Raw genomic sequence first — 57,671 nt, 5'->3', positions numbered from 1 at the left:
CCGCGGCATGGATTTCAACATCAACCCGTGGTGTATCGCCGGCGCACCGGTGGCCGCTTGGGCCCGTCGCGTGTATCCGGGCGTTGAGGACGAGGTCGCCGTCTATCGTCTGTGGTGCGCTATTCTCTCCGTTGCCCGCGCGGACGGCGATGATCCCGAGTCCGCATGGGAGCTGCACGACGCCACGTTCGGGAAGAACTTGCGTCTGTTGAACGACCGTCACTTCGATCGCTTGCATTACACCTCGGCCAACGGCACCGACCTGTGGGTTGGTATGACCGACCGCCATGTGTGGGAGGGCGGCTCGAGCGTGACTCCCGAGGGGTGCGAGTTCTCGCCGAACATCCCCACGGAGGAGGTATTTACCTCGCCGGATTGCGACCGTGTGGACGGCATCGTGTATTCGGCCCTGCCGCTCGTACGCCACGGCAACAAGATCGACCGCTTCTGGCTGCGTTTTGAGGGCGGCAGCGTTGTGGAGTTCGACGCCGAAGTTGGCCGCGATACGCTTGAGAGCATTCTTGAGACCGACGAGGGTGCGCGTCGCCTGGGTGAGGTTGCGCTGATCTCGAAGAACACGCCGATCCGCGAGACGGGCATTCTGTTCTACGACACGCTGTACGACGAGAACGCGAGTTGTCACCTGGCGCTTGGATCCGCTTTCCCCGAGTGCTACGAGGGTGGCTGCGACCTGTCTGCCGAGGAGTTGCGTCGCCGCGGCCTGAACAAGAGCGCCGCGCACGTCGACTTTATGATCGGTGCCGACGACCTGGACATTACGGGTATCACGGTCGATGGCGAAGAGGTTCCGATCTTCGTGAACGGTCAGTGGACCTGGGAATAGGCTTTTTGGCCGCCGACGTGGGTCGGCGGCCTTTTTTATGCCGCAAAAACAAAACGCGAGGGGCGCAGGCTCCTCGCGTTCATGTTCAAGGGTGGGTCATCAGGGGTTCGAACCCTGGGCCTTGGGATTAAAAGTCCCCTGCTCTGCCAGCTGAGCTAATGACCCGCGTGCTGCATTGTACCACGGTCGGCAGCTATGGCATCGCGTGTCTCGGCAAATGGGGGTGTCCGTGCATTGCGGTTTTATTTCGGTGCCGCTGTCGAGACGGGCAAATCCGTGGCGCGTTCGTTTGAATGAAGGGCTGGTTGCAGAGACACTGAAGTGCCTAATGCATAAAAATCCTACTCCATAGCCAAATTACGAATATAAATTATTTACTACGCGAAACTCTGCAAAGTCGCGTACAATACCCCGAGACCATACGGCCTTTAAGCCGGTACCGAGAGACCGAAAAGGAGACGAGATGGGTTTGAATCGCCCTGCGGACGTGTGTGCGCCCGCGCCTTCGCGCGCTGATGCGAGCCCCCTGGCCCAGCGCATCATGGCATCCACTTCAAAAGGAAATACCAGCCCGGCAGTGCTGCTGCTTGCCGACGGCACCGTGTTCTACGGCCGCTCTTGCGGCGCTGCGGGCACGGCGACCGGCGAGGTTTGCTTCAACACCTCGCTCGAGGGCTACTTCGAGGTCATGACCGACCCGAGCTACGCTGGCCAGATCGTGACCATGACCTATCCGCAGATCGGCAACTACGGCATCGACCTCGCCGATGTGCAGAGCGCCTTCCCCGGCGACGGCTCGCGTCCCGCGAACGCCCCGGCGATGCGCGCCATGGTCGTGCGCGACATGTGCCCCACGCCTTCCAACTGGCGTAGCGCAACGAGCGTTCCTGCATATCTGCAGAAGCTCGGCATCGTTGCCATTGAGGGTGTCGATACGCGCGCCCTCGTCCAGCACCTGCGCGACAACGGTGCCCAGATGGGCATCGTCTCGACCGAGGAATTCGATCTGGACGAGCTCGCCTCCCGCCTGGCCGCCGCGCCCCAGCTGGTGGGGGAGAACCTCGTGAAGACCGTGAGCTGCCCCGAGCCTCACCCCTTTACCACGGCAGACTTGCCTGCTGCCCATGATTTCGCCCTGGCCTCCCCGGCGGGTGAGGGGGTTGCGAATCCGGCTGTGCATCGCGTGGTCGCCTACGACTGCGGCGTGAAGCGCGGCATCCTCGAGGGCCTTGTCCGCGCCGGGTGCGAGTTCGTCGTCGTGCCGTGGAACACCCCCGCCGCCGAGGTGCTCGCGATGAACCCCGATGGCGTCTTCCTCTCCAACGGCCCCGGCGACCCGGACGCCGTCCCCGAGACGTACACGCAGGTGCAGCAGCTTATCGGCCGTGTGCCCGTATTCGGCATCTGCCTGGGCCACCAGATGATCAGCCTGGCCGCCGGCGCGCAGATCGAAAAGCTCAAGTTCGGTCATCGTGGCGGCAATCAGCCGGTCATGAACCTCCTCACGCGTCGCGTGGAGATCACCGCGCAAAACCACGGCTTCGGCCTGGTGTTCCCCAGCCTGGGCGCCCTCGTGCCCGAGCTGTCCGGCGGCGTTGCCGAGCATCCGACCGATGGCGACCTGCGTTTCTGGGTCGAGCGCGGCATCGCGCCGGTGGTGGAGAATGAGCGCTTCGGCCGCATCCGCCTCACGCATGTGAACCTCAACGACGGTACCGCCGAGGGCATCCAGCTCCTCAACGCCCCGTGTTTCAGCGTGCAGTATCACCCGGAGGCCTCGCCCGGCCCCACCGACGCGCACTACCTGTTCACCGCGTTCGCGCGCCTAATGGCGGGCGAACCGGATTATCTGAGCATCGACATCGCCGCCGACCGCCTCGCCGGCTGGAATTTTGCAACGGAGGAGAACTAGCATGCCCAAGCGCGAAGACATCAAACGCATCCTGGTCATCGGGTCCGGCCCGATCGTCATCGGCCAGGCGTGCGAGTTCGACTATTCCGGTGCCCAGGCCTGCAAGGTCCTCAAGGAGGACGGTTACGAGGTGGTCCTGGTCAACTCGAACCCTGCGACCATCATGACCGACCCCGGCCTTGCCGACCGCACCTATGTGGAGCCCATCACGCCGGAGTTCATCGAGCGCGTCATCGAGCGCGAGCGCCCCGACGCGCTGCTGCCCACGCTCGGCGGCCAGACCGGTCTGAACGCCGCCGTCGACCTCGCCCGTTCCGGCGTGCTCGAGCGCTACGGCGTCGAGATGATGGGTTGCGACCTTGCCGCGATCGAGCGTGGCGAGGACCGTAAGCTCTTCAACGAGGCCATGGCCGAACTCGGCCTCGAGGTGGCGCGCTCCGGTTACGCCTACTCCGTCGAGGACGCTCTGGCAATCGTCGAGCGTACGGGCTATCCGTGCGTGCTGCGCCCGAGCTTCACCATGGGCGGCGCGGGCGGCGGCATCGCCCACGACGAGGCCGAGCTCATCCAGATCGTGGCCCAGGGCCTCGAGCTGTCCCCGGCAGGCGAGGTGCTCGTCGAGGAATCGATCGAGGGTTGGAAGGAATATGAGATGGAGGTCATGCGCGACCGCGCCGGCAACGGCATCATCGTGTGCTCCATCGAGAACCTCGACCCCATGGGCGTGCACACGGGCGACTCCATCACCGTCGCTCCCGCACAGACCCTGTCCGATCTTGAGTACCAGCGCATGCGCGCCGCCTCCCTGGCGATTTTGGAGAAGATCGGCGTCGAGACGGGCGGCTCGAACGTGCAGTTCGCGGTCAACCCTCAAAACGGGCGCCTCATCGTCATCGAGATGAACCCGCGCGTGAGCCGTTCCTCGGCCCTCGCCTCCAAGGCCACGGGCTTCCCCATCGCCAAGGCCGCCGCGCGCCTGGCCGTGGGCTATACCCTCGATGAGATCACCAACGACATCACGCGCGCCACGCCGGCGTGTTTCGAGCCGTCGATCGACTACTGCGTGGTCAAGGTGCCCCGCTTCGCCTTTGAGAAGTTCAAGGGCACCGACACGACGCTCACCACGCGCATGAAGGCCGTGGGCGAGGTCATGGCGATCGGCCGCACGTTCGAAGAGTCGTTCGGCAAGGCCATGCGCTCGCTCGAGGACGGGGCCTGCGGCTTCGGCGTGAACGCGAAGGGCGCGGGCGAGCTGGCATCCCTGGATGAGGACGACCTTGCGGCGGCTGTGTCCCGTGCGAGCGAGGGGCGTATCGCCTATGTCGCCGAGGCGCTGCGCCGCGGTTGGAGCGTGGAGCGCCTGTACGACGCCACGCGCATCGATCCGTGGTTCCTCGCCCGCTTGCACGATATGATCGCCGTGCAGGAGGCGGTGCGCGGCCTGCGCGTGGAGGACATCGACGCCGACGCAATGCGCCTGCTCAAGCAGTACGGCACGAGCGATGCCCAAATCGCGCTGCTGACCGGCAGCGACGAGCGCTTCGTCCGCGCGTATCGCAAGGGGCTGGGCGTGGTGCCGAGCATGAAGACGGTCGATACGTGCGCCGCCGAGTTCGAGAGCGCCACGGAGTACCACTACAAGACGTACGAGAACCTCATGCGCCCGGCTCCCGCTGCGCGCCGTGGCGTGGCTGCCGACGAGGTGCGTTCCTGTGAAAAGCCCAAGGTCATGATCTTGGGCGCGGGCCCCAACCGCATCGGCCAGGGCATCGAGTTCGACTACTGCTGCGTACATGCCTGCTACGAGCTGGCCGAGCGCGGCTTCGAGACCATCATGGTCAACTGCAATCCCGAGACCGTGTCCACCGACTACGACACTTCCGACCGCCTGTATTTCGAGCCGGTCACCTACGAGGACGTGATGGACATCGTGGATGCCGAGCGCCCCGTGGGTGTGATTACCACGTTGGGTGGTCAGACGCCGGTCAATCTCACGCGCGCGCTGGCCGAGAGCGGCGTGAAGATCATGGGCACGCAGCCCGACGCCATCGATTTTGCCGAGGACCGAGAGCGCTTCTCGGCGCTCCTCGACCGACTGGGCATCATGTATCCGCCGGCGGGCATGGCGACCTCGTTCGAGGAGGCCGAGGCCGTCGCGGCGCAGATCGGCTATCCGCTGCTCGTGCGTCCGAGCTACGTGCTCGGCGGCCGCGGCATGATGATCGCCTACGACGCCGAGCGCCTGCGCGAGTACATGGCCGAGGCCACGCGCGTGAGCCCCGATCATCCCATCTACCTGGACCGTTTCCTTGAGGGTGCGTATGAGAGCGACGTCGACGCCCTGTGCGACGGACGCGACGTTTACATCGGGGGCATCTTGGAGCACATCGAGGAGGCGGGTATCCATTCCGGCGACTCGGCCACGTGCATCCCGCCGTTCTCCTTCTCCGAGTCCTTGCAGGAAAAGCTGCGTGAGACGACACGCCGCATCGCGCTGGCGCTCGGCGTGCGCGGCTTGGTGAACGTGCAGTATGCGGTTAAGGGCGACGCCATCTACGTGATCGAGGCGAATCCGCGCGCGAGCCGCACCGTGCCGTTCATCTCCAAGGCGACGGGCGTGCCGCTTGCCCGCTGCGCCGCCCGTATCATGGCCGGAGCCGCTCTGAGCGACCTGGGCCTGCCGGATGACCGTCGCAAGCTCGATTACTTCTGCATGAAGGAGGCCGTGATGCCGTGGGGTCGTTTCCCCGGCGCGGAGGTCATCCTGGGGCCCGAGATGAAGTCGACGGGCGAGGTCATGGGTATCGCCAAGAGCTATCCCGAGGCGTACGCAAAAACGCAGCTGGCAATCGATTACCAGCTGCCGACGCCCAAGGACGGTCGCGTGTTCATCTCGGTGTGCGACCGCGACAAGCGCCACATCCTGAGCCTCGCGCGCATCCTGCGCTACCTGGGATTCGAGATCGTGTCCACCGAGGGAACGGCGCGCGTGCTGCGCGGCGGCAACGTGCCGTGCGAGATCGTGGGCAAGGTCGGGGCCTCGAGTTCTGCGCCCGGATCCGCGTCCGGCGAATCACGCTCCATCCTCGACCTCATCGCCAACGGGGAGATCGCGTTCATCGTGAACATCCCCTACGGCCCGGGTTCGCGCGGTGACGGATACGTGCTTCGCACCGAGGCCGTGCGCCGCGGGGTGACCTGCCTGACGGCGCTCTCCGCCGCCAACGCGTACATCGCCGCGCTCGAGGCCCGTCAGTCGGGCGACGGCATGGAGGTCGTGGCGCTGCAGGACCTGGCGTAGGTCGCAGACGGTCCGCTGCGGGGCAGTTTCATAGTGCGGGGGAGGGGTCTTCCTCGGGAAGGGGGTGCTTCGGGCTTAGGCCCGGGCACCCTTTTGCATGGCGAGGTCTGCGTTTGCCCTAAATGTGAAGATGCGGGTTAAAACCGGTCATATCGACTCAATTTACAAACCGTTGACAGAAAAAAGTGAGGGGGGGTGCGCTTAGGCCCTTTGGGAGCGATTCGAAGGGGTGGCGCGAGAAGCGGAATGTCCCTCCATCAATAACTTGACGACATGGTAGTTTTGGCAGTTCAACGAACCTCTTGAGTTGAGCGTGTGGAAGCCGCTTGGACTGCATCTGTTCGCAAGCTCCTCATCGGTGACGATAAAATCCCAGGCACAGGCTCTAAAAATGACACCCCAGACACAAATTGATAGCTGCCAGGTAGAGATAAGGTGTTATGGTTCTCGAGTGCAAGTCAGGCTGGATGACGTGTGTAGATGCGAATCTGGCCTCCCCGTGCGGGCGCGCGCTGAGCGTCCGCCGCAGTGCGGAGGCCGCGGCGCGGGCGTCCATCCTGGGGCAGATGCGTATTTCGGGGAGGTGCGCCAACATGAGCAAACGAGTCCGGGTCAATATTCCGGGTGTTCGGGTCAACGAGACCGGTTGCCGCGTGCTGCGCGTCATCGCCGAGCGCTCCAGCTGCGAGCACGGCCGCCGCTGTGCCGAGGTCCAGCTTGCCCATCGCGATATTGCCCAGGCTGCCGCGGTCAGCGTTCCGACGGTGATTCGAACCCTCGCCGCGCTGCGCGATTGCGAGCTCGTCATCGTTCGCGACAACGTTCAGCCCAACGGCGCCCGCCTGTCGAACAGCTATGAATTGACCGCATTGGGCCTGGAGGTCATCCGCATGGCCGAGGAGCTCGGGACGTTCGCGGAATAGCGCTCCCAATCGCGTGTGAAATGGGCTGAGAGCAGTCTCCCCCTCGTGCCAGTAGGTATACTAAAGCCACTACCACCGCGATTCCCTGGAGGCACCATGGAAACCACTGCAACTGAAAAGACCCCGCTCGTCGGCATCATCATGGGCTCTAAGTCCGACCTCCCCGTCATGGAGGGCTGCACCGCCGAGCTTGAGCGCCTGGGTGTTCCCTACGAGCTGGTCATTGCCAGCGCGCACCGCAACCCCGCGCAGGTGCACGAGTGGGCCGAGACCGCGGCCGACCGCGGCATCAAGGTGATCGTGGCGGCCGCCGGCAAGGCTGCGCATCTCGGCGGCGTCGTTGCCGCCTTCACCCCGCTTCCGGTCATCGGCGTGCCCATGAAGACGAGCGACCTGGGCGGCCTGGACTCTCTGCTCTCCATGGTGCAGATGCCCTCCGGCGTGCCCGTGGCCTGCGTTGCCATCAATGGCGCCAAGAACGCGGCCATCTACGCCACGCAGATCCTCGGCGCCACCATGCCCGAGTATCGCGAGGCCATCGCCCAGCTCAAGCGTGAGATGGCGGAGGCGTAGAGGCGCATGGCGAACGAAGGGGGAAAGCACTTCAAACCCAAAGGCCAGCCCGCGCCCGGCCCCGGTGGGGTTCAGGCGCCGCGACCGGTGAGCTCGCAGCCCGTTCCCCCGTCGCCGTACGCGCGTTCCGCGCGCGGTTCGCAGGCCGTCGGCGGGCAGCGTCCGGTCCAGGGCGTGCGTTCCGTGCGCCCCGTGCATGGTGCGCAGGCGGGAACCCCAGCTTCGTCCGCGTACCGCGCGCCTCAGGGCGGTAAACCTGGACGTTCCGGCAAGGGCCGCGGCAACGTGCTCTCCAACATCCTGATTGCGGTGGGCGTGGCGCTGCTTCTCGTGGCGGGTGGCCTGTTCGTCAAGGCGCAGATCGGCTACAAGAAGGCCAATGATTACTACAACGGCATCGCCGAGATGGCCGTGAAGGATTTCTCGGGCGAGGACGATATTCCGCAGATCGATTTCGACGCACTCAAAAAAGAGAGCGACGATATCGTGGGCTGGATCTATGTCCCCGGAACGCGCATCAATTACGTGGTCGCGCAGGGCGAGACGAACAACACCTACCTGCGTCATCTGCCCAATGGCGAATACAGCGAGAACGGCACCATCTTCATGGACATGGACGGCACCGCCCCGGGTATGGTCGACCAGCAGACCACCCTGTACGGCCATCACATGAACGACGGCGCCATGTTCGAGCCCATCGATGCGAGCATGGACCAGAAGGTCTTCGACACGTTCAAGAAGGTCTACTACATCACGCCTGAGATGACCTACGTTCTCAAGCCGATGTTCACCATGCAGGTGCAAGACGATTATGTCGACGCCCGCCGCACCAATTTCGATAGCGAGAAGGCCTTTACGCAGTACCTGCAGGCTTCCCTCGCCCAGGCGAAGGCAAGTGCGAAGGATGCCTCCGCCGAGGTGGAGAAGGCCGACAAGGTCCTCACCCTCGTGACGTGCGCCGGACAGATCATTCCCCGCACCACCCGCGCCGGCATGGTGTGCCGCGTGGTCGACACCATTCCGGCCCAGTAAGTCTCAATTGGGGAGCCTCAATTGGGGTCAGGTGCGAATTGGGGGCACATGTTGGCCTCAATTGGGGACAGGTGCAAATTGAGACATGTTCGCGCCGGCTGGCTGGGGATGCTTTCCCGCTGGCCGGCGCGCTGTTTATAGTCAAGGCGATGCCCATGCGCGCCCGTTTGCGGTTGGGCATTGCGGGAAAGAAAGGATCGACCATGGCAGATATGCCTTCTATCGACGCTTGGCTGCGCGAGGCCAAGGCCGACCCGAGCTTCCGCGCATGCGGAATGTATCTGGTCCACAACGGAACCGTGCGCGAGACGCCCAAGGCCGAGGCCCGTGGCATCGAGACCGATGGCGTCCAGCCCGGCGACAAGGTCACCGGCATGGTGTTCAGCTACGACGAGGCCAAGGTGGCCGCCGCCGTGGAAGAGGCGCGCGCTTTGCCGGGCATCGGCTACGTGCGCGTGTGGTTGAACTCCGGCGAGCTCGCCGTGGGCGACGACATCATGCTCGTGCTCATTGGCGGCGACATTCGCCCGCGCGTGATCGACGGCCTGCAGCACTTGGTTGCGACCATCAAGAACACCTGCGTCGTGGAGCGCGAGCTCTCCGAGTAGCGGGTTACGACGGTTTTTCGGGCCGTTCGCGGCTGTCCGGATTGGTCGCTTTCCGAGTGTCGGCCCTGCCTGCCGATCCGAGTTCTTGCGCGGTTTCCGACTCTGCCGCGGGTCCAACTTTTGACCGGGTTTTGATCCGATTGCAGGCCCGGCTTCTGGTCGCGATTTGCCACTTTGTAATAGCGTGGCAAATCACGACCATTTTTTATGCGTTGCGATTAGAAAAATGGTCGCAAAATGCCATGGTGTCGGAGCGTGGCAAATCTCGACCATTTGTCACGTGGGATAGCTAGAAAAATGGTCGAGAAATGCTGCGCTGTCGTAGAGAGGCATTTCTCGACCGGTTCATAGGGGAAAAGTCCGAAAAAATGGTCGCAAAATGCCTCGCTGTTGCAGCCTGGCATTTTGCGACCAAAATCACGTCTGAGAGCGGTGCCTGTATTTGAGAGCGGTGCCCGTATTTGGCAGAGCGGTGCCCGTGTCTGGCAGGGCAACTACCTCGGGCGCGCAACCGCTTTCGGCCGGCGCTCGGCGCCCGCCGCGCGGCGCGAGTTTGAAGCCCGTGCTTGCCCCGACGTCCGCTTACGCCGCCGGCTTGGGGGAATCCACACGACTCGAGCTATCCGGGTGGATCGTCATCGTCTGGAAGCGGTTTGCCATGTAATCGTTGTCGAAGTGCTCGGCGTAGAACTCCTCGACCGGGGAGCTGGGCTGAATGCCGCTCACACGGCAGAACCAGCAGTCGAGCGCCTGGAGCGTCATGACACCGTTCACCAGCATGAGGGCGGTGACCACGGTGGTCAGCGAGTAGCGCATCTTCCACGGGATCAGGTTGATGAGCTTGAGCAGGCGCGGCAGGCAGACCTTGATCCAGAACAGGCCGAGGGTGCCCCACATGAGCATGAACGGGGTGGACGTGCGCCCGGCGAACAGGATCGCCATGGGGTCGGGGATACCGGGCAGCAGTTCGTAGGAGTACGCCCAGGCGATCGCGCCGAACGAGGTCTGCATCCACCAGCCCACAGCGGCCTCGAACACGCCACCGATCAGGGCGCTGACCAGGAAGATCAATACAAAACTGCGCTTATAGAAGCGGTTGAGGGCAACGGTGAGCAGCACAGCGCCAAAGCCGTAGATGGGGCTGAACGGGCCGAACAGAAGGCCGGCTCGATCCTGGTACACGCCCGGGTCGACCCACACCATGTGGAAGATGACCTCGATGATCAGGCCGAGCACGCAGCAGACCATAAAGACCCAGAACAGGTTGAAGAAGTTGAGCTTGATATAACCCTCGCCCGTGAGGTCTCGGCCCAGCATGCCCTCGGCGGCCGCCTCGCGGTCCTCGAGATCGCGCAGGTGGCGCTGCAGTTCGCGCTCCTGGCGCAGCGTGGGGTCGATCGTGGCGGAGAGCGCCGTGAGGATGCCCAGCTGGATCATGGGGCGGATGAGGTGCACGCCGATGCCCTGGAGCATGACGTCGATCAGGATCTGTGCGACCGTCATCACGATGAGGGCGTATGCCCAGCGGCCCGCGTCGCGGCGGTAGCTCTTCATGAGCGTCCAACCGAAGATGATGAGCGCAACCGAGGCGACGAACGCCAGGACGGAGCCGATCGCCGTCATGGTGACGGTAAGGGTGAGGTTGGAGCCGATGAGGACGGATTCCTGGCCGAGCACCAGTCGATAGACCATGATGCCAAAGTAGGCTCCCATGAGCGGCAGCGCCACGACGCCGTCGAGCGCGCACAGGGCGCCGTACACGCGCACGATGAGCGGGATGGCTTTGCGCTGGTCGGCGGTGGTGTTCTTGGGATCGAGGTCGTTACCCGGAAGGTCGTAGTCGGGGTTCGTGGTGGCCGCGCGGCTTGTTGGGTCGCTCACAGATGCTCCTTGCTCGCAAAATGGCACAAATCGAATATTTGTTCATATTACCCGTTTTGGCCGAACGTACTCCCGCGCCACCACACCTCAATTCAGGGACAGTCCCCAAATCGAGGTGGAGGTGCGTCAAATCGAGGCGCGCCCGCCAAAGCAAAGGACCCGCCGACCACATGGGTCGACGGGCCTTGAGTTTCGCGTTTGATGCGCGGGCACGCGCGGCACGGGGCGTGCGCGGAGCGCTTGCCGGCCTCCGCGGCGGTTTACTCGCCCAGCAGCGCCTTCTTCATGGAGGCGGCGGCCTTCTTGCCGGCGCCCATGGCCAGGATGACGGTGGCGGCACCGGTCACGATGTCACCGCCGGCCCACACCTTGGGGTTGGAGGTGCGGCCGTCCTCATCGGCTTCGATGAGACCCCAGCGGTTGAGCTCGACGTCGGCGCAGAGCTTGGCGAAGGGGTTCGCCATGGTGCCGATGGCGGTGATGGCCACGTCGCAGGGAATCTCAAAGGCGGAGTCGGCCACGGGGACCGGGCGGCGACGGCCGGAGGCGTCGGGCTCGCCGAGTTCCATGCGCTCCAGCTTGACGGCGGACACAAAGCCGTCCTCGCCCTTGATGAACTCGAGCGGGTTGACGAGCTCGAGGATGTGCACGCCCTCTTCCTTGGCGTGATGGACCTCGGCCAGGCGCGCGGGCATCTCGGCCTCGGTGCGGCGGTAAGCCAGCGTCACGCTGTCGGCGCCCAGACGCAGAGCGGTGCGGGCGGCGTCCATGGCAACGTTGCCGCCGCCGAACACCACGACGTTCTTGCCCTGGCGGATCGGGGTGTCGTAGACGGGGAAGTCGTACGCGTGCATGAGGTTGGTGCGGGTGAGGTACTCGTTGGCGCAGTACACGCCGGGCAGGTTCTCGCCCGGGACCTTGAGGAAGCGGGGGAGACCGGCGCCCACGGCGAGATACAGGGCGTCAAAGCCCTCCTCGTTGAAGAGCTCGTCGGCGTCGAACAGGCGCCCGGCGACGGAGTTGTACTCGAACTTGACGCCGAGCTGCTCCAGACCGTCGATCTCGCGCTTGACGATCTTCTTGGGCAGGCGGAACTCGGGGATGCCGTAGGTCAGCACGCCGCCGCCGGTGAAGAAGGCCTCGAACACGGTGACGTCGAAGCCCTCGCGGGCGAGCTCGCCGGCGCAGGCGATGCCGGAGGGGCCGGAGCCCACGATGGCGACCTTCTTGCCGTTCTTGGGCTTGCACACCGGAGCGCGGCCGACCTCCTCGGCCATGTCGCCCACCATGCGCTCGAGCTGGCCGATGGCCACGGCCTCGCCCTTGCGGCCGAGGATGCACTTGCCCTCGCACTGGTTCTCCTGCGGGCACACGCGACCGCAGACGGAAGGCAGCAGGTTGTCGCCCTTGATGGTCTCGAGCGCGCCGGCCCAGTCCTCGTCGCGGATCTTGGAGATGAAGCCGGGGATGTTCACGCCGACGGGGCAGCCCTGCATGCACAGGGGCTTCTTGCAGTCGAGGCAGCGGTTGGCCTCGGCGATGGCGTCTTCCTTGGTGAAGCCCGTGTCGACCGGGCGGAAATCGCACGCGCGCTCAGCGGCCGGCTCCTCGTTCGGAGTGGTGCGGGGAGCGCCAATGTTCGGGCGATACTTCTTTACTTCTGGCATGCGCAGGCCTCCTCATGACGCTTGGTGGAAACGGCCTCTTCGCCGCGGTAGCTGGCCTGGCGCGCGGCCAGGTCGTCCCAGTCGACGGCGCTGGCGTCGAAATCGGGGCCGTCGACGCAGGCGAACTTGGTCTCGCCGCCCACCTCGACGCGGCAGCAACCGCACATGCCGGTGCCGTCGACCATGATGGGGTTGAGGCTGGCGATGATCGGGATGTTGTGCTCGTGGCAGGTGAGGGAGGAGAACTTCATCATCGGCACGGGGCCAACGCAGAAGGCGTGGTCGATGGAGTCGGTCTCGCACAGGCGCGCGAGCGGCAGGGTCACGACGCCCTTCTCGCCCATGGAGCCGTCGTCGGTGGTGACGAACAGGCCGGCGAGCGGCAGCGCGTCGAACTGCTCATGCAGGATGAGGAGGTCCTTGGTGCGGGCGCCCATGATCACGTAGACGTTCTTGCCCTGCTCGCAGAGCATGCGCGCCACGGGGTAGGCGATGGCGAGGCCCACGCCGCCGCCGATGACGGCCACGGAGTCGCCCTCGACCTCGGTGGGCTGGCCCAGCGGGCCGGTGATGTCGCGGATGAAGTCGCCCTCGTTGAGCTCGGAGAGGCACTGCGTGGTCTTGCCCACCACCATGAAGATGAACTCGATCCAGCCCTCCTCCGCGTTCCAGTTGGCGAAGGTGAACGGCACGCGCTCGCCCGTCTCGTCGATGCGCACCATGAGGAACTGGCCGGCGTGAGCCTTCTTGGCCATCCTCGGGGCGTGGACGCGGAACTCGAAGACCTTCTCCGAGAACTGCGTCTTCTTCAGGATTTCAAACATAGAACCCCTCTCTGATTGGCCGGAGCATCGTATGCGCAGGTCGCGCAAGCGATGAGCTCCGAATGCAACCTCCCTTGCATGCGCATGAGGCGAATGTGCGCATACGGTATCAAGTATACCCCGCGGCCTTGCATGCAAGCCCTGCCCGCGCGTCTTTCGGGCAAGCGGTAAAACGTTTTTCGGTGGATGAGGGGACGGTGAAAAGAAGGGCGCCGACCTCAATTTGGGGACTGTCCCTAAATTGAGGTCGGCGCTTTTGGGTGTGATGCGGTTTTGCGCCGGGTCGTCAGTGTTTGCCGTTGGCGTTCGCGCCGCCGTTGACATGGTCACGCGCGAACACGACGCCGCGGGTCACGGCGAGTGCCGCGGCTTCGGCGGCCTGGTGCGTCATGACCTCGAAGTCCTCGGCCTCGCGGGAGCGCAGCTGCTTGAGGACGAAGTCAGCCACGGGCATGCGACCAGGGGGGTTGCCGATGCCGGCGCGGATGCGCGAGAAGTCGCGGCTGCCGAGCTTGTCGATGATGGAGCGCAGACCGTTGTGGCCGGCGTGCCCGCCGCCCACCTTCACGCGAACGTCGCCCGCGGGGATATCGAGCTCATCGTGGATGACGAGCAGCTCCTCGGGCTTGACCTTGTACTGCGCGCAGAGCTTGGAGATGGGGCCGCCGCTCGTGTTCATGTAAGACTGGGGCTTGACCAGGACGACCTCGCGCTTGCCGCCCTCGGCCTCGGCGTCGTTCACGTTGATGACGGCGACCTCGGCGCCCGACTGGTTCTTCCAATAGCTGACGCCCGCCTTCTCGGCCAGGACGTCGATCGCGCAAAAGCCGGCATTGTGACGGGTTGCGGCGTATTCCTCGCCGGGATTGCCGAGTCCGGCGACCATGCGGATGGGCTTGGGCTGTGCTGCGGCCATGGGGCTCCTTGCGTTCGTCTTTTACCTGCCGAGTATGGTGGCGGTGGGCGCGGGCGCTGTCAAATCAGGGCGGTGCGGGATGTGGAGGGCGGGGGGGGTGTCGACTTGGGGGCGGTTTGTCTTCTTGCTGTGCGGTACTATCAATTCATGGGCGTCGTCATCCGACGTCCGATTTGATACCGAACATCAAGGAGTCCCCATGGATGTCACCGCGATTGTAATGGCCGCAGGCGAGGGCACGCGCATGAAGTCGAATCATGCCAAGGTGTCCCACCAGATTCTCGGCAAGCCCATGGCCTGCTGGGTCATCGATGCGGCGCTGGCCGCTGGATGCACCCGCGTGGTCGTGGTGGTGGGCAGTCACTCCGACGAGGTGCGCGCGCTGATCTCCGCCGCCTACGAGGGCACGCCTGCCGCCGACGCCATCGAGTGCGTCGAACAGGTCGAGCGTCTGGGCACCGCGCATGCCGTCCGCACCGCGCTGGATGCGACGGGCATCGACGCCGGTCCCGTGGTGGTCTTGAACGGCGACCTCCCGCTCATCCAGGCCGATACCATCGCCGCCTTCGCCAACACCGTCGCCGACGGCTCGAACGCCGGCGCCGTGCTCACCTTCACCCCGCCCGTGCCCTTTGGCTACGGCCGCATAGAGCTGGCCGAGGACGGGACCGTCAACCGCATCATCGAGCAAAAGGACTGCACGCCTGAGCAGGACGCCGAGCTTCTCGAGTGCAACGCCGGCTGCTACGCCTTCGACGGCGCGCTGCTCGCCGCTCACATCGGCGAGGTCGGCAACGACAACGCGCAGGCCGAGTACTACCTGCCCGACATGGTGGAGATCCTGAAGGCCCACGGCCACGCCGTGACCATCTCCCACTGCGAGGACTACCGCGACGGCCTGGGCGTGAATAGCCGCGTGCAGCTCGCCGAGCTCACCGCCATCGCCCGCGATCGCATCAACGAGCGTTTCATGACCGAGGGCGTCACCTTCATCGATCCCGCCCAGGCCTGGATCGGCCCCGATGCGCAGATCGGTCGCGACACCATCGTGTGGCCGCAGACCCACCTCATCGGCGCTTGCCGCATCGGCGAGGGCTGCCAGCTCGGCCCGAACAGCCGCCTCACGAACGTCGTGGCGGGCAACGATTGCTCGCTCGACGAGACGGTTGCCATCGACGTCGTGATCGAGAACGGCGTGACCTGCGGGCCGCGCGCCTACCTGCGCCCGGGTACGCACCTTTTGGACGGCGCGCACGTGGGCACGCATGTCGAGATCAAGAAGTCCACGATCGGCGAGGGCTCCAAGGTCCCGCATCTCTCCTATATCGGCGACACCACGATGGGGGCGGGCGTGAACGTTGGCGCCGGTTCCATCACCTGCAACTACGATGGCAAGAACAAGCACGCCACCACCATCGGCGACCGCACGTTCATCGGCTCCGACACCATGATGGTCGCCCCCGTGAACATCGGCGCGGACGTGGTGACCGGCGCGAGCAGCTGCATCACTCGCGACGTGCCCGACGGCGCCCTGGCCGTGGAGCGTTCCGACCAGCGCATTGTCGAGGGCTACACCGAGCTGCGTCGCGCCCGCCTGTAACCCTTTCCGGATGTGCAATTGGGGACGGGTGCGCTCGCCGATGAAGTTTCGTTGGGTGCGTTATCGGTGGTCAATTAGCTGACAAAGTGGCTAATATATAGAACGTGTAAGGAAGTTGTGGCGTATAAAGGAGAAGTCATGCCGACAACCGATCCCAAAAAGACCGTGGATATGAGCAAGATCCTGCGAGTGTACTCCGGTTCCTCCAACCGTCCGCTCGCCCAGAAGATCGCCAACCAGCTCGGCGTGGAGCTCTCCGGCCTTACGCTCAAGCAGTTCGCCAACGGCGAGATCTACGCTCGCTATGACGAGACCGTCCGCGGCGCCGACGTCTTCCTGATTCAGTCCGTTGCCGGCGAGAACGTCAACGACATGCTCATGGAGCTCCTCATCGCCACGGATGCCGCCAAGCGCGCCTCCGCCCGCTCCATCACCGCCGTCATCACCCACTACGGCTACGCCCGTCAGGACCGCAAGGCCGGCCCGCGTGAGCCCATCACCGCCCGCCTCGTCGCCAACCTGCTCGAGTGCGCCGGCGTGGACCGCATCATCACGCTCGACCTGCACCAGGGCCAGATCCAGGGCTTCTTCGACATCCCGGTGAACCACCTCTCCGCCCTGCCGCTCTTCGCCGACTATTACGACGCCATGGGCTTCGACACCGACAACCTCGTCGTCGTCTCCCCCGACGTGGGCCGCGCCAAGGCCGCCAAGAAGCTGTCCGACATGCTCGGCTGCTCCCTGGCCATCGCCCACAAGGGCCGTCCGCGTCACAACGCCGCTGAGGTCATGGGCATCATCGGTGACATCAAGGGCAAGACCTGCATCATCAACGACGACATGATCGACACCGCGGGCACCCTGTGCGCCAACGTGCGCGAGCTCAAGGCCCTCGGTGCCGGCGACATCTACGTGTGCGCCACCCACGGCATCTTCTCCGGCGAGGCCATCCAGCGCCTGAACGACGCTCCGATCGTCGAGTGCGTGGTCACCGACGCTATCCCCGTCGAGGAGGGTGGCAAGATCAAGACCATCTCCGTTGCCGGCGAGTTCGCCGAGACCATTTCCGCCGTGTACTACGAGCAGTCTGTGAGCACGCTCGTGGGCGGCGACTTCGCGATGTAGCGAACATGTTCAATGTGAGCGGCGGCTCGTTCGCCGCTCGTGCAGCCGGGTCCTGGCGGGCCCGGCTGTTTCTTAAAGGGGCGATTTGCGGAAAGAGGGGGAGCGGATGGCGCAGGCGCCCAGGCATACGGCATTTGGAACCATGCACCCCGCGGTGCCGGCGGTGTTTCTCGCGTGCACGCTCGGCCTGACCATGTTCGCCCCGCATCCGGTGCTGGTGTCGCTGTCCCTCGCGGGGGCGCTCGCGTACGGCGCCGTTGCCCGCGGTGTTCGTCCCACGCTGCTCGCCTTGCGTTGGCAGTTGCCGCTCGTCGCGTTGCTGGCCTGCGTGAATCCCCTGTTCGCTCAGCGGGGGAGCACGTTGCTGTTTTCGCCGTTCGGTATGCCGGTGTACGCTGAGAGCCTCCTGTACGGCGCTGTCATGGCGGTGATGTTCATGGCGAGCGTCCTGTGGTTCCAGGCCGCCCGCGACATCTTGACGCAGGACAAGGTGCTCTCCCTGTTCGGCAACGCGGCGCCGGTCGTATCGCTCATGATTTCGATGACGATGCGCCTCATCCCGCGTTTTGTGCGACAGGGGCATGTGATTGCCGATGTACAGGATGTGGCTCTGAGCTGCGCCGATGAGAATGGCCGCCGACGTGCCGGCGAGCGTCGCGGCCTTGTGCGCCGCCGCATGCGGCAGAGTTCGGTGCTTATGGGCTGGGCCATGGAAGACTCCCTGGAAACCGCCGACGCCATGCGTGCGCGCGGCTGGGGCGCCGCGGAGCGCCGAACCACGTACGTTCGCTATCGCTTCACTTCGCGCGACATGTTCGGCCTGGTGCTCGTCGCGGCCTTCGGCGCCCTCTGCATCGCGGTGGCGTGGCGGTCCTCGTCCTTTGCGTTTTATCCCCAGCTCTCGCCCTTGGGCCCTTGGCTGAGCTACACTCCCTACGCCGCTTGGATGTTCGTTCCCGCGGCACTGCATGTGTATGAGAGGAGCGTGTTCGCATGAGCGATGAAGGTATCGCGCTCGCGTACGATGACGTGACGTTTCGCTATCCAGGCTCTCATGGCGACGTACTGAGCGGCGTGTCCATGGCCGTTCCCGCCGGTGCGTTCGCGCTGCTGGTGGGAGGTACCGGTTCGGGTAAGTCGACGCTGCTCTCGCTGGCCAAGCCGCAGATTGCCCCTGCGGGGGACCGCGCCGGCCAGGTGCGCGTGTATGGCAGACCCGTAGATGACTTGGATGGGGCCGAGGCGTGTGAGGTCGGCTACGTGTTCCAAGACCCCGATAACCAGATCGTGTGCGACAGCGTGTGGCACGAGATGGCGTTCGGCTTGGAAAACCTCGGTACGCCCCAGGGCGAGATGCGCCGTCGTGTTGCCGAGGCGAGTTATTTCTTTGGCATGGGGCCGTGGTTCCACAGCGATACGGATGCGCTCTCGGGCGGCCGCAAGCAGCTGCTGGCGCTTGCCTCGACGCTCGTCATGCAGCCGCGCGTGTTACTGCTCGACGAGCCGACGGCGCAGCTCGACCCCATCGCGGCGCGCAATTTCCTGCATGCCCTGTTCCGCGTGAACCGGGAGCTGGGATGTACCGTGGTTGTGGCGACGCACGAGCCCGAGCTGATGGCTGATTACGCGACCTGCGCATTCGAGCTGGTGGATGGCGCCGTGAGGCCGGTTGAGGACCTGGGGCGCTTCAAGTGCGAGGCCGCCGAGGTCGCGGGCGCGGTGTCCGTCTCCCGCGCTGCGGCCGAGGGTTCCGCGGCGGGCCCCGCTATGTCCGGGGACATCGCGGTGTCCGCGCGCGGTGCGTGGTTCCGGTACGGCCGCGATGACGACTGGGTGTTGCGCGGTTTGGATCTTGAGGTGCGCCAGGGCGAAGTGCATGCCCTGGTTGGCGGTAACGGCTGTGGCAAATCGACGTTGCTCGCCCTTATCGCGGGAACGCGCCGTGCGCAGCGGGGCGAGGTGCGCTCCGCGATTTCGGCCAAGGCGATGCTCCCCCAGGATCCCAAGGCCCTTTTTGCCGAGGAGTGCGTGGACGAGGAGCTCATGGAATGGGCGCATATAGGCGGATATGGTGCAGATGAGGTTCAGGCCATGATGGGGGAGCTCGGTCTTGTCGACCGTGCCGGCCTGCATCCGTACGACCTGTCCGGCGGTCAACGCCAGATGCTCGCCTTGGGCAAGCTGCTCCTCGTTCATCCACGGCTTCTGTTGCTCGACGAACCGACCAAGGGTCTCGACCGCGCCGCCCGCGAGCGTGTGGCCGGCATGATCGAGGCTGCTCGCCGCGACGGTGTTGCGGTCATCGTATCCACGCACGATCTGGCGTTCGTGCGTCGCGTCGCCGACCGCGTGTCGCTTATGTTCGACGGCGAGCTTGCCTGCACGGAGCCCGTGGGCGAGTTCTTCCGCAACAACCTGTTCTACCGGCCATGATGGTGGGGGATGAGATGCGTTTGAGCGGCGCGTGCGGACATATTCTCGAAATTGCGCTGCTGGCTGCAGTTCCCCTGGTCATGGGCGCGGCATTGCTGACGGGGGCGGCAAACGCCGCACTGCTCATGATGGTGGTCGTGACGCTGGTGCTCGTTCTGTTCTTCCTGGGGTACGAACGGAGCCAGCCTGCGCTGCGCCAGATCATGCCCACGCTGGTGCTCGCCGCGTGCGCGGCGGCGGGGCGCATCCTGTTCGCGCCCATTCCGGACTTCAAGCCGCTTTCCGCGATCGCCATCATCGCCGGCGCGACGTTGGGCCCGCGCAACGGCTTCATGGTCGGTGCGCTCGCGGCGCTTACCAGCAATTTCTTTTTCGGCCAGGGGCTGTGGAGCCCATGGCAGATGTATGCCTGGGGCGTGGTGGGATACGTGGGCGGCATGCTGGCTCGGTCTGGCTTGTTCGAGGATCGCACGGCTGGCCGCCCGCGCGTATGGGCGCTCGTGCTCATGGGGCTGGCATCCGGCGCCCTATACGGCGTGATCATCAATGCATATGGTGTGCTGGGATTCGTACGTCCGCTCACATGGGCCGGCGCGCTGGCTTACGTGGCCGCATCCCTGCCCTTCGACGCGATGCACGGCGTGGCGACCGCCCTGTTCCTCGCGGTTTTGTACGGCCCGTGGACGCGACGCATCGGGCGGGTCGTACGCAAGTACGGGCTGTAGCGTCTGCGTGCTTGCCCTACAGCTCGATCTCCAGCGTGACGGGGCAGTGATCGGAGCCAAAGATGTCGTTGCGGATGCCGGTGGCGCGCACGCGGTCGGCGATCGAGTCGCTCACCAGGAAGTAATCGATACGCCAGCCCGCGTTGTTCTTGCGCGCGTTGAAGCGGTAGCTCCACCAGCTGTAGGCGCCCTCCAGGTTGGGGTTGGCGGCGCGGAACGTGTCGGTGTAGCCGGCGTCGAGCAGCTCGCCGAACTTCGCGCGCTCCTCGTCGGAAAAGCCGGCGTTGCCGCGGTTGGACTTGGGGTTCTTGAGGTCGATCTCGTTGTGCGCGACGTTGAAATCGCCGCAGGTCACAACCGGCTTGCCCGTTTCGTCCTCGAGCGAGCGCAGGAAGGCGCGGTAGGCGTCATCCCAAGCCATGCGCGTGCTCAGGCGGGCAAGCTCGCCCTGCGCGTTGGGGGTGTACACGTCCACGAACCAAAAGCGCTCGAACTCCAGGGCGCACACGCGGCCCTCGGTGGCGGCGACGGCGACCAGTTCGAGCTCGTCGTCGGAGAGGCCCGCGGCGCGCCCGGCTGCGAGCACGGCGTCTGCGTGACGCACGGAAAGGGGCTCCTCGCGCGTGAACACGGCCGTGCCGGAGTAGCCCTTGCGCTCGGCGTAGCTCCACACCTGGTGATAACCGGGAAGGTCGAGTTCGACCTGACCCTCCTGCAGCTTGGTCTCCTGCAGGCCGAGGACGTCGGCGTCGAGTTCGGCCACGATGTCGGTGAAGCTCGGGTCCTTCTTGAGCACGGCGCGCAGGCCGTTGACGTTCCACGAGGCGAGCTTGAGCGTGCGGGAAGCGGTGTCGGTCATGATGGTCTCCTTCGGCGGCGCACAGCGCCGGATATGTCGAAGGGCCCGGTCGGCGTTGCGCGCGCCGATGAAATGGGCCCAGCAGGGTATCGCATGGCTAACTATACTAGATGGCGGTGGCGCCGCGATTGCGGTTTGGCGAAAGCCTCGCCTGGTTGCGCCGTCATCTCGCGTCCGAAGCTTTCGAGAGGGGAAGTCCATGTCCCGAGCCATCACCGATCCCGCCCTCGCGCAGTGCGCCCTCGCGGATCTGTTCGAAACGCACTCCAACGCGGTGTTCTTCGGTGGGGCCGGGGTTTCGACGGCGAGCGGCATACCTGATTTTCGCAGTCAGGACGGTCTGTATAGCCAGCGGTTCGCCTATCCGCCCGAGACGATGCTCTCGCACGGTTTTTACGAGGCGCACCGCCCCGAGTTCTACGATTTTTATCGCGAGAAGATGATCGCACTCGATGCGAAGCCCAATGCGTGCCACCTCAAGCTCGCTGAACTCGAGCGGGCGGGCGTGCTCTCCGCCGTCGTGACGCAAAACATCGACGGCCTTCACCAGGCCGCCGGCTCGCGTGCGGTTTACGAGCTGCACGGCTCGGTTCACCGCAACATCTGCCGTTCGTGCGGGGCCGTGTACGATGCCGCGTGGGTTATGTCGCGCGAGCACGACGGCGACGACGGCGTTCCGGTGTGCCCGGCGTGCGGGGGCGCCATCAAGCCCGATGTAGTGCTTTACGAGGAGCCCCTCGATGAGGAGGTGCTCGACGGGGCCGTGCGCGCGATCTCGCAGGCCGACGCCCTCATCATTGGCGGTACCTCGCTGGTGGTCTATCCGGCTGCCGGATTGACGCGCTTCTTCCAGGGTGATTCCCTGGTCATCGTGAATCGCGACCCCACGCCCCAGGACGAGCGCGCCGACCTGCTCATCTCCTGCGATATCGCCCGCGCATTCGAGTTCTAGGCCGCGGTCCTCGCGGGTTGGTGTGTGCCGCCGACTGCAGCCGCATCCGCACCGGGCCACCGCCCGTCGCGACTTTCGCGCATCGAAGACGGGCGGGCTGGATACAATAGAACGAGTTTGTCTGTTTCGAAAGGATCCTCATGGCACGCGATTCCAAAGTTTGGCGCTGCGGAAAATACGAGCTTAAGTTCGACCGCCCGCGCATCATGGGCGTCCTCAACGTCACGCCCGATTCCTTCAGCGACGGTGGCGAGCACCTCGATACCGACGCCGCGATCGCGCACGGCCTCAAGATGCTCGACGATGGCGCCGATATCATCGACGTCGGCGGCGAGTCGACCCGTCCCGGCTTCACTCCGGTCGATCCCGACACCGAGGCACGCCGCGTGCTGCCGGTCGTGCAAGCGCTCGCCAAGGCCGGCGCCGTTGTGTCCATCGACACCCGCCATGTGGAGGTCGCCAAGGCGGCCGTCCGCGTGGGTGCGTCCATCGTCAACGACGTGACGGGCTTCACCGATCCGCGCATGGTCGATTTCGTCAAGGAGAGCGACTGCGGCCTGGTGGTCATGCATGCCGGCGAGGTTGCCGACGTCGAGCGTCCCCGCACGCACACCGAGGTCCAGCTCGACACTTCCGCCGCCGCATTCATGGCGCAGAAGGCTCGCGAGGCCGAGGAGGCCGCCCGCGCGCTGGGTGCCACCGGCAAGTCCAAGCGCGCTGCCAAGGCAAAGCTCATCTCCGGCATGGTGCAGCCCCTGCAGCCGCAGCTGCCGTTCGACGCGCCGGCTTCCGCCGCCGGTGCCGAGCAGGCCGCACCGTCCGCGCCCGCCGAGCCCGCCGTGGCCCTAGAAGCCCCGGCCGCAGATGCCGTGAGCGCCCCGGTCGACGATGCTCCCGCCGGCGACGATCTTGCTGCCGTCATGGCGCGGTCCGCCGCGCGCACCGGCGCCACGAACCGCACCTCGCAGCTCCGCCGCTTCACCCTGCCCGACTCCGCGCCCATCATGCGCCGCGTCATGGGCTTCCTGTCCGATCAGGCTCGCGCGCTCATCCACGCTGGCGTGGACCGTGAGCGCATCTGCCTCGACCCGGGCCCCGGCTTTGGCAAGGATGCCAACGAGGACATCGTCATCCAGCGCGAGATGGGCAAGATCGCCTCGCTCGGCTACCCGACGCTGTGCGCTGTGTCGCGTAAGCGCCTGGTGGGTGCCATCGCGGGCGTCGAGGACGCGCGCGATCGGGATATCGCGACGTTCGGCGTGTGCCTGGGTGCCATCGAGCAGGGCGCAAACATCGTGCGCGTGCACGACGTCGCCGGTTTCTACCAGTTCCTGAACGGTTTTTGGGCCATCGCCCGCCCTCAGCCCCGTCGCGCCTACGTGGCCCTCGGCTCCAACAAGGGCGAGCGCGAGGAGAACATCCGCGCGGCTCGCGACCTCATCGCCCAGATTCCCATGACCTGTGTTTCGGCTTGTTCGCGCATTTACGAGTCCGAGCCCGCCTACGAGACGCGCCAGGCCGCGTTCGCCAACGCCGTGGTTGAGATTAAGACCGAACTTGCCCCGCTCATCCTGTTGGAGGAGCTGCTTAAAATCGAGCAGAAGCTCGGCCGCGCCCGCGGCAAGAACGTGCGCGCCAACGGCCCGCGCGTCATCGACTGCGATTTGATTTGGATGGACAACGAGGTGCACGGCGGCGACAAGCTGCGCTTGCCGCATCCCGGTCTGGGCGAGCGCGACTTCGTGCTGGTGCCGCTGGAGGACCTCATGCACAACCCGGCGCGCTTCTTCCGCTACGAGGGCATCGACGTTAAGGAGCCCGAGGACCGCGTGGGTCACGTCGTCGCCGAGCTCGGCACGCTGTAGCGTTCGGCCCTTTACGCCAGGCGGCGGTAGATCTCGCAGATGCCCTTGATGGTGAGTTGGGGATCGACGTGGTCGAACGCGTCGGTGGCCTCGGCCACCACGCGCGCAAGGCCGCCGGTGGCGATGACGGTCGCGTCTTCGCAATCGAGCTCGCGCTTGATGCGCGCAATCAGACCCTCGGCCATCGCGGCGGCACCCACCACGGTGCCGCTTTGCACGGCCTCCACGGTGGTGTGGCCGATCGTGGCCTTGGGCGCTTCGAGCGGGACGCTTGCCAATCGGGCGGCGCGCGCGGTCAGGGCGTCGAGCGAGATGCGGATCCCCGGCGCGATGCACCCTCCGATGTAGGCGCCGCGCTCATCGATCACATCGATGTTGGTGGCGGTGCCAAAATCGACCACGATGCTCGGCGCGCCATACAGCGCGGCCGCCGCCGTGGCGTTGGCGATGCGGTCGGCTCCCACCTCGGACGGGTTGGGGGCATCGATGCTGGTTACCGCTTCGGTCTCACGGCCCACGACCATCAGGCGCGCGCCCATGTCTCGGGCCACGCCCTCCCATTCGCGCATGAGCTGCGGCACCACGCCGGCAAACGCGATGGCGTGGACGCAGCCCAGGTGCAGGCCGTCCTTGTGGAAATAGCCGAGCAGGCGTACGTGCAGTTCGTCTTTGGTGAGCGTGCGGTCCGTGGGCATGCGCCATGCGTGTACGAGCTCGTCGCCGTCAAAGAGGCCGAGTGCGGTTTGGGTGTTGCCCATATCGATGGCCAAAAGCATGGTCGTCTCCCGTTGAATGTCATGCGGACGCTGCGGAAATAGGGTCGACAGGGTGTCCTGAGCGACAGCGCACATTGTATACTTATCGCTTGCACGTGCGCTCCGCGGCGCACAAACGTTTTCGGTTTCCGAGGAGTCTCATGAACAAGAAGGCCAAGCGCCGTCTGGTGGTGACCGGCGGTATCGTCGCCATCGCCATGCTCGTGATCGTCGCCATCGCCGGCTCCGGCGGGGCGGCCTCGTCGCTCACGGTGGGCGACCTGCTCACCGGCGATTACGCCGGCAAGAAGGTCCAGGTCACCGGCTCGGTCGTCGACGGCTCGATCGAGACGGACGGTACCGCGGTCCGTTTTGACATCACCCCCGAGGAGGGCGACGGGAGCGAGTCGGTCCGAGTCGTCTACGAGGGCGCGCTGCCCGCGACCTTCGGCTCGGGCGTCGTCGCCATCTGCACCGGCACGGTCGAGAACCCGCCCATGCTCAAGTGCACCGAGATGGTCACCAAGTGCCCGTCCAAGTACGAGAGCGCCGAGGGCTCCCTCACCGTCAAGGGCCTCATCGACCAGGCCGACACCATGATGTTCGAGGACACCAAGGTGTGCGGCTACATCCAGGGCGAGGTCAACGATGCCGGTGCGGATTACCGCTTTGTCATCGAGTCCCAGGGCGCCACGTTGAAGGTGGTGTACGACGGGGGCCTCGACGAGCAGATCGCCGACGGCGTCGCCGTCGTGCTCTCGGGTCACCTCGATTCCGATGGCATCTTCGTCGCAACGGAGCAGCCCGCCATCGACTCCTCCATCTCAAAGTAGTTCACGGCGTTGCCGGGGCCCCGGATGTGAATGCGCGTCCGGGGCCTCGGTGCGTCGGTCGGGCGTCCGCCTCGCATCGTCGGCGATGCGCGCGGGCGCCCCTTCGCACCAGAAAGGTTTCCCATGACCTCAACTCTTGGCAATACCCTGCAGAGCCTGGCGCTCGTGTTTTCCGTCGTTTCGGCGTTGATGCTCATCGCGGGTTCGAAGCGTCCGAGCTCGCGTCCGGCACGCACTGGATACGCGTTCGTGTACGCCTCCTTCGCGCTGCTCACCGCCTGCGTGGGCATTGTGCTCATGGGCATGCTGACCGAGGATTACACCCTGGCCTACGTGGTCTCGAACTATCCCGCGACCGATAGCCCCCTGCAGCCGCTCTACCGTGTGAGTGCCGTGTGGGCCGGCCGCCAGGGCTCGCTTTTGCTGTGGACGTGGCTCATCTCCGCATTCGCCGCGGCCCAGGCGTATCGTCGCCGCCATGCGAGCGAGGAGCTCACGTGCGCGGCCCTCGGCGTGACCGAGATCGTGGTCGCGCTGTTCACCGCCACGCTCGTCTTTTCGGCGTCCAACAATCCGTTTATGGCCACGGCCGCGGAGTACCTCAACGCCGACGGCACGCTGGCGTCCAAGATCGGCGGCATGAACCCGTTGCTCATGCATTGGGCCATGATTTTGCATCCGCCGGCGACCTTTATCGGCTACGCCGCGATGACCATCCCGTTCGCCTATGCCATGGCCGCGCTCATCACCGGCGACCTGTCTGCGCGCTGGGTCGAGCTGTGCGACCGCATGGCGGTGTTCGGATTCATCTTCCTGTCCATCGGCATGGGCCTGGGAGCGGTGTGGGCATACGTCGTGCTCGGGTGGGGCGGCTTCTGGGCGTGGGACGCCGTGGAGAACGCCAGCCTCATGAGTTGGCTGACCTGCGTCGCCATGATCCATAGCTTCACGATGTACCGCAAACGCGGCATCTTCAAGCGCTGGAGCATGCTGTCGGCCACGATCACCTTCATCTTCGTGGTGCTCGGCACCTTCATCACGCGCTCCGGCCTGGTGCAGAGCGTGCACGCGTTTGCCGAGGACCCGGTGTCCACCTATTTCTTCCTCGCCATCATGGTGGTGAGCGGACTGGCGTTCTTGCTGGGCGTCGCGTACCGCCATGCCGAGTTTGGCGAGGACGACGGCGAGATCGAGTCCATGATCTCCAAGAACGGGTCGTACTACCTGACCAATATCGTGATGCTCATGGCCGGCGTGCTCGTGGCCTATCTCACGGTGTCGAGCGCTTTGCCGGGTTGGATGCCGCTCGGCGGCGCGGTGGTTGCCGCTGGCGCGTACAATGCCGTGGCCCGTCCCGTGGCCGTGTTCGTGGTTTTGCTCATGGCCGTGTGCCCCATGCTGGGCTGGCGCAAGACCGACCGTGCCAAGTTCGCCCGGCACATGCGCATCCCCGCCATCGCCGGCGCGGCGGTGTTCGTCGCGCTCATGGCGTACTTCGCACTGGTGCTGGTCCCCGAGTATCACGAGATCATCGCGGCCGGCGGGGCGGCGGGCGAGGCGCTTGCCGAGCAGGGCCCCGCGGTTTATTACTTCGGTTTGACGGTGCTCGCCTTCGCGTCTGCCGCCCTGCTGTTCACGAGCTCGCTGTATCTGTTGGGCCGCGGTGTGCGCGGCCGCATGCGTGCCAAGGGTGAGGGCATGCCGCGCGCGCTGGTCAACCTGTTCCGCCGCTCGCCCGCGCAGGCCGGCGGCTACCTGTGCCACCTGGGCGTTGCCATCGTGGTGGTGGGCCTGGTGGGTTCCATGATGTATGTGCGCGAGGCCACGGTGAACCTGGCGGGCGAGGCCGGTGAGTCGGTGCGCGTGGGCGCCTATGAGCTTACGTTCACGGGCAGCGAGCGCTATTCCGACGATCAGAACAACGAGATCATGCGCGTTGAGCTCGACGTGACGAACGCCGAGACCGGGCGGCCGCTCGGACACGTGGCGCCCTCTATGAAGGTCGCGGCCGCCACGAGTCAGACCACGCTCGACGCAGCCGTCATCACGTTCCCGCTTGAGGACCTTTTCGTGGCGTTCCAGGGTCTGAATCCGGACGGCAGCCTGTCGCTCAACGTCAAGGTGAACCCGCTCATCCTGTTCACCTGGGCGGGTGGAGCGATCTCCACGCTGGGCATCGTGCTCGCGTTCGCGCCCCGTCGCGCCACGCCGCTTTTGGCAGCCGACGAGCGCGAGCGTGCGGCCGCATCTTGTGCCGAGGGTGAGCTGCATGAGTAGCCCTGTCCCCGAATCCGCAGCGCCGCTCGCCATTGAGGCCAGAGGGCTCGTCAAGCAGTTCGGCGGCCGTCGTGCGCTCGACGGCCTCGACCTGGAGCTGCCACAGGGTGGGTTCCTCTCCATCTTTGGCCCCAATGGCGCCGGAAAGACCACGCTTCTGCGCGAGCTTGCCCTTCTGGCGCGGCCGACTGGCGGTGAGCTGCGGATTCTCGGTGTCGATGCCCTTGAAGAGCCCGACGTCTTGCGCTCCCGCATCGGTCTCATCTCGCACAAGTCGATGCTTTACGGCGATCTGACCGCACGTGAGAACCTGGCGTTCTTCGCGAGTCTGTACGGGCTAGAGGGGCCGGAGGCGGACGCTCGCATCGATGAGCTGCTGCGTCTGGTCGAGCTCGATCATCGCGCGAACGATTGTGCCCGTACCTTCTCGCGCGGCATGCAGCAGCGCCTCTCCATTGCCCGCGCCCTCATCAACGACCCTGAGCTCGTGTTGCTCGACGAGCCGTATTCGGGCCTCGATCCGCATGCCGCGGAGCTCTTCGATCGCCTGATCGCCCGCGTTCGCGATGGGCGCACGTTTGTGATGGTCAGCCACGACCTCGAAAAGGGCTTTGACCTGTGTACCCACGCGCTCATCATGGCGCGTGGACGCGCGGTGGTGTGTGCCGAGACGGCCAAGATCGATCGTGCGGCCTTCCGAGACCTGTATTTGGCTACCGTTGGAATGGGGGTGGCGTAAATGGCTGGGATGCATCGCGGGAAATCCGGCGTCGATCGCGTCGAACGTCTGCGCCCCTCTGCGTTCGCGCAGTACAGGGCCCTACTTGCCAAAGACGTTCGGCAGGAGCTCCGCACGCGCGAGATGCTCACGTCGATGATCGTCTACTCGCTGCTCGTGCTCACCATTTACGGCGCCGCGCTCGCTCAGGTGGGAGACAAGCTGCAGATCGTGTCTTTCGCGGGCGGCCTGCTGTGGGCGCTCATCGTGTTTACGAGTCTGCTGGGCTTGAATCGCAGTTTCAGTCACGAGACCGAGTCGGGTTGCCTCGAGGGCATTTTGCTCGCGCCGATCGACCGCGCGGTGGTGTTTCTCGCCAAGGCGACGTCCAACTTGCTGTTCCTTCTGATGGTCGAGTTGGTCACGGTTCCGCTGTTCTTCGTGTTCTTCCTTTCGGGTGCCGAGTTGCCGTCCACGACTCCCATGATCTTGCTGCCGCTGCTGGTCGGTACGGTCGGCGTGGCGGGAGTCGGCACGCTGCTGTCCACCATGGCGATCGACACGCGCGGCCGCGACGTGCTGCTCGCGATTCTGTTCATCCCCGTGGCATTCCCGCTGCTGTACGCTTGCGTCTCCGCGACCGGTGTGGCGTTGATGGGCGTCGAGGGGACCTTTGCCACGTTCTGGCGGAGCCTGGCGCTCGCCGCCGCGTATGACGTGGTGATGATCGCGGCCGCGTGGGGCCTGTACGAATTCGCCCTCGATTCCTAGCGCTCCATGACCTGCCGGTTTCCATCGAGACCGTGCCCGCGCGCCGTGTGCGGTGCGTTGCGTGTCGCGCGCCGAGTGCCGTGCGTTGCCTCCGCCTCCATCTATCGGGGTTGCGCCCGTGCGGCATGCGCTAGTATGTAATGACGAAAATCGCAGGTTCGTGGCGTAAGCGTCCGATGCCTGCCATATGCATGGAAGGGAGCAAGATGCGCGAGAAGCTCGCCGACAGGCTGGTGCCCGCATTGCTCGCGATAGGCGCCGCGCTCACCGCGATCGACGTGGTGTGGACGTTCACGGTGGCTCCGCTGGTACAGGGAGCGAGGCTCTCAGAGCCCGCGATCATCGCCGGTCAGGTGGTCACCACCAAGTTGCTGCTCAGCCAAAAAATCTTTTATCTGCACGTCCCCGTGGCCGTGGCGTCGTTCGCGGCGATGGTGGTCGCAGCCTTCTTCGCCGCCCGCTTCCTTGCTACGAAGGACCGTGCGCACGACCGTGCATCTCGCACGGCAATGCAGGTCACGCTCGTGTTTATCATCGCCACGATGATCTCGGGCGACGTGTGGACGCGTTTCGAGTGGGGTGTCTGGTGGGTCTGGGAGCCGCGCCTCACCACGTATTTCATCCTCATGTTGTTGGTGATCGGCTACTTCATCCTGCGCAACGCGCTCGACGATCCCGAGCGTTCCGCACGCTTTGGCGCGGTGTTTTGCATTATCGCCTTCATCGACGCGCCCATCTCGTTCTTCATCACGCGCTTGGTGCCGAGCTCCGTGCACCCCGTGGTGTTCCGGACCGATTCGGGCTTGCCGCCGGCGATGCTCATTCCGTTCTTGCTCGGCTTGTTCGGCATGTGCATGATCGCGTTCGCCCTGTATCGCTATGCCCTGCGGGTCAATACCGCCGCGGATGAGGTGGAGGAGCTGAAGGAGCGCCTCGAGGAGCTCGATGCCTCGGCTCAGCGCGCCGCGGCCGATGAGGCACTCGAACGCCTGCAGGCTCAGGCCGCCGCGCTGGTTGCGGCCGACCCCGCTGCCGACCTCGTTGCCGACCCCGCTACCGACCGTGCGGCCGACTCTGCTACCGACCCCGCCGCCCATGCGGGCGACGTGCCGCTCACCCCGTCCAAGGAGGATTAAATGGATCCGATTCTCTCCGAGGTCTATTCGACCGTGTTGCCCGCCGCCCCCTACGTGCTCGCTGCGTATGTGGGCATCCTGCTCACCCTGTTCGCCTTCGTCTTCTCCCTTTGGCGTAAGTCCAAGCGCACCGAGGCCGATATCGACGCCCTCAAGCGCGCCCTCGAGGATCGTGAGCGCCGCGCGTGTAAGTAGTCGTGCCTGGCCAACGCGTGCGGGCGTGAATGGCGCGGCCGCTCGTGAGGCTATGAACGATTTCGCCGGTAAGAAAAGGAGCTTATGAACCATTCGTTCATAAGCTCCTTTTTTGTATACGTATCTACCTGTGGAAATGATGCACTCAAAACAGGTGACAGGGGGGTCAATCGTTCATAACCTCCAGCAGCTTTCGAAGGGCGAGCCTACTCGAGTTCAAACGCGCCGGTGTAGAGCTGGTAGTAGTAACCGCGCTTGGCGATGAGCTCGTCGTGCGTGCCGCGCTCGATCACGCGCCCGTGGTCCAGACAGATGATCAGGTCCGAGTTGCGCACGGTGCTCAGGCGATGGGCGATCACGAAGGTCGTGCGACCCTGCATGAGCGCGTCCATACCGCGCTGCACGATGGCCTCGGTGCGCGTGTCGATGGAGCTCGTCGCCTCGTCCAGAATCATCGCCGGCGGGTCGGCAACCGCGGCGCGCGCGATGGAGATGAGCTGGCGCTGTCCCTGCGAGAGCTGCGATCCGTTGCCGGTGAGCATGGTGTCGTATCCCTCGGGCAGGCGACGGATGAAGTCGTCGGCTCCCGCGAGCTCGGCGGCATGGATGCACTCCTCGTCGGTGGCCTCAAGGTTGCCGTAGCGGATGTTGTCCATTACGGTGCCGGTGAACAGGTTGACGTCCTGGAGCACCACGCCGAGCGACCGGCGCAGGTCTGCCTTGCGGATCTTGTTCACGTTGATGCCGTCGTAGCGGATCTTGCCGTCGGCGATGTCGTAGAAACGGTTGATGAGGTTGGTGATCGTTGTCTTGCCCGCGCCGGTGGCCCCCACAAAGGCGATCTTCTGGCCGGGTTTGGCGTACACGGAAACGCCGTGCAGCACCTCGTGGTCCGGGGTATAGCCAAAGTCGACGTCGTCCATTTGCACGTCGCCGCGCAGGGGCTCGTAGGTCACGGTGCCGTCCGCGCGGTGCGGGTGCTTCCAGGCCCATAGGCCGGTGTGGTGGTCGGCCTCCTCGATCTGCCAGGTCTCGGGATTGACCTGGGCGTTCACGAGCGTGACATACCCCTCGTCGGTCTCGGGCTCCTCGTCGAGCAGGGCGAAGATGCGCTCAGCGCCCGCCAGACCCATGACCACGGCGTTGATCTGCTGGGAGATCTGGCCGATCTGGCCGCAGAACTGCTTGGTCATGTTGAGGAACGGAACCACCACGGCGATGGACAGCGGCAGGCCCGAGATGGACAAATTCGGAACGCCGAGCGCGAGGAACACGCCACCTGCCAGGGCAACCATCACGTAGATGAGGTTGCCGAGGTTCATGAGGACGGGCATGAGGATATTGGCGAACATATTCGCCTTTTGGGACACCTCGAACAGGCGCTCGTTGCGCTCGTCGAAATCGGCCTCAGCGGCCGCCTCGTGGCAGAATGCCTTCACGACCTTCTGCCCGCCCATGACCTCCTCGATATGGCCCTCGACCACGCCGAGCTCGCGCTGCTGAGCGATGAAGAAGCGGGCGGAGTTTGAGCCGAGTACCTTGGTGAGCGCGACCATGCACAGCACACCGATGACGATGACCAGGCACATCCACACCGAGAAGTACAGCATGATGCTGAACACCGTGGTCAAAACGATGACGGTCATGACCAGGTTCGGCAGCGATTGCGAGATCATCTGGCGCAGGGTGTCGATGTCGTTGGTGTAGTGCGACATGATGTCGCCGCGCTGGTTGGTATCGAAGTAGCGGATCGGCAGGTCCTGCATGTGGTTGAACATCTTCTCACGCAGCTTCATGAGCGATCCCTGCGTGACGACGCCCATATAGCGGTTCCAGAAGAGCGAGGACAGGTTGCCGATGATGTAGATGACGGCGAGGGTGGTCACGAGGCCCAAGATCTGCGGGCGCGCGGCGGCCCAATCGCCGGTCTGCCAGGAGGTCGAGATGACCTCGAGGGCCTTCTGCAGGAAGACCGAGCCGATGGAGTTGATAAGGGCGCACAGCACCACGCCGAGCATCACCAGCGGAAGCAGGACCGGATAGAACGAGAAGAGCATCTTGACGAGGCGCTTGAGCGTGCCGGGCTTGGAGCCCCTGGCGCGTGCGTTGTTGGCGGGCTTACTCATGGGCCTCACCCCCTTCCTGCATCGTGGTTTCGAATGCGTGGGCAAGTTCTTCGGCGGTTTGACGATCGGCGTCGACGGTCTCGCGCGCTGCGGGTGCATCGTTGCCGGCATGCGGGGAGCCATCGCCGTCCACGGTCTCCTCACCCATCTTGTTTTGCGAGGTGAACGTCTCGCGGTAGATCTCGGAGGTCTCGAGCAGCTCCTCGTGCGTGCCCATTGCGGCAATGCGTCCGCCTTCCATCACGATGATGCGGTCGGCGTCCTGCACAGAGGCGATACGCTGGGCGATGATGAGCTTGGTGGTCTCGGGCAGGTAGGCGGCGAGGCCCGCGCGGATTTTGGCGTCGGTCTTGGTGTCCACGGCGCTCGTGGAGTCGTCCAAGATCAAGATCTTGGGACGGCGCAGCAGGGCTCGAGCGATGCACAGGCGTTGTTTCTGACCGCCCGAGACGTTGGAGCCGCCCTGCTCGATCCACGTGTCATAGCCCTTCGGGAAGCCGTCGATGAACTCGTCGGCGCAGGCCAGATGGGCCGCCTCGCGGACCTCCTCGTCGGTGGCGTTCTCGTCGCCCCAGCGCAGGTTCTCCGCGATGGTGCCGCTGAACAAGACGTTCTTCTGCAGCACCATGGCCACCTCGTGGCGCAACGCATCGAGGTCGTAAGAGCGCACATCGCGTCCGCCCACGCGCACGGTGCCCTCGGTGGCGTCGTACAGGCGAGCGATGAGGTTCACGAGCGTGGACTTGGCGGAGCCGGTGCCGCCGATGATGCCGATGGTCTCGCCGCTGGCGATATGCAGGTCGATGTCGTCGAGCGCTTGGCGCTCGGCGTGCTCGGAGTACTTGAAGCTCACGTGGTCGAAGTCGATCGAGCCGTCCGCGACCTCACATGCGGCCTCGGCGGGGTTCGTGATGGTGGGCTCGGCGTTCAGCACCTCGACGATACGGTTCGCGCTCTCCTCGGACATGGTGACCATCACGAAGATCATGGAGAGCTGCATGAGGCTCATGAGGATCTGGAATCCGTAGGTGAAGGTGGAGGAGAGCTGACCCACGTCGAACAATGCGCCCTGGCTGGTGATGATGAGCTTGGAGCCCAGGTAGATGATGACGACGAAGGCGCCGTTGACGCACAGGTTCATCATCGGGTTGTTGAGGGCGAGCAGCTTCTCGGCGCGGGTGAAGTCGGCGCGGACGTCTTCGGCGGCGCGGGCGAACTTCTCCTTCTCGTAGCTCTCACGCACGTAGCTCTTGACCACGCGCATACCGGTCACGTTCTCCTCGACCGACTCGTTGAGCGCGTCGTACTTGTGGAACACGCGGGTGAAGATCGGCCCGACTTTGTGGATGATGAATCCCAGACCGCAGCCGAGCAGCGGGATCATGGCCAGGTAGACAAAGGAGATGTAGCCGCCCATGGCGTAGGCCATGGCAAAGGCGAACACCAAGACGAGCGGCGCGCGGACGGCGATGCGGATGATGAGCATGAACGCCTGCTGCACGTTGGTGACGTCGGTGGTGAGGCGCGTCACGAGCGACGAACTCGAGAAGCGGTCGATGTTGGCGAAGGAGAACGTCTGAATCTTGTAGAACAGGTCATGGCGCAGATTCTTGGCAAAGCCGCAGCTTGCGTAGCTACAGGTGACGCCCGCCGCCGCGCCGAAGAACAACGAGACGAGCGCGAGGCCCACGAGCACGCCGGCCGTGGGCATGATCTGAGCGATCTGCGCGCCGTCTTTGATGGTGTCGATGAGGTTGGCCGTGACGAAGGGGATCGCCATCTCGCAGGCGACCTCGCACAGCACCAGGATTGGTGTGGCAATGGACGGGAGCTTGTAATCGCGAACGGACGACGCGAGGGTTTTAATCATCAAGTTCCTCCCAGGTGACGCGGATCTTCTCGAGCATCTCGGCGAGCTGCTCCTGCTCCTCGACGGTCAGGGCGGTGAAGGCGCTGCGGCGGAAGCGGTCGCGCTTCTCGTGCTCGAGGTGGGCGAGGCGCATGCCCTCGTCAGTGAGGTGGACGAACAGCTGGCGACGGTCCTTGGTGTCGCGCGTGCGCTCGATCAGGCCGGCGGTCTCCATCTTGGAGAGGATCTCGGAGAGCGAACCGGGCTTGAGCTCAAAGCGCATGCCGAGCTTCTGCTGGGAGAGCGTCCCCCCGCAGCGATCGAGCATGCATAGGATGGGGATCTGGCCGGATCGGCCGCCGCCGTGGAAATGCATGTAGTGGCCGCAGAAGCCGAGCCCCTTGAGAATGCGCTTGGCGCGAACGATCGTCTCGTCCTGCTGCGCTTCGGGTGTCTCGATGCTGTTCATGGCCCGGCAGATCGCGCTGGGCGTGGGTGTTTCCATGTCTGTTCCTCCTACTCTCGAATTCGTCCACTCGAGGGTACGAGTGCCCAGCATGATAGTCAAGGTACCGAACAATATGGAGACGAAGGTTAATGTGCCCGTCGCACGACGGGGCCAAACGGGGGATAATGGGGTGTGCAATCGCGTTGCAAGCGCCGTTCATCATGGGCGCCCGGTGCGCCTCCGTCTTCGTCCGAAAGGTTTCGCCATGTCGAACACGACCATATCCAAGGGCGGTCTTTCCGCCACCATCAGCTCCAAGGGCGCCGAGCTCACGAGCCTCGCACTCGACGGCCGCGAGTATCTGTGGCAGGCGGACCCGGCGTTTTGGGGTAAGCACGCCCCCGTGTTGTTCCCCATCGTCGGCTCCCTGCGCGGCGATGAGGCCGAGAGCGCCCAGGGCACATGCCGCATGCCGCGCCACGGTCTCGCCCGCATCAATGAACACCGTGTCGTCGAGGTGGCCGAGGACGGCTCTGCGGTGACTTTCGAGTTCACCAGCTCGCCCGAGACGCTCGAGGCGTATCCGTATGAGTTCAAGCTCAACATGGTGTACGCCATCACGGGCGAGGCCACGCTGGCCCAGACCTTCTCCGTCACCAACACGGGCACCGCCGACATGCCCTTCTCCGTGGGCGGTCACCCTGCGTTCAACGTCCCCGCGCCCGGCGCCGAGGACGAGGCATTCGACGAGTACGTGATCGAGTTCTCCGAGCCGTGGACCTGCATTGCCCCCACTATCGCCGAGGGTGGCCTGCTCACGTTCGACGAGAGCACCACGCCCGTGGAGAATGCGGATGTTCTGCCCGTCAGCCACGAGCTGTTCGCCAATGACGCCGTCATGCTCACGGACGTTCCCGGCAACACGCTCACCCTGCGCGGCACCAAGAGCGGTCGCGGCGTGCGCGTCGACTTCCCCGATTTCAAGTACATCGGCATCTGGTCCGCTCTGGGTGACGCCCCGTTCGTGGCCCTCGAGCCCTGGACCGGCCATGCCACCCTCACCAGCGAGGATGACGTGTTTGAGCACAAGCGCAACGTGACCGTCATCGCTCCGGGCGAGACTCGCGACTTCTCCTTCAGCATGACCGTGCTGTAGGGGGGGCGCTGTCGCGAGCGCGCGGCGCAATGTGAACAACGACGTATATACGTGGGGCGGGACGCGACCGGGGTTTCGGTGCGCCCCGCTTTCTCTGCCGCCTTGCATAGATCACTGGTATTACATCCAAATAACAACTGCTGAAACGATTGACCGTCTACCGACGATATTGAACGTTTGTCGCTCTGGGAGGTGCAATTACCCACCACACAGCGTTAGTCACCTGCCGAGCCTATGGGAGTTTTGCAGGTACGTTGGCGTGGCAGGGCGTTGCGGGGTATGATGCCTATCTGGAAACTACGGGAGGAACCATGCACATCGCGCTCGATAAGCTCTAGCTACGTTTGACGCCGTGCCCGCCGCTTCGCCGGCAGGCCCTCTTTCACATTTCGCCAACAGCCAACGCATAAGGAGCAACCATGCGCGACAAGCTTGAGAAGATCATCATCGCTTTCGAGGAGCTCGAGAAGAAGCTCTCCGATCCCGCCGTCGCCAGCGATATCAAGGAATTCACCCGCCTCAACAAGGAGTACGCCCACCAGACCGACCTGGTGAAGGCCGCTCGCGAGTACCTGGGCGCCCTCGACGACATCGATGTCGCCAAGGAGATGCTGCACGACGCCACCGACGCCGACGAGAAGGAGATGCTCCAGATGGAGATCTCCGAGAACGAGGCAAAGCTGCCCCAGCTCGAGGAAGATATCAAGATCATGCTCATCCCGGGCGACCCGATGGATGAGAAGGACACCATCGTCGAGATCCGTTCCGCCGCCGGCGGCGACGAGGCGGCCATTTTCGCGGGCGACCTCTTCAAGATGTACCAGCGCTTCATCGAGTCCAAGAAGTGGAAGATGACGGTGCTCGACTCCAGCCCCTCCGAGGCCGGCGGCTTCAAGTCCATCGAGTTCAAGGTCGAGGGCGACAAGGTCTACTCCGTCATGAAGTACGAGTCCGGTGTGCACCGCGTGCAGCGCGTCCCCAAGACCGAGTCCCAGGGTCGCATCCAGACGTCTACCGCGACGGTGGCCGTGCTGCCCGAGGCCGATGAGATCGATATCCAGATCAACCAGGCCGACCTGCGCGTCGACACCTACTGCGCCTCCGGTCCCGGCGGTCAGTGCGTCAACACCACCTACTCCGCCGTGCGCATCACCCACCTGCCCACGAATACCGTGGTTCAGTCTCAGGAGCAGCGCTCGCAGATCCAGAACCGCGAGGTCTGCATGCAGATGCTGCGCGCCCGTCTGTACGAGATGGAGCTCGAGAAGCAGCAGGCCGAGCTTGGTGCCGAGCGTTCTGCTCAGATCGGCCACGGCAACCGTTCCGAGAAGATCCGCACCTACAACTTGCCGCAGGACCGTGTGACCGACCACCGCATCGGCTTCAACTCCACCTACAACGGCGTGCTGCTGGGCGATCAGCTGTCCGGCGTCATCGACGCCCTGGCGGCTGCCGACCGCGCCGCCAAGCTCGCCGAGGCCGTGTAAGCGGGTTCTCGGCTGTTGGGCAAGAACCCGCGCGGACCGCGCGGCATGGGATGCCCCAGCTGCAAACGCGCCTGTTCGGGCCGTCGTCCTTCGGGGCGGCGGCCCGTTTTTCAAGCAGTCAGATTTTGGGCAGACGGACTGTTTTTGGACGGGAAATGCTGTAATTCGGTGTTCTCGACAGGGTGCATGTCGGCCGTGCCGTAGAATCGCGGCTATGCAATACGAGGGACGGAGGCCGCTATGGCGAACGAGACGTGGACCATCAGGCGATGCCTGGATTGGACGCGCGACTACCTGAAGGACCGGGGCGACGAGCGTCCGCGTCTATCCGCCGAATGGCTGCTGTCGGGTGTGACCGGGCTCTCGCGCACTGAGATATACGTGAACTTTGACAAACCGATGTCGAGCGAGGAGCTTGCCGCAATGCACACGGCCGTTGTGCGCCGCGCGAAGGGCGAGCCGCTGCAGTACATCATCGGTGAGACGAGCTTCCGCACGATCGATGTGATGTGCGAGCCCGGCGTGCTCATCCCACGGCCCGAGACCGAGCTGTTGGTTGAAGAGGTCTTGGCCTATCTCGATCGAGAGGTCATCGGAGCCGCTCCCGCAGTCGAGCGCGGGCGTGTGGAGCTGCCCTGGAACGCCGAAGTCGAGGCCGCCCTGCAGGCCGAGATCGCCGCGGCAAAGGAAAAGGATGAGGAGCCCGTTGTCGAGCGCGAACTGCGTGACGATGATTTTGACACGCTTGAGGACGGCGAGGGGACCATTGAGACGGCCGATGGCGCCGAAGGGGATGCGGGCGTATCGGGTGCCGCGTCTGTCGAAGAGGGCGAGTTCTCCGAGGGTGCTCCTGCTCAGGATGGGGAGTCGGGTCAGATTCGATGCGCGCGCGTTCTCGAGGTTGGGTGCGGTACGGGTTGCATCTCGCTTTCCATTGCGTCTGAGCGCTCGGGGCGTGCTCAGTGCGTCGCAATCGACATTGAGCCCCGTGCAGTCGATCTGAGCATCCGCAACCGCGATGCGCTGGGTATTTCGCCCGCCGACGTTGATGTGCGTTTGGGCAATCTCGTGTCACCGCTCAATCGTGAGACCGAGTGGGGAACGTTTGACGTGTTGGTCTCCAATCCTCCCTATATTCCTTCCGCCGTCATGGAGTCGCTGCCGCACGAGGTTGCCGACTTTGAGCCGGCGCTGGCGCTGGATGGAGGCGCAGACGGTCTCGATATCTTCCGCAGGCTCGTCAACGCCGCCCCGCATATGCTTCGCCCCGGCGGCTTGCTCGCGTGCGAGCTTTACGAGGGTCACCTGGACGCTGCCGCCGATCTGTGTCGCTCTGCCGGCATGCATGATGTCCGCATCGTCGAGGATTTCACCGGGCGCCCGCGCATCGTCCTTGCTTTGGTGGGATAGGCGATGTGCGTGCCTATGTTCAATTTCACGGACGTTATCGATCGCATGGGGCACGATTCGATTGCCGCGGATGCAGCTGGAGCGATTTCCGGTGGCTCCTTGGGTCCTGTTGACGCCGTTGTGCGCGAAGGGTTTGACGTCATCCCCATGTGGGTGGCCGATATGGGATTTGCCACCGCTCCTTCGGTGCTGCGCGCCATGCGAGAGCGGCTCGAACATCCGTGTTTTGGATACTTCGAGTATCCGCAGGAGTATTACGATCGTATCGCCTGGTGGCATGAGCGTCGCAACGGGGTCGTAGGGTTGGAACCCGAGAATATCGGCTATGAAAATGGGGTGCTCGGCGGTGTTGCCAACGCCCTTGCCGTGTTGTGCTCGTGTGGGGACAAGGTGCTCGTTCATGCCCCAACGTACACCGGATTCACCAACACGCTTAAAAATGCGGGATACGACCTGGTGACGAGTTGGCTACAGCGCGACGCCGAGGGCGTGTGGCGCATGGATTACGAGGACATGGAGCGCAAGCTCGCGACGAGGGAGATCCACGCGGCCATTCTGTGCTCGCCTCATAACCCGACGGGGCACGTGTGGGAACGCTGGGAGCTCGAGCGGGCGATGGGGCTGTTTCGAAAGTACGATGTCTACGTTATTTCAGATGAGATATGGTCGGATATCGTTTTGGGAGGCAGTGTCCACATCCCCACACAGAGCGTGAGCGATGACGCGCGGATGCGGACCGTCGCGCTGTACGCCCCGAGCAAGACGTTCAACCTCGCGGGGCTTATCGGTAGCTATCGCGTCGTCTACAATCCGTGGTTTCGGGATCGCTTGGCCAAGCAGGCGAGTTTGTCGCATTACAACATGCAAAACGTGCTCTCCATGCATGCGCTTTTGGGCGCATACAGCGACGAGGGCGCTGCCTGGGTCGACGAGCTGCGAGAGGTTCTTGGTCGCAACGCATGGATCGCTTCGGAGTTCTTTGAGGGGATCGCTGGTATCGATTTTGCACGGCCGCAGGGGACGTACATGCTCTTCTTGGATTGCGGCGGATGGTGTGCCGCCCATGGCATGGACATCGACGAGCTGCTGCGCTCCGGCGTCGAGGTTGGTGTGCTGTGGCAAGATGGGCGCCCGTTTGGCGGAGAGAAGACGATTCGCATCAACCTAGCGTTGCCGACTACGCGCCTACGCGAGGCGCTGGAGCGCCTGGCCGCTTACGTATTTGTGAGATAGGGGAGAAGCTCGTTATGGCGAATGTGATTAAGGGCCACGACAATCTCGGACCTGCCGCCGACTGCCTGACGGCGGGAGGCCTTGCGCTCGTTCCGACCGAGACGGTCTACGGGGTGGGGGTGGCCGTATCCGCTTTCGCGGCGAACCTGGAGACCCCCGGGCCCGATACGGGTTATGGGCGCATATTCACCCTCAAACAGCGTGAGCTCACCCAGACGGTACCGTGGCTGGTCGATGGTCCGGCGGCCCTCGAGCGTTACGGCAAGGATGTGCCTCATTCGATATGCGCTTTGGCGGAAAAGCTGTGGCCGGGTGCCCTCACGCTCGTGGTCTCGGCGGCGGACGACGTGCCGCCGTTCATGCGGGCTGCGGATGGGACGGTCGCCCTGCGCGCCTCTGCGTCACCTGTCGTCCAGGAGCTTATTGCGCGTTGCGCATCGCCGCTGGCGGTGACCTCGGCAAACACGCATGGTAAGCCGGCGCCGATCTCATTTGATGAGGTTGAACCGCGCATTCTGGCTGGTGTCGATGTTGCCATCGATGCGGGAGAGACCCCGTGCCGAGACGCCTCGACCATTGTGGCCGTGCGTGACGGGGAGCTTCAGATCCTGCGTGAAGGGGCATTGACGGTGCGGGAGATCAGGGCCGTGCTGGAATAACGTGTGCATGGGTGTGGAAGCGCGCCGCCGCTGACGGACCCGCCGCGAATCAGAAGGCACTCATCGTCGCTTAGGGGACACATGCCTTTTGCCTGAGAAAACTGTTCATACACCGACCAGTTATCCCGTCTGGCGAGTAGGTAACTGTCCGTTGGTGCGGGACGGGCTTGCGCGTGAAACAATGCTAGGGCGGCTCTGTACGCCTCCGACCGTATCGACGGTGGGGGCATGCGTAAGGAAGGTCCCCGATGGCGGTTACTCTCAAAGATCTCAGCAAAGTGGATGTGGCATACAACCCCACGGGTGGGCGATATATCATGGCGCTCGACTCGGGCACCACTTCGGTCCGAGCCGTCATCGTCGATGAATACGATTGCATCGTCGCACAGGCCTCACGCCGTATTAAAACCTTCTATCCACGTCCGGGCTGGGTCGAGCAGGACCCCATGGAGATCCTGGCCTCCCAAATCGCGGTCATGATGGAGGTTCAGTTCAAGAGCGGCATCCATTCCGACCGCATCGCGGCCATCGGCATCACCAACCAGCGCGAGACCACCGTGGTGTGGGACCGCGATTCCGGTTTGCCCGTGCACAACGCCATTGTGTGGCAGTGCCGCCGCACGTCCGAGATTACGGATGCCCTCATCGCGGACGGCATGTCCGACATCATCCGCGACAAGACCGGCCTCATGCCCGATCCGTACTTCTCGGGAACCAAGATCAAATGGATTCTCGACAGCGTGGACGGCGCCCGCGCGGCGGCCGATGCCGGCGAGCTCATGTTCGGAACCATCGACACGTGGCTCATCTACAACCTGACGGGCGGCATGGTACACGCCACCGATTACACCAACGCGAGCCGCACGATGCTGTTCAACATCCATACGCTCGAGTGGGACGATGAGTTGCTCGAACTGCTCGACGTTCCGCGTTCGATGCTGCCGGAGGTCAAGTGGAGTTCCGACGATTACGGCAGCGTTTCCAACGAGATTATGACGTACGGCCCCTCGATCACCGGCGTTGCGGGCGACCAGCAGGCCTCGCTGTTCGGTCACTGCTGCTTCAGGCCCGGATGCACGAAGAACACCTACGGCACGGGCTGTTTCATGCTCATGAACACCGGCGACACCTGTGTTAAGTCCGAGAGGGGTCTCGTTTCCACCATCGGCATCGCCTTGGATGGCAAGATTTCCTACGCGCTCGAGGGTTCGATTTTCCACGCCGGGGCCACCATTCAGTGGCTTCGCGACAAGCTCGGCCTGCTTTCCAGCACCAAGGAGGCAGCCGATCTATGTAAGAGCCTGGAAGACAACGGCGGGTGCTATCTCGTGCCGGCTTTCAGCGGCTTGGGTGCCCCATGGTGGGACCCCGACGCGCGCGGTCTCATCTGCGGGCTCACCGGCGCGGCAGACCGTGCGACGATTGTGCGTGCTGCGTGCGAGTCCATGGCGTATCAGAGTTTTGACGTTCTGCACGCCATGCAGCTCGATGCCGGTGTTCAACTGGAGATCCTTTCGGTTGACGGAGGCGCCTCGCGAAACGACTTTATCATGCAGTTTCAGGCCGACTTGCTGCGCATTCCCGTTGAGCAGACGGAAAACGTGGAGACCACGGCTCTCGGTGCGGCCTATCTCGCCGGGCTTGCGGTCGGGTACTGGGAGGACCTCGAGGAGCTCGAGCAGAACCGCGTGCCCGGCCGACGCTTCGAGCCCCAGATGGCCGAAGGCGAGGTGGCTCGCAACCTCTCCGGCTGGCATAGCGCCGTCGATCGCGCGCGCTCGCGCTAGGGTGCGTCCCCAGTGGTCATCAGGCCGACCTCTCTGTGTTGAACCGGCCCTGCATCCCTGTCGCCCGGATGCAGGGCCGGTTTCGTAAACGTCCCGCGCGACGGCGTGAGCGCCGTCCCAACCTGCTAGAGTGGAGTAGGCTCGCGCGACCAAGCGGGCTGATCATATGTATAAGAGAAAGGACGTGCACATGCGCATCGCCATTGCCTCCGACCACGGTGGATTTGAGCAGAAGCAGGCTCTGGCGGCCTATATCGCCGATGAGCTGGGCTTCGATGTCACCGACATGGGCCCCGACACCGACGCTTCTGTCGATTACCCGGACTATGCCGTTCCCGTGGCCAAGGCCGTCTCTGCCGGCGAGGCCGATCGCGGTGTTCTCGTGTGCGGCACGGGTATCGGTATGGCGGTCGCTGCCGACAAGGTCGCTGGCGTGCGTGCCTCCTCCATTACGTCCGTTCCGTTTGCGGAGCTCTTCCGCCAGCACAACAACGGCAACGTGGTGTGCCTGTCCGGTCGTTTCGTCGACCTCGAGGTCAACAAGGAAATCGTCAAGACCTTCCTTACCACCGAATTTGAGGGTGGCCGCCACGAGGCGCGCGTCGCCAAGATCATGGCCCTCGACTAACTCTTCGTCTAATTTAAGGAGTACAGTATGTCCGTCGATTTCGATCGCAGCCGGGTGACCCTCGTCGACCATCCGCTCGTCCAGCACAAGCTGACCATCATGCGTGATGAGAACACCGGTTCCAAGCAGTTCCGAGAGCTCGTCAAGGAGCTGGCCCTGTTCGAGGGTTATGAGGCGACCCGCGATTTCCCGCTCGAGGACGCGCCCGTGACTACCCCCATCTGCGAGACCACCGGCAAGCGCATCGCCGGCCGTAAGGTCGCTATCGTGCCCATTCTGCGCGCGGGCCTCGGTATGGTCGACGGCCTGCTCGAGCTCATCCCGGCGGCGCGCGTCGGCCATGTGGGTATGTACCGCGACGAGGTCACGCACGAGCCGCACGAGTATTATGCGAAGCTGCCTTCCGACGCCGACCAGCGCATCTGCCTGGTTGTCGATCCCATGCTCGCCACCGGTGGCTCGGCAACCGCCGCCATCGATTACCTGCGCGCGCAGGGTGTGAAGGACATCCGCTTGCTTGTCCTGGTTGCTGCTCCCGAGGGAATCGCGACCGTTCTCGGACACGACCCCGATGTCCGCTTGTATACCTGCTCCATTGATGAGAAGCTGAACGATGCTGCATATATTGTCCCTGGACTGGGCGATGCTGGCGACCGTATTTTTGGCACTCTATAGCGTTTCTCTCAAGCGGCGCGCACCCGTAGCGCACGCCGTGTCGATTGGTGGCGCAAAACGGCAAGAACTTGCCGTTGAGGCGATAGAATATTGCCGTTAATTCGTGAAGGAAAAGAGACATCTGCGCGTATATGTGTTGAAACATATTTCACGGATGTCTCTTTGTGAACAGATGTTCATAAACTTAGTCCAGTTGTCAAATTCTCCTTGCGCGCGCACCGCCGAGCGATATACTGCCACTCACTGGTAATCGTGCGGTTACGCGCATATTTCGTCCCGTGTTTTGGGCGCGGAGCGAGGATAATCGTGACGGCGATGATTCTGCAGTGGGAAGGCGATCGATGATCGGTTCCAGCGACATCAGCGTCCTCGTGGCGGGGGTGGGAATCGGCATCGCGGGCTTCCTGCCGATGTCGGCGGTCGTCTTGCTCGCCCGCAAGGGGCGCATGAGGCCGACGGTCGGCAAGGGCATGGTGGCCGTCGCGATCTCATTCGTCTTCCTCATGGCGTCGTTCGCCCTCATGTGGGCGCTGGCGCCAGCGGATGTGGTGGTGTTTGCGATCGGGTTCCTCGGAGGGTTCCTGATCATGTGGGCGGTTCTCGCCGCCATGACGATGAGTCGTAGACTCTAGGAGGGTTAGCGTTGGAAGCATTCGATAAGCTGCCGGCCGAGATCAACCACCTTGTGTCGAGCTTCAGCTCGATACCGGTGGTCGGCGACTTGATGCACGGCATCACCCAGTACACGTTCTGGTTGATCGTCTCTTCGATCGTGCTGCTCATCATCATGTTCGCGTTCGCGAAGCGCGTCGCCGTGGTTCCCCGCGGCCGTTTCGCCAATGCCGTCGAGTACGTGATCGAGTACCTCGAGAACGACGTGGGCGTGGGCATTCTGGGCAAGGAGTCCTGGCGTCGTCACCTGCCGTTCCTGGGCACTCTGTTCATGTTCATCGTGGTGAACAACATCATCGGCATCATCCCCGGCATGAAGCCCGGTACGGGCACCATCTCCACCACCGCCGCCCTGGCGCTCGTGGTGTTCATCTACTTCGTCCGCGTGGGTATGAAGAACCATGGCGTCTGGGGCTACATCAAGAGCCTTGCGCCCAAGGGTGTCATGTTCCCGCTCAACATCCTCATCTGGGTGATCGAGCTCATCTCCACGCTGCTTCGCCCCATCACGCTCGCCGTGCGTCTGTTCTGCAACATGTTCGCCGGCCATATCGTGCTCGGGTCGTTCGCCCTCATGGTCTCCCTGTTCGCCGAGCCGCTCATTTCGCAGCTCACCGCCGCGAACGTCCTGGGGGCCATCCCGTCCCTGGTGTTCGGCGCGATCCTGTTCGTGATCTATGCGATCGAGATCTTCGTCGGTGTCATCCAGGCGTACGTCTTCACCGTCCTTACCGCCGTGTACATTCAGGGCGCTGAGGCTGAGGGCCACTAATATTGGGTACCAAATGCCCATATCCCATACGGGGCATTTGATATAGGTATCGTGTTCAAGATGCGCCGGTAGGCGGCGCATGAACTCAAGGAGGAATTGTGGGAGTTATCGGTTACGGTCTTGGTGTTATCGGCGCGGGCGTCGCTATCGGTCTGGCAGCATACGGCGTCGCGAGCGCCATGGCCCGTCAGCCCGAGGTTCAGGACCGCGTCTTCACCGTCTTCATCATGGCTGCCGCCTTCTCCGAGGCTCTGGCCCTGATCGGCTTCGTCGTCGCACTGGTTGTCAAATAAGTTCGGTCTTCGCAAGAGTACCGGGCGTGAATCCCGAGGGGGAGTCATGAAAAACGTTAAAAGCGCAGGTATCGCACTTGGGGCCGCTGCCTCGGTGCTGTTTACCCCCGCCCTGGCTTTTGCTGAGGGAACCGAATCAGGTGGCGCGGATATCCTGATCCCCAAGATGGCCGAGTTCGTTCCCGCGCTCGTCATCTTCCTGATCATCTGGTTCCTGCTGTCCAAGTTCGTCTGGCCCAAGGTCATTTCCGTTCTGGATGCCCGTGAGCATAAGATCGAGGACAGCCTCGAGCAGGCCGACGCCACCAAGGCCGAGGCGGCCGAGATTCGCGAGCAGGCCGATGCCATCGTCGCCGAGGCCCGTCGCAAGGCTTCCGAGATCGTTCTCGAGGCTCGCGGCGACGCCGACAAGGAGCGTTCGCGCATCGTCGCCGCCGCTCACGCCGAGGCAGAGGACATCATCGCCAAGGCGCACGACCGCGCCGAGGACGAGAAGAAGCGCGCGTACATGAGCGCCACCGACACCATCGCCAAGATGTCCGTCGCCGTGGCCAGCTCCATCGTGGGCGATACCCTCGCCAACGACGAGGCCAAGCAGCGCGAGCTCATCAAGAAGTATCTTGCGGAAGTGGGTAAGCTCAATGCCTAATCCGTCCATCAGCGATCGCTTCGAGAAGCGCAAGCTGGAAACCTACGCGCGCACCCTGCTTGAGGCGGCCAAGACCGAGAACCGCGTTCTCGAGAACATCGAGCCCCTCAAGGCCGAGGCGAATGCGAGCCCGGAGGTCCTCTCCGTCCTTTCGCAGATGGCCGCCAACGGCGACCTCGATAAGCTCGGCGCCGTTCTCGACCTCTATAGCGAGATGGCCGAGGGCGACGAGGCCACGGTCGGCGTTACCGTCACCACGGCGGTCCCGCTCGACAACGAGCTGCGCATGCTGGTCACCCAGAAGTGCGAACTCGATCTGGGTCGCAATGTGTTCCTGATCGAGCATGTCGATCCGTCAATCACCGGCGGCATCATCCTGTCCGTCAACGGACGCCGCCGCGACGCATCCGTGCGTCACCAACTTGAGCAGGCCTATAAGGTCATGACTCAACCCGGAATGAATTCGGAGGTATAGCCACATGTCCGAGGCAATCAATGCCGAGAACATCGAGCAGATCCTACGGCAGCGCCTGTATGATCTGTCGGCTACCGTCGATACCCAAGAAGTATCCCACGTAGCCGAGGTGGGCGATGGTATCGCTCACGTCTTCGGTCTCAAAAGCGCGATGGCCGGTGAGCTCCTTGAGTTCACCAGCTCCATCACGGGCAAGACCGTGTACGGCCTGGCTCAGAACCTCGACCGCGAAGAGGTCGGCGCCGTTCTGTTCGGCGATGTCGATTCCATCAAGGAGGGCGACGCCTGCCGCACCACCGGTCGCGTTATGGACATCCCCGTGGGTCGCGGCATGCTCGGTCGTGTCGTCAACCCGCTTGGTCAGCCCATCGATGGCAAGGGCAGCGTCGGTGAGACGCATCGTCGTCCCATCGAGTTTAAGGCCCCCGGCGTCATCGAGCGCACCCCGGTGTGCGAGCCCGTGCAGACGGGTCTGCTCGCCGTCGACGCGATGATCCCGATCGGCCGCGGCCAGCGCGAGCTCATCATCGGCGACCGCAAGACCGGCAAGACCGCCATTGCCATCGATGCCATCATCAACCAGCGTGGCAAGGGCATGATCTGCGTGTACGTGGCCATCGGCCAGAAGGCCTCCACGGTCGCGAACATTCGCGAGACGCTCGCTCAGCACGGTGCCCTCGACTACACCGTCATCGTGAGCGCCACCGCGGCAGACTCCGCGCCGCTGCAGTACATCGCCCCCATGGCGGGTGCCGCCATCGGCGAGTACTTCATGTACAACGGCGAGGATGGCCAGCCCGCCAGCGCCACCAATCCCGGCGGCCACGTGCTCGTCATCTACGATGACCTGTCCAAGCAGGCCGTCGCCTATCGTCAGATGTCGCTGACGCTGCGCCGTCCGCCCGGACGCGAGGCCTACCCCGGTGACATCTTCTACCTGCACTCTCGCCTCCTGGAGCGCGCTTGCAAGCTCTCTGAGAAGAACGGCGGCGGCTCCCTGACCGCCCTGCCGATCATCGAGACGCAGGATGGCGACGTTTCCGCCTACATCCCGACCAACGTGATTTCGATTACCGATGGTCAGATCTACCTGCAGTCCGAGCTGTTCCACCAGGGTCAGCGCCCCGCTGTCGACGTCGGCATCTCCGTGTCGCGCGTCGGTGGTTCCGCGCAGACCAAGGCCATGAAGCAGCAGGCGGGAAACCTGCGTCTGGACCTCGCGTCCTACCGCGAGCTCGCCGGCTTCACCCAGTTCGGCTCCGACCTCGATGCCACCACGCAGAAGCAGCTTACCCACGGCGCTCGCATGACCGAGCTCCTCAAGCAGGGTCGCTTCAAGGCGCTGGACGTCGTCGATCAGGTCGCCGTGCTGTACGCGGGCAACAAGGGCTACCTCGATGACATGGCTCTCGAGGATGTCGTGCCATTCCGCGACGGTCTGGTGGAGTTCCTGAACGGTGCCTACCGCAAGCTCCTGGAGGAGTTCCGCTCCGCCAAGATCGACGATCGCATCGGTAAGGAGCTCGAGCAGGCGATCAGCGATTACAAGAATCAGTTCCTGGCGTCTCGCGACTCCGGGAAGGCGCCCGCCAAGTCGGTCGCCGACGAAGCTGGAGAGTAGTAAGCCCTATGGCCAACCTCCGCGAAATAAAAAAGCGCATCGGTTCGGTCTCCACGACCCAGCAGATCACGCGCACCATGGAAATGGTCGCCACGGCGAAGATCGCGCGTGCCCTGCAGCGCGCCAAGAACAGCGAGCCGTACTCCGCCGCGATCACCGACGTCATGCTCACCGTGGCGACCGATCCTGCGCTCAACGTCAACTCGCCGCTCCTCGTGGACCCCGAGACCTACGAGCGCGCGCTGGTCATTGCGATCAGCTCCGACCGTGGTCTTGCCGGCGGTTTCAACATGCAGGTCGAGCGCGCCGCTGAGCAGCGCATCAAGCACTTCCACCGCCACGGTGCGAAGGAGGTCGAGCTCATCACCTGCGGCCGTAAGGTGACGGAGTACTTCCGCAAGTACCCCTGCAAGGTGATGGGCATCGTCGGCGAGTCCGACGACCCCACGCTTGAGAATGCCCGTGTCGTGGCCAACTACGTGATCGACGGCTTCTCTCAGGGTCGCTTCGGTCGCGTGGACATCGTCTACTTCCATGCGAAGAACCGCGTGGAGCAGGTGTTGCGCTCCGAGCGCATCCTGCCATTGGACGATGAGGTGCTGCGCACCGCTCGCGGTCCTCGCGCGAACGAGGATGAGGCGCCCACGCGTCTCGCCTCGCCGTTCGAGTTCGTCCCCTCCGCGGAGCACGTGCTCAACAAGCTGATCCCGAGCTACGTGCTGACCGTCGTCCACCAGGCCATGATCGACTCCGCAGCAGCCGAGCAGGGTGCCCGACGCAAGTCGATGCACTCGGCCACCGAGAACGCAAGCGCGATCATCGCCGACCTCACGCGCACTTATAACCGTGTACGCCAGGCCTCCATCACCACCGAGATCAATGAGATCGTGGGCGGGGCCGCTGCATTGGAGGAACATTAATGGCAGATTTCATTGATATGGACTCCGCGAAGACCGCCGGTGTCGGACATATCGTCCGCATCATCGGCGCCGTCGTGGATGTCAAATTCAAGGGCGGTGTGCCGAACATCTACAACGCCCTGACCGTCGACGTCGATACCCCCGTGGGTCACATCGACACGATTCTCGAGGTTGAGAGCCAGCTGCCCGGTGACGTGGTCCGCTGCGTCGCCATGACCTCCACCGACGGCCTTCAGCGCGGCCTCGAGGTCGTCGACACCGGCGCCCCGATGAAGATGCCCGTTGGCAAGGGCACCCTCGGCCGCATCTGGAACGTGATGGGCCAGCCCGTCGACGGCAAGGACATGCCCGAGGTGGATGCCTGGTACCCGATCCATCATCCCGCCCCGAGCTTTGATCAGCTCACCACCAAGACCGAGATCTTCGAGACCGGCATCAAGGCCGTCGACCTGCTCGAGCCCTATATCCGTGGCGGCAAGACGGGTCTGTTCGGCGGCGCCGGCGTTGGCAAGACCGTTCTGATTCAGGAGCTCATCAACAACCTCGCCCAGGAGCACGGCGGCACTTCGGTGTTCACCGGCGTCGGCGAGCGTACCCGTGAGGGCACCGACCTGTACCTGGAGATGAGCGAGTCCGGCGTTATCGACAAGACCTGCCTGGTCTACGGTCAGATGAACGAGCCCCCGGGAGCGCGTCTGCGCATCGGCCTGGCCGGCCTGACCGAGGCGGAGTACTTCCGCGATCGCGGCCAGGACGTCCTGCTGTTCATCGACAACATTTTCCGCTTCTCTCAGGCGGGTTCCGAGGTTTCGGCTCTGCTCGGTCGTATGCCGTCCGCCGTTGGCTACCAGCCTACGCTGGCTACCGAGATGGGCGACCTGCAGGAGCGCATCACCTCGACCAAGACCGGTTCCATCACCTCGGTCCAGGCCGTCTACGTCCCCGCCGACGACCTGACTGACCCGGCTCCGGCCACGACCTTCACCCACCTCGACGCCACGACCGTTCTCTCGCGTTCCATCGCCGAGCTCGGTCTCTACCCGGCCATCGACCCGCTTGCGAGCTCTTCTGACGCACTCGACCCCGCGATTGTGGGCGAGGAGCACTACCGTGTCGCCGTCAAGGTCCAGGAGCTCCTCCAGGAGTACTCCGACCTGCAGGACATCATCGCCATTCTCGGTATGGACGAGCTGTCCGAGGAGCAGCGCCTTACGGTCAACCGTGCCCGTAAGCTGCAGCAGTTCCTTTCCCAGTCCTTCCATGTCGCCGAGCAGTTCACCGGCAACCCCGGTGTCTACATCCGCGTCGCCGATACGGTCCGCTCCTTTGCGGCCATCGTCGACGGTGAGTGCGACAACCTGCCCGAGCAGGCATTCCGTTATGCCGGCACCATTGACGACGTGCGTGAGCGCGCCGCTAAGATGGGGGCGTAGGAACCATGGCAAAGCCCATGCAGCTGCGAATCGTCTGCCCCGAGGAGTGCGTGTATGAGGGGGCCGTCGCGTATGTGGCCGTGCCCTCCACCATCGGAGAGTTCGGCATTCTCCCGCGTCATGCGAGCGAGATCTGCACGATCGACGGTGGCCACATCCGCGTCTCCGAAACCAAGATGGGCGTTGTCGACCATGTCTTCGCGGTGACGGACGGATATGTCCAGGTTGCGAACGATGAGGTCATCGTGCTCGCCGAGCGCGCCATCGACACCGAGAAGGTCGATGTGGACGAGGTGAACGCCAGGCTTGCAGGTTTTGAAGACCAGCTGGGGAATATGGCGGAGGGCGACGCGCGTCGCGCCTACCTCTATAATGAAATCGCATGGTGCAAGCTGCTGCTTGCTCAGTAGGCGCAGGCGAACGAGCCGTTCGCGCGCACAGCGATTGACATCATGCCCGGGGAACGGCCCCGGGCATGTTTTTTTGAAAGGGAAACGCTTGGATATCATCCGCGTTGAAGGTGGTCATCTCATCAGCGGTACGGTCGTCGTCTCGGGTGCGAAGAACTCTGCGCTCAAGCTCATGGCCGCAACATTGCTCGCGCCGGGTGCCACCACACTCGAGAACGTGCCCAATATCTCGGACGTCCATGTGATGGGCAAGGTGCTCAAGCGCATGGGTGCCACTATCGACGTGCTCGATGAGCACACGCTGCGCATCGATACCTCTGCCGTGTCCTCCTGGGAGGCGCCGTATGACCTGGTGGCCAAGATGCGCGCATCGACCGCCGTCATGGGTCCGTTGCTTGGGCGCTTTGGCTGTGCCAAGATCGCGATGCCCGGTGGCTGTAATCTCGGTGCACGCAAGATCGACATGCACATCCTGGGCCTTGGCGCCTTGGGCGTTCAGTTCGACACCGATCACGGCTACATTCACGCCGACGCACCCGAGGGTCTTACCGGCACGGCGGTGACGCTCGAATTCGCCAGCGTCGGCGCCACGGAGAACCTCATCATGGCCGCGGTCAAGGCCAAGGGCACCACCGTTATCGACAACGCGGCGCGTGAGCCCGAGATCGTGGACCTCGCCAACATGCTCAACGAGATGGGCGCCAGGATCACCGGCGCCGGCACCCCCGTCGTTCAGATCGAAGGCGTGGAGGAGCTGCATCCCGTGACCCACCGCGTGGTGGGCGACCGTATCGAGGCAGGCACCTTCATCACCGCCGCCGCCCTCATGGCCGATGAGTCGGGCGTCGAGGTCACGGGCTTCAACCCGATCAACCTCGGCATGGTCATCAAGAAGCTCGAGCTCATGGGCGTGCGCATCGATCGCATCGAGAACGGCGTACGAGCCTATCGCGCCGATCACATTGAGCCGGTCGACATCCAGACCCTGCCGTTCCCCGGCTTCCCCACGGATATGCAGGCCCAAATCATGGTCCTGTCCGCCCTCGCCGACGGCAACTCCATCATTACGGAGAACATCTTCGAGAACCGCTTCATGTTCGCTTCCGAGCTCGTTCGCATGGGCGCGGACATCCGTGTGGAGAGCCATCATGCGATGGTGCACGGCGTGGACGGATTCTCCGGAGCCCAGGTCACCTCGCCCGATCTGCGTGGCGGGGCGGCCCTCGTGGTCGCCGGCCTTATCGCCGAGGGCTACACCGAGGTGTCCGCCATCCATCACATCGACCGCGGGTATGAGCGCTTCGTTGAGAAGCTTTGCTCGCTTGGTGCTCATGTCGAGCGTCTGAGCGTACCCGATCCCATCGACGACTAGCGTAGGTACTCTATGAGCCAGAGAAAGATCCCGGTCCAGCAGGGCCGCCAGCCCTCCACGGGTGCCAGCAGTAGGATTTACAGCCGCGAGAATGTGAGCCGTTATTCCGAGCGCGCCCGCCAGCGCCGTAAGAGCCGCATGATCAAGCGCGGCATTCTCGGCGCGGTGCTCGCGGTGCTGCTCGTGGGCGTTGTGGGCGTTGGGGCTTGGTTCTTCCGCATTACGGGCAACCTGAGCGGCAACGGTTTCATCGGCGCCAACGTCCTGCAGATCCTGAACGACTCCGATGTCGCCCGCGAGCCGTTTTACATGCTCTTGCTCGGCACGGACGGCCGTCCAGGCGAGGACGTGTATCGCTCCGACTCGATCATCCTGGCGCGAGTCGACCCCGTCGAGAAAAAGGCCGCGCTCATCTCGATCCCGCGTGATACTCGTGTGGTCTATAAGGGCGAGACCATGAAGATCAACGCCACCCATTCCATCGATGGCCCCGAGGGCGTGATCAAGGCCGTGAACGACCTGTGCTTCGGCGGCGAGCAGAAGGTATCGCACTATGCCGAGGTCAACTTCCCCGGCATGGAGCAGCTCATCGATGCCGTCGGCGGCATTGACTTGGAGGCCACCGAGGAGGTCGACGATCCGGCGCACCTCGACGTCAAAGTCGAGAAGGGTTGGCAGCACATGGACGGCAGGACCGCCCTTGCCTACGCTCGTTGCCGCTACACCTACGCAGACGGCGATTACACCCGCATGCGCCATCAGCGCCAGGTGCTCGGCGCCCTTGCCTCCAAGATCCTGAACGACCTTGATCCCGCCAGCATCATGGGCACGGTTGAATCCCTTTCCAACGTGGTGATCACAACGTTGAGCGTGCAGGACATCATGGCGGTGGCCAACGCGATGCGCGGTATGGACGTGGGCAACGACATGTACGTCGCCAACATCCCGTCCTACGCCGATGGCACGACGTATGTGAACGGCGTGAGCTACGTGTTCGTGTACGAGGATAAGCTCGCCGAAATGATGGCCAAGGTGGACGCCGGAGAGAACCCCGACGGCCCCCAGACCATGGGCAGCGAGACGGGCAACGGCTCCACGCTGAGCGACATCTCGGGTTCCGCGTTCGCATCCGGCGACACCGAGGACGAGTCGGCAGCCGAGTAGGAGAGCGCGATTCGCTTTCGTTACGGGCTCGCAAACACATATACGTGTCTTTGACTTGCAAGCACCCCTGGCATACGCTGGGGGTGTTTCTCGTATCGGCCTCCTCACGTGGGGCGCCGCCCAACTAGAAAGGAACATCTATGTCCGATGTCCTCAACCGTTTCTTGAGATATGTCCAGGTGGACACGCAGTCTGCCGATGAGCACTGCGACCAGGTTCCCTCGACCGCCATTCAGTTCGACCTTGCCAACATGCTGGCCGATGAGCTGCGCGACCTCGGTGCCCGTGATGTCACGGTGACCGAGAACGCCTATGTCACGGCTTGGATTCCCGCAAGTGAGGGTGCCGAGGGTCGTCCGCGCCTTGGGCTGATCTCGCATCTCGATACCACCGAACAGGCCCCCGGGTTTGGCGTGAAGCCTCATGTCATGACTTACGAGGGCGGCGACCTGGTGTGCGCCATGGTTGATGGCAAGGCGGTCTCCATCAGCCCCGCGCTGCTGCCCGCCTTGAACGACCTGGTGGGCGAGGAGCTCGTATGCACCGACGGCACCACGCTGTTGGGCGCAGACGACAAGGCCGGCATCGCCGAGATCATGGCGCTCGTCGCCCTCATTGCGGAAAACCCCGCCCTGCCCCATCCCGAGCTGGGCATCTGTTTCTGCCCCGACGAGGAGATCGGCCATGGCGCCGAGCTGCTCGATCTGGATGCCTACGGCTGCACGTACGCCTACACGGTTGACGGCGGCCCGATCGGCGAGCTCGAGTGGGAGTGCTTCAACGCCGCCGAGGCTGTCGTGCGTTTCCAAGGCTTCTCCATCCATCCCGGCGATGCCAAGGGCCGCATGGTCAACGCCGCCGAGCTCGCGCATCGTTTCCACAGCTTGCTTCCCGCCGTGCAGCGCCCGGAGTACACCAGCGGGTACGAGGGCTTCTATTATCTCGAGGGCATCAGCGGCACGGTTGAGCATGCGACGAGCCGCTACATCATCCGCGATCACGATGCCGACAAGTTCCAGGCCAAGATCGATCACCTGCTGTCCGCCGTGTCGTTCATGAACGAGGAGCAGGGCTGCGAGCGCGTGACCGTCGAGGTCAAGCAGCAGTACCGCAACATGGCCGAGAAGGTGGCGCAGTATCCTGAGCTCATCACCCTCGCCAAGGAGGCGTTCGCCGAGACCGGCGTCGAGCCCAACGTCATCCCCATCCGCGGTGGCACCGACGGCGCTCAGCTGTCCTTCCGCGGGTTGCCCTGCCCGAACCTCTCTACGGGAGCCTATTGCTGTCACGGAGTAAACGAGTTCATTCCGGTGAAATCGCTCGAAACCATGGTCGATGTCCTGACCCATCTGGTGGCCAAGTTCGCCGCATAAACTGGCACGAAATCTGTTGCAATTGCGCAGAAGCACGCCGAGCTCCCCGTCTGCCCGTTCGGGCCTCGGGGCGCTCGGCGTCTTTGGGGTAGAATGCAGCGCAGAGAACCGAAGTGAAGGGAACAAACGTGGAAGCAGCTGATCAGGGCGCCAAACCACATCTCACCATGGCAAATGAGGATTACCTCGAGTGCATTGTGCGCATCGAGGCGGAGGAGCCCGACCAGGGTACCGACGGTATCCGTTCGGTCGAGATCGCGCAGCGTCTGGATGTCTCCAAAGCTTCGGTCAACAAGGCGATCGCATCGCTCAAATCACAGGGCATGGTCGAACAGGCGCATTACGGAAAGGTCCGCCTGACCGAAGAGGGAAGGTCCATAGGAGCTGCCGTGTGGCGTCGCCACCGCATGCTGCGCGCTTTCCTGACCGATGAGCTGGGTGTTGAATTCGATCGCGCTGATGAGGAGGCGTGCAAGATGGAGCACGCCCTGTCCGAGGACACCATGGACCGCTGGATTGCCCATATGGAGCGCGACGGAATCAAACTCGTTGACTGACGCCGAAGCCCCCCACGCATGAGGATCCCCCTGCAAGCACGCCGCTCATGGCCTCCTTGCAGGGGGTTTTGCGTTTGGTTGATGTCACCCCGAGGAGCGCTTGCCGAGATGGCGCCTGCCGTTATGCGCAACCTCAAGTGAGCGGGAGAATCTTACAGTTTGCTTAGAAAGGCGTGACGCTGGTTGGCCCGTCGCGGTTCGGGTATACCGAGCTATGCAGAGACGTCAACCACAGAACACCGCAAGGGGTGCATGCGCGCATGGGCGCGATACTTCATTTTGGCGCTGACGGCTGGCGAGCCCGGCTTGATGGCGACTTCAACGACGACAACGTGATCCGTGTGGCCGATGCCGCGGGTGAGATGTGGGCGCGTCGCGCACCCGGCGCCTTGGTGTATGTCGGATACGACATGCGCCCAGGTGCCGATCATTTCGCGCGGTTGGCGGGTAAGGTCCTTGCCTCGCATGGATTGCACGTCAAAGTGTCCGATCGGTATGTTCCAACACCCGCATTGTCATGGACCGTTGCTCAGGATGTGCGGGCTGTAGGCGGCCTCATGGTGACGGGGTCGCATAGTCCCAACGATTATCAGGGCATCAAGCTCCGCCAGGCGGACGGCGGTATAGGCTCGGACGAAATCTATGAGGAGCTCGAGCGGGCCATTCCCTCCGACCCGACTGCTGAGCGCGGTGCAATTGAAGCGTGCGATTATCTGACTAGGTATTTCGATCATCTCTACACGCTTGTCGACACCGAAGCGATTGCGGCAGCTCATCTAAAGGTTGTGTATGACCCGCTGTATGGGTCGGCAAGCCGCTATTTCGCGGATCTATTGCGTGCAATGGGCGTCGACGTCGTTGAAATCCATGGGGTCACCGATGCGGAAACGGACGAAACGCATCCTGAGCCGGTGGAGCCTTGGGTCGACGATTGCGAGTGCGAGGTTCTGGCACAGGGAGCACATGCGGGCTTGGTCAACGATGGAGATGGCGACCGGGTGGGCGCCGTAGACGAGCGCGGACACTTTGTGAGCGCGCAAAAGGTGCTTGCTCTGGTGCTGGCGCATCTATGCATCAATCGAGGGATGACCGGACGAGTGGTGTTGAACCAGTCTTCGTCGGTTGTCACGCGTAAAACTGCGAGGATGCTGGGATGCAAGCTGAATATCAAGCCTGTGGGCTTCAAATATATCTATCGCGAGATGCTCAAGGGTGACGTACTGCTAGGTGGGGGAGCGGCTGGGGGCATCGGCTTCGCGAGTCATATGCCCGAGCGCGACGGCCTTCTTACCAACCTGATGCTATGTGAGGCAATGGCCACTATGGGAATGACCCTGGGTGAGTTGGTCGAAAAGCTCGAGGAGGCGTGCGGTCACTATTACTATGCTCGACGAGACGTACGCCTCGACCAGGAGATCATCGAAATGCTCAGGACGATCTTGCCGGGATTGAATCCACCGGTTATCGCGGGGCGCGTGCCCGCGTCGGTGAGTCATATGGATGGCCTGCGCTTCGAATTCGCTGATGAATCATGGTTATTGCTGAGGCCGTCGGGGACAGAACCCGTGGTCCGTGTGTATGCGGAGGCTCAGAGTATTGAGATGCGCGATGAATTGTTGGAAGCCGGGTGCGCCATAGCGCGCGGAGACTTTGGATAAAACGCCACGTTGACGGGCTGCTTCGAGTCAAGGATCAATGCATATATATAGATAAGGAAACGAACAGCTGAGAGTTAAATATGTGCAAAATATGGAGACGCAAATAACGCTTTGCGCGG

General features: G+C 63.8%; 51 protein-coding genes and 1 tRNA gene (1 of these 52 running past the window's edge). 42 read left to right on the top strand and 10 right to left on the bottom strand.

Annotation, left to right across the window (positions count from 1 at the left end):
• Positions 1-844, top strand: partial view of an aminopeptidase gene (locus FY258_RS07425; protein WP_118104690.1) — the 3' portion only. It extends 437 nt beyond the left edge of the window; 844 of the gene's 1,281 nt are visible here — the last part of the coding sequence; its start codon lies beyond the left edge, outside the window; the stop codon is at positions 842-844.
• Positions 845-936: 92 nt separating this feature from the next.
• Here the strand turns inward: FY258_RS07425 and FY258_RS07420 are convergent.
• Positions 937-1,009, bottom strand: a tRNA-Lys gene (locus tag FY258_RS07420).
• Between the two features lie 376 nt (positions 1,010-1,385).
• On the opposite strand from FY258_RS07420, the gene carA reads away from it, so the two are divergent.
• The 6 genes from carA (at position 1,386) to FY258_RS07390 (ending at position 9,193) form a co-directional block, all read left to right on the top strand.
• Positions 1,386-2,756 carry a glutamine-hydrolyzing carbamoyl-phosphate synthase small subunit gene (carA, locus tag FY258_RS07415; RefSeq protein WP_118104722.1) on the top strand — a complete coding sequence of 457 codons (1,371 nt, stop codon included), beginning with the start codon at positions 1,386-1,388 and terminating at the stop codon, positions 2,754-2,756.
• A 1-nt stretch (position 2,757) separates the two neighbouring features.
• Positions 2,758-6,057 (top strand): carbamoyl-phosphate synthase large subunit, encoded by a 3,300-nt coding sequence (carB, locus tag FY258_RS07410; protein ID WP_118104688.1) that lies wholly within the window; start codon positions 2,758-2,760, stop codon positions 6,055-6,057.
• A 593-nt stretch (positions 6,058-6,650) separates the two neighbouring features.
• Positions 6,651-6,980 (top strand): hypothetical protein, encoded by a 330-nt coding sequence (locus FY258_RS07405; RefSeq protein ID WP_147350726.1) that lies wholly within the window; start codon positions 6,651-6,653, stop codon positions 6,978-6,980.
• Between the two features lie 96 nt (positions 6,981-7,076).
• Positions 7,077-7,553 (top strand): 5-(carboxyamino)imidazole ribonucleotide mutase, encoded by a 477-nt coding sequence (gene purE / locus FY258_RS07400; protein WP_118104684.1) that lies wholly within the window; start codon positions 7,077-7,079, stop codon positions 7,551-7,553.
• Positions 7,554-7,559: 6 nt separating this feature from the next.
• Positions 7,560-8,585, top strand: a complete 1,026-nt coding sequence (locus FY258_RS07395; RefSeq protein WP_259324493.1) for a class B sortase — start codon at positions 7,560-7,562, stop codon at positions 8,583-8,585.
• Positions 8,586-8,788: 203 nt separating this feature from the next.
• The gene (locus tag FY258_RS07390) at positions 8,789-9,193 is read left to right on the top strand and encodes a molybdenum cofactor biosynthesis protein MoaE (protein WP_118104682.1); all 405 of its coding nucleotides are present in this window, start codon (positions 8,789-8,791) and stop codon (positions 9,191-9,193) included.
• A 582-nt stretch (positions 9,194-9,775) separates the two neighbouring features.
• Here FY258_RS07390 and FY258_RS07385 read toward each other — a convergent pair.
• The 4 genes from FY258_RS07385 to pth all read right to left on the bottom strand — a co-directional run bounded on the left by FY258_RS07385 (position 9,776) and on the right by pth (position 14,481).
• Entirely contained in the window at positions 9,776-11,074 is a 1,299-nt protein-coding gene (locus tag FY258_RS07385; protein WP_118104680.1) for a putative ABC transporter permease, read from the bottom strand.
• Positions 11,075-11,334: 260 nt separating this feature from the next.
• Positions 11,335-12,741, bottom strand: a complete 1,407-nt coding sequence (gene gltA, locus FY258_RS07380) for an NADPH-dependent glutamate synthase (protein WP_118104678.1) — start codon at positions 12,739-12,741, stop codon at positions 11,335-11,337.
• On the bottom strand, positions 12,729-13,565 hold the full coding sequence (locus tag FY258_RS07375) for a sulfide/dihydroorotate dehydrogenase-like FAD/NAD-binding protein (RefSeq protein WP_006723557.1): 837 nt from the start codon (positions 13,563-13,565) through the stop codon (positions 12,729-12,731). Before FY258_RS07375 ends, gltA begins: the two co-directional genes overlap by 13 nt.
• 286 nt (positions 13,566-13,851) lie before the next feature.
• A complete protein-coding gene (pth, locus tag FY258_RS07370; protein ID WP_182279483.1) occupies positions 13,852-14,481 on the bottom strand; it encodes an aminoacyl-tRNA hydrolase in 630 nt (209 codons plus the stop codon).
• Between the two features lie 199 nt (positions 14,482-14,680).
• Here pth and glmU point away from each other — a divergent pair, with 199 nt between their 5' ends.
• From glmU to FY258_RS07345, 5 genes are all read left to right on the top strand, one after another.
• Entirely contained in the window at positions 14,681-16,081 is a 1,401-nt protein-coding gene (gene glmU / locus FY258_RS07365) for a bifunctional UDP-N-acetylglucosamine diphosphorylase/glucosamine-1-phosphate N-acetyltransferase GlmU (protein WP_118104676.1), read from the top strand.
• A gap of 138 nt (positions 16,082-16,219) precedes the next feature.
• Positions 16,220-17,206, top strand: a complete 987-nt coding sequence (locus FY258_RS07360) for a ribose-phosphate diphosphokinase (RefSeq protein WP_118104674.1) — start codon at positions 16,220-16,222, stop codon at positions 17,204-17,206.
• A 106-nt stretch (positions 17,207-17,312) separates the two neighbouring features.
• Positions 17,313-18,203: an energy-coupling factor transporter transmembrane component T gene (locus FY258_RS07355; protein ID WP_118104672.1), complete on the top strand. Its 891-nt coding sequence runs from the start codon at positions 17,313-17,315 to the stop codon at positions 18,201-18,203.
• The gene (locus FY258_RS07350; RefSeq protein ID WP_118104670.1) at positions 18,200-19,639 is read left to right on the top strand and encodes an ABC transporter ATP-binding protein; all 1,440 of its coding nucleotides are present in this window, start codon (positions 18,200-18,202) and stop codon (positions 19,637-19,639) included. Before FY258_RS07355 ends, FY258_RS07350 begins: the two co-directional genes overlap by 4 nt.
• A 14-nt stretch (positions 19,640-19,653) precedes the next feature.
• Positions 19,654-20,364, top strand: coding sequence for an ECF transporter S component (locus FY258_RS07345; protein WP_259324492.1), 711 nt, complete (start codon positions 19,654-19,656; stop codon positions 20,362-20,364).
• A 16-nt stretch (positions 20,365-20,380) separates the two neighbouring features.
• Here the strand turns inward: FY258_RS07345 and FY258_RS07340 are convergent, their stop codons facing one another.
• Complete coding sequence (locus tag FY258_RS07340; protein WP_118104666.1) at positions 20,381-21,223, bottom strand: exodeoxyribonuclease III; 843 nt, start codon at positions 21,221-21,223, stop codon at positions 20,381-20,383.
• A gap of 199 nt (positions 21,224-21,422) precedes the next feature.
• Here FY258_RS07340 and FY258_RS07335 point away from each other — a divergent pair, with 199 nt between their 5' ends.
• Entirely contained in the window at positions 21,423-22,175 is a 753-nt protein-coding gene (locus FY258_RS07335) for an NAD-dependent protein deacylase (RefSeq protein WP_118104664.1), read from the top strand.
• A 140-nt stretch (positions 22,176-22,315) separates the two neighbouring features.
• A complete protein-coding gene (gene folP, locus FY258_RS07330; RefSeq protein ID WP_118104662.1) occupies positions 22,316-24,040 on the top strand; it encodes a dihydropteroate synthase in 1,725 nt (574 codons plus the stop codon).
• A gap of 11 nt (positions 24,041-24,051) precedes the next feature.
• Here the strand turns inward: folP and FY258_RS07325 are convergent, their stop codons facing one another.
• Positions 24,052-24,816, bottom strand: coding sequence for a type III pantothenate kinase (locus FY258_RS07325; RefSeq protein WP_118104660.1), 765 nt, complete (start codon positions 24,814-24,816; stop codon positions 24,052-24,054).
• A gap of 140 nt (positions 24,817-24,956) precedes the next feature.
• On the opposite strand from FY258_RS07325, the gene FY258_RS07320 reads away from it, so the two are divergent.
• From FY258_RS07320 to FY258_RS07295, 6 genes are all read left to right on the top strand, one after another.
• Positions 24,957-25,628: a cytochrome c maturation protein CcmE domain-containing protein gene (locus FY258_RS07320; RefSeq protein ID WP_118104658.1), complete on the top strand. Its 672-nt coding sequence runs from the start codon at positions 24,957-24,959 to the stop codon at positions 25,626-25,628.
• Between the two features lie 123 nt (positions 25,629-25,751).
• Positions 25,752-27,905 (top strand): heme lyase CcmF/NrfE family subunit, encoded by a 2,154-nt coding sequence (locus FY258_RS07315; protein WP_259324491.1) that lies wholly within the window; start codon positions 25,752-25,754, stop codon positions 27,903-27,905.
• A complete protein-coding gene (locus tag FY258_RS07310) occupies positions 27,898-28,644 on the top strand; it encodes an ABC transporter ATP-binding protein (protein ID WP_118104654.1) in 747 nt (248 codons plus the stop codon). Before FY258_RS07315 ends, FY258_RS07310 begins: the two co-directional genes overlap by 8 nt.
• Positions 28,645-29,394, top strand: coding sequence for a heme exporter protein CcmB (locus tag FY258_RS07305; protein ID WP_118104652.1), 750 nt, complete (start codon positions 28,645-28,647; stop codon positions 29,392-29,394).
• A 206-nt stretch (positions 29,395-29,600) separates the two neighbouring features.
• Positions 29,601-30,530: a cytochrome c biogenesis protein CcsA gene (ccsA, locus tag FY258_RS07300; RefSeq protein ID WP_259324490.1), complete on the top strand. Its 930-nt coding sequence runs from the start codon at positions 29,601-29,603 to the stop codon at positions 30,528-30,530.
• Complete coding sequence (locus FY258_RS07295) at positions 30,531-30,725, top strand: heme exporter protein CcmD (protein ID WP_118104648.1); 195 nt, start codon at positions 30,531-30,533, stop codon at positions 30,723-30,725.
• A gap of 206 nt (positions 30,726-30,931) precedes the next feature.
• On the opposite strand, the gene FY258_RS07290 is transcribed toward FY258_RS07295, so the two are convergent.
• Genes FY258_RS07290 through FY258_RS07280 form a run of 3 tightly spaced genes read right to left on the bottom strand, consistent with a single transcriptional unit; the run spans position 30,932 to position 35,205 of the window.
• Positions 30,932-32,851, bottom strand: a complete 1,920-nt coding sequence (locus FY258_RS07290) for an ABC transporter ATP-binding protein (RefSeq protein WP_118104646.1) — start codon at positions 32,849-32,851, stop codon at positions 30,932-30,934.
• A complete protein-coding gene (locus FY258_RS07285) occupies positions 32,844-34,721 on the bottom strand; it encodes an ABC transporter ATP-binding protein (protein WP_118104644.1) in 1,878 nt (625 codons plus the stop codon). Before FY258_RS07285 ends, FY258_RS07290 begins: the two co-directional genes overlap by 8 nt.
• Positions 34,714-35,205 carry a MarR family winged helix-turn-helix transcriptional regulator gene (locus FY258_RS07280; protein ID WP_259324489.1) on the bottom strand — a complete coding sequence of 164 codons (492 nt, stop codon included), beginning with the start codon at positions 35,203-35,205 and terminating at the stop codon, positions 34,714-34,716. The genes FY258_RS07285 and FY258_RS07280 overlap by 8 nt, the downstream gene beginning before the upstream one ends.
• Positions 35,206-35,413: 208 nt before the next feature.
• Here FY258_RS07280 and FY258_RS07275 point away from each other — a divergent pair, with 208 nt between their 5' ends.
• The 22 genes from FY258_RS07275 to FY258_RS07170 all read left to right on the top strand — a co-directional run bounded on the left by FY258_RS07275 (position 35,414) and on the right by FY258_RS07170 (position 57,552).
• Positions 35,414-36,304, top strand: coding sequence for an aldose 1-epimerase family protein (locus FY258_RS07275; RefSeq protein ID WP_118104642.1), 891 nt, complete (start codon positions 35,414-35,416; stop codon positions 36,302-36,304).
• A 419-nt stretch (positions 36,305-36,723) separates the two neighbouring features.
• On the top strand, positions 36,724-37,791 hold the full coding sequence (gene prfA, locus FY258_RS07270) for a peptide chain release factor 1 (RefSeq protein ID WP_118104640.1): 1,068 nt from the start codon (positions 36,724-36,726) through the stop codon (positions 37,789-37,791).
• 240 nt (positions 37,792-38,031) lie between these two features.
• A complete protein-coding gene (locus tag FY258_RS07265) occupies positions 38,032-39,201 on the top strand; it encodes a N5-glutamine methyltransferase family protein (protein ID WP_118104638.1) in 1,170 nt (389 codons plus the stop codon).
• 15 nt (positions 39,202-39,216) lie between these two features.
• Positions 39,217-40,434, top strand: coding sequence for a MalY/PatB family protein (locus FY258_RS07260; RefSeq protein ID WP_118104714.1), 1,218 nt, complete (start codon positions 39,217-39,219; stop codon positions 40,432-40,434).
• 14 nt (positions 40,435-40,448) lie between these two features.
• Positions 40,449-41,093 carry an L-threonylcarbamoyladenylate synthase gene (locus tag FY258_RS07255; RefSeq protein ID WP_118104636.1) on the top strand — a complete coding sequence of 215 codons (645 nt, stop codon included), beginning with the start codon at positions 40,449-40,451 and terminating at the stop codon, positions 41,091-41,093.
• 248 nt (positions 41,094-41,341) lie between these two features.
• Positions 41,342-42,880: a glycerol kinase GlpK gene (gene glpK / locus FY258_RS07250; RefSeq protein ID WP_118104634.1), complete on the top strand. Its 1,539-nt coding sequence runs from the start codon at positions 41,342-41,344 to the stop codon at positions 42,878-42,880.
• 190 nt (positions 42,881-43,070) lie between these two features.
• A complete protein-coding gene (gene rpiB, locus FY258_RS07245; RefSeq protein WP_118104632.1) occupies positions 43,071-43,508 on the top strand; it encodes a ribose 5-phosphate isomerase B in 438 nt (145 codons plus the stop codon).
• 27 nt (positions 43,509-43,535) lie between these two features.
• Complete coding sequence (gene upp, locus FY258_RS07240) at positions 43,536-44,183, top strand: uracil phosphoribosyltransferase (RefSeq protein ID WP_006723591.1); 648 nt, start codon at positions 43,536-43,538, stop codon at positions 44,181-44,183.
• Between the two features lie 341 nt (positions 44,184-44,524).
• The gene (locus FY258_RS07235) at positions 44,525-44,815 is read left to right on the top strand and encodes a hypothetical protein (protein WP_118104630.1); all 291 of its coding nucleotides are present in this window, start codon (positions 44,525-44,527) and stop codon (positions 44,813-44,815) included.
• A gap of 11 nt (positions 44,816-44,826) precedes the next feature.
• Positions 44,827-45,627: a F0F1 ATP synthase subunit A gene (atpB, locus tag FY258_RS07230; protein ID WP_118104628.1), complete on the top strand. Its 801-nt coding sequence runs from the start codon at positions 44,827-44,829 to the stop codon at positions 45,625-45,627.
• Positions 45,628-45,725: 98 nt separating this feature from the next.
• A complete protein-coding gene (locus FY258_RS07225) occupies positions 45,726-45,920 on the top strand; it encodes an ATP synthase F0 subunit C (RefSeq protein ID WP_006723594.1) in 195 nt (64 codons plus the stop codon).
• 46 nt (positions 45,921-45,966) lie between these two features.
• Positions 45,967-46,569: a F0F1 ATP synthase subunit B gene (gene atpF / locus FY258_RS07220; protein ID WP_118104626.1), complete on the top strand. Its 603-nt coding sequence runs from the start codon at positions 45,967-45,969 to the stop codon at positions 46,567-46,569.
• On the top strand, positions 46,562-47,044 hold the full coding sequence (locus FY258_RS07215) for a F0F1 ATP synthase subunit delta (RefSeq protein ID WP_118104624.1): 483 nt from the start codon (positions 46,562-46,564) through the stop codon (positions 47,042-47,044). Before atpF ends, FY258_RS07215 begins: the two co-directional genes overlap by 8 nt.
• Positions 47,045-47,048: 4 nt before the next feature.
• Positions 47,049-48,665, top strand: a complete 1,617-nt coding sequence (gene atpA, locus FY258_RS07210) for a F0F1 ATP synthase subunit alpha (RefSeq protein WP_118104622.1) — start codon at positions 47,049-47,051, stop codon at positions 48,663-48,665.
• Positions 48,666-48,673: 8 nt separating this feature from the next.
• Positions 48,674-49,585 carry an ATP synthase F1 subunit gamma gene (atpG, locus tag FY258_RS07205; protein ID WP_118104620.1) on the top strand — a complete coding sequence of 304 codons (912 nt, stop codon included), beginning with the start codon at positions 48,674-48,676 and terminating at the stop codon, positions 49,583-49,585.
• Positions 49,585-51,018, top strand: a complete 1,434-nt coding sequence (gene atpD / locus FY258_RS07200) for a F0F1 ATP synthase subunit beta (RefSeq protein WP_006723599.1) — start codon at positions 49,585-49,587, stop codon at positions 51,016-51,018. Before atpG ends, atpD begins: the two co-directional genes overlap by 1 nt.
• Positions 51,019-51,023: 5 nt before the next feature.
• Positions 51,024-51,428 carry an ATP synthase F1 subunit epsilon gene (gene atpC / locus FY258_RS07195; protein WP_182279482.1) on the top strand — a complete coding sequence of 135 codons (405 nt, stop codon included), beginning with the start codon at positions 51,024-51,026 and terminating at the stop codon, positions 51,426-51,428.
• An 88-nt stretch (positions 51,429-51,516) separates the two neighbouring features.
• A complete protein-coding gene (gene murA, locus FY258_RS07190) occupies positions 51,517-52,800 on the top strand; it encodes a UDP-N-acetylglucosamine 1-carboxyvinyltransferase (RefSeq protein ID WP_118104618.1) in 1,284 nt (427 codons plus the stop codon).
• 12 nt (positions 52,801-52,812) lie between these two features.
• Positions 52,813-53,964 (top strand): LCP family protein, encoded by a 1,152-nt coding sequence (locus FY258_RS07185; protein ID WP_118104616.1) that lies wholly within the window; start codon positions 52,813-52,815, stop codon positions 53,962-53,964.
• A 140-nt stretch (positions 53,965-54,104) separates the two neighbouring features.
• Positions 54,105-55,337: a peptidase T gene (pepT, locus tag FY258_RS07180; protein ID WP_118104614.1), complete on the top strand. Its 1,233-nt coding sequence runs from the start codon at positions 54,105-54,107 to the stop codon at positions 55,335-55,337.
• 167 nt (positions 55,338-55,504) lie between these two features.
• A complete protein-coding gene (locus FY258_RS07175; RefSeq protein ID WP_118104710.1) occupies positions 55,505-55,894 on the top strand; it encodes a metal-dependent transcriptional regulator in 390 nt (129 codons plus the stop codon).
• A 260-nt stretch (positions 55,895-56,154) separates the two neighbouring features.
• Complete coding sequence (locus FY258_RS07170) at positions 56,155-57,552, top strand: phosphohexomutase domain-containing protein (RefSeq protein ID WP_118104612.1); 1,398 nt, start codon at positions 56,155-56,157, stop codon at positions 57,550-57,552.
• Positions 57,553-57,671: the final 119 nt, after the last annotated feature.

The organism is Collinsella intestinalis, assembly GCF_902364775.2.
Classification (GTDB): domain Bacteria; phylum Actinomycetota; class Coriobacteriia; order Coriobacteriales; family Coriobacteriaceae; genus Collinsella.
This window is presented reverse-complemented; position numbering and strand designations above follow the sequence as displayed.

Bases quoted from the DNA above. Each gene is read 5' to 3' on its own strand.
- carA (WP_118104722.1), top strand. From the start codon at position 1,386: ATGGCATCCACTTCAAAAGGAAATACCAGCCCGGCAGTGCTGCTGCTT.
- carB (WP_118104688.1), top strand. From the start codon at position 2,758: ATGCCCAAGCGCGAAGACATCAAACGCATCCTGGTCATCGGGTCCGGC.
- FY258_RS07405 (WP_147350726.1), top strand. From the start codon at position 6,651: ATGAGCAAACGAGTCCGGGTCAATATTCCGGGTGTTCGGGTCAACGAG.
- purE (WP_118104684.1), top strand. From the start codon at position 7,077: ATGGAAACCACTGCAACTGAAAAGACCCCGCTCGTCGGCATCATCATG.
- FY258_RS07395 (WP_259324493.1), top strand. From the start codon at position 7,560: ATGGCGAACGAAGGGGGAAAGCACTTCAAACCCAAAGGCCAGCCCGCG.
- FY258_RS07390 (WP_118104682.1), top strand. From the start codon at position 8,789: ATGGCAGATATGCCTTCTATCGACGCTTGGCTGCGCGAGGCCAAGGCC.
- gltA (WP_118104678.1), bottom strand. From the start codon at position 12,741: ATGCCAGAAGTAAAGAAGTATCGCCCGAACATTGGCGCTCCCCGCACC.
- FY258_RS07375 (WP_006723557.1), bottom strand. From the start codon at position 13,565: ATGTTTGAAATCCTGAAGAAGACGCAGTTCTCGGAGAAGGTCTTCGAG.
- pth (WP_182279483.1), bottom strand. From the start codon at position 14,481: ATGGCCGCAGCACAGCCCAAGCCCATCCGCATGGTCGCCGGACTCGGC.
- glmU (WP_118104676.1), top strand. From the start codon at position 14,681: ATGGATGTCACCGCGATTGTAATGGCCGCAGGCGAGGGCACGCGCATG.
- FY258_RS07360 (WP_118104674.1), top strand. From the start codon at position 16,220: ATGCCGACAACCGATCCCAAAAAGACCGTGGATATGAGCAAGATCCTG.
- FY258_RS07355 (WP_118104672.1), top strand. From the start codon at position 17,313: ATGGCGCAGGCGCCCAGGCATACGGCATTTGGAACCATGCACCCCGCG.
- FY258_RS07350 (WP_118104670.1), top strand. From the start codon at position 18,200: ATGAGCGATGAAGGTATCGCGCTCGCGTACGATGACGTGACGTTTCGC.
- FY258_RS07345 (WP_259324492.1), top strand. From the start codon at position 19,654: ATGCGTTTGAGCGGCGCGTGCGGACATATTCTCGAAATTGCGCTGCTG.
- FY258_RS07340 (WP_118104666.1), bottom strand. From the start codon at position 21,223: ATGACCGACACCGCTTCCCGCACGCTCAAGCTCGCCTCGTGGAACGTC.
- FY258_RS07335 (WP_118104664.1), top strand. From the start codon at position 21,423: ATGTCCCGAGCCATCACCGATCCCGCCCTCGCGCAGTGCGCCCTCGCG.
- folP (WP_118104662.1), top strand. From the start codon at position 22,316: ATGGCACGCGATTCCAAAGTTTGGCGCTGCGGAAAATACGAGCTTAAG.
- FY258_RS07325 (WP_118104660.1), bottom strand. From the start codon at position 24,816: ATGCTTTTGGCCATCGATATGGGCAACACCCAAACCGCACTCGGCCTC.
- FY258_RS07320 (WP_118104658.1), top strand. From the start codon at position 24,957: ATGAACAAGAAGGCCAAGCGCCGTCTGGTGGTGACCGGCGGTATCGTC.
- FY258_RS07315 (WP_259324491.1), top strand. From the start codon at position 25,752: ATGACCTCAACTCTTGGCAATACCCTGCAGAGCCTGGCGCTCGTGTTT.
- FY258_RS07310 (WP_118104654.1), top strand. From the start codon at position 27,898: ATGAGTAGCCCTGTCCCCGAATCCGCAGCGCCGCTCGCCATTGAGGCC.
- FY258_RS07305 (WP_118104652.1), top strand. From the start codon at position 28,645: ATGGCTGGGATGCATCGCGGGAAATCCGGCGTCGATCGCGTCGAACGT.
- ccsA (WP_259324490.1), top strand. From the start codon at position 29,601: ATGCGCGAGAAGCTCGCCGACAGGCTGGTGCCCGCATTGCTCGCGATA.
- FY258_RS07295 (WP_118104648.1), top strand. From the start codon at position 30,531: ATGGATCCGATTCTCTCCGAGGTCTATTCGACCGTGTTGCCCGCCGCC.
- FY258_RS07290 (WP_118104646.1), bottom strand. From the start codon at position 32,851: ATGAGTAAGCCCGCCAACAACGCACGCGCCAGGGGCTCCAAGCCCGGC.
- FY258_RS07285 (WP_118104644.1), bottom strand. From the start codon at position 34,721: ATGATTAAAACCCTCGCGTCGTCCGTTCGCGATTACAAGCTCCCGTCC.
- FY258_RS07280 (WP_259324489.1), bottom strand. From the start codon at position 35,205: ATGGAAACACCCACGCCCAGCGCGATCTGCCGGGCCATGAACAGCATC.
- FY258_RS07275 (WP_118104642.1), top strand. From the start codon at position 35,414: ATGTCGAACACGACCATATCCAAGGGCGGTCTTTCCGCCACCATCAGC.
- prfA (WP_118104640.1), top strand. From the start codon at position 36,724: ATGCGCGACAAGCTTGAGAAGATCATCATCGCTTTCGAGGAGCTCGAG.
- FY258_RS07265 (WP_118104638.1), top strand. From the start codon at position 38,032: ATGGCGAACGAGACGTGGACCATCAGGCGATGCCTGGATTGGACGCGC.
- FY258_RS07260 (WP_118104714.1), top strand. From the start codon at position 39,217: ATGTTCAATTTCACGGACGTTATCGATCGCATGGGGCACGATTCGATT.
- FY258_RS07255 (WP_118104636.1), top strand. From the start codon at position 40,449: ATGGCGAATGTGATTAAGGGCCACGACAATCTCGGACCTGCCGCCGAC.
- glpK (WP_118104634.1), top strand. From the start codon at position 41,342: ATGGCGGTTACTCTCAAAGATCTCAGCAAAGTGGATGTGGCATACAAC.
- rpiB (WP_118104632.1), top strand. From the start codon at position 43,071: ATGCGCATCGCCATTGCCTCCGACCACGGTGGATTTGAGCAGAAGCAG.
- upp (WP_006723591.1), top strand. From the start codon at position 43,536: ATGTCCGTCGATTTCGATCGCAGCCGGGTGACCCTCGTCGACCATCCG.
- FY258_RS07235 (WP_118104630.1), top strand. From the start codon at position 44,525: ATGATCGGTTCCAGCGACATCAGCGTCCTCGTGGCGGGGGTGGGAATC.
- atpF (WP_118104626.1), top strand. From the start codon at position 45,967: ATGAAAAACGTTAAAAGCGCAGGTATCGCACTTGGGGCCGCTGCCTCG.
- FY258_RS07215 (WP_118104624.1), top strand. From the start codon at position 46,562: ATGCCTAATCCGTCCATCAGCGATCGCTTCGAGAAGCGCAAGCTGGAA.
- atpA (WP_118104622.1), top strand. From the start codon at position 47,049: ATGTCCGAGGCAATCAATGCCGAGAACATCGAGCAGATCCTACGGCAG.
- atpG (WP_118104620.1), top strand. From the start codon at position 48,674: ATGGCCAACCTCCGCGAAATAAAAAAGCGCATCGGTTCGGTCTCCACG.
- atpD (WP_006723599.1), top strand. From the start codon at position 49,585: ATGGCAGATTTCATTGATATGGACTCCGCGAAGACCGCCGGTGTCGGA.
- atpC (WP_182279482.1), top strand. From the start codon at position 51,024: ATGGCAAAGCCCATGCAGCTGCGAATCGTCTGCCCCGAGGAGTGCGTG.
- FY258_RS07185 (WP_118104616.1), top strand. From the start codon at position 52,813: ATGAGCCAGAGAAAGATCCCGGTCCAGCAGGGCCGCCAGCCCTCCACG.
- pepT (WP_118104614.1), top strand. From the start codon at position 54,105: ATGTCCGATGTCCTCAACCGTTTCTTGAGATATGTCCAGGTGGACACG.
- FY258_RS07175 (WP_118104710.1), top strand. From the start codon at position 55,505: ATGGCAAATGAGGATTACCTCGAGTGCATTGTGCGCATCGAGGCGGAG.
- FY258_RS07170 (WP_118104612.1), top strand. From the start codon at position 56,155: ATGGGCGCGATACTTCATTTTGGCGCTGACGGCTGGCGAGCCCGGCTT.